Annotated in this window: 41 protein-coding genes, 1 pseudogene and 1 riboswitch; of the genes and pseudogenes, 22 read left to right on the top strand and 20 right to left on the bottom strand. The window is 67.6% G+C overall.

Translation table 11 applies throughout. The features are described 5' to 3' along the window. The 4 genes from CQY20_RS35620 to CQY20_RS23395 all read right to left on the bottom strand — a co-directional run. The coding region (locus CQY20_RS35620; protein WP_165789291.1) for a transglycosylase family protein at nucleotides 1-636 on the bottom strand (636 nt) is incomplete at its 3' end. A 9-nt stretch (nucleotides 637-645) separates the two neighbouring features. After that, nucleotides 646-822: riboswitch (cyclic di-AMP (ydaO/yuaA leader) on the bottom strand. A gap of 248 nt (nucleotides 823-1070) precedes the next feature. Beyond that, nucleotides 1071-1346 (bottom strand): MoaD/ThiS family protein, encoded by a 276-nt coding sequence (locus CQY20_RS23405; RefSeq protein ID WP_097942465.1) that lies wholly within the window; start codon nucleotides 1344-1346, stop codon nucleotides 1071-1073. Between the two features lie 7 nt (nucleotides 1347-1353). Further along, nucleotides 1354-2406, bottom strand: coding sequence for a GTP 3',8-cyclase MoaA (moaA, locus tag CQY20_RS23400; protein ID WP_097942464.1), 1053 nt, complete (start codon nucleotides 2404-2406; stop codon nucleotides 1354-1356). Next, entirely contained in the window at nucleotides 2403-2807 is a 405-nt protein-coding gene (locus CQY20_RS23395; RefSeq protein WP_097942463.1) for a YccF domain-containing protein, read from the bottom strand. The genes moaA and CQY20_RS23395 overlap by 4 nt, the downstream gene beginning before the upstream one ends. A 145-nt stretch (nucleotides 2808-2952) precedes the next feature. Between CQY20_RS23395 and CQY20_RS23390 the strand changes: the two genes are divergently transcribed. Together CQY20_RS23390 and CQY20_RS23385 are read left to right on the top strand one after the other, a co-directional pair. Further along, complete coding sequence (locus CQY20_RS23390) at nucleotides 2953-3363, top strand: cold-shock protein (protein ID WP_097942462.1); 411 nt, start codon at nucleotides 2953-2955, stop codon at nucleotides 3361-3363. Nucleotides 3364-3397: 34 nt separating this feature from the next. Beyond that, a complete protein-coding gene (locus CQY20_RS23385) occupies nucleotides 3398-4405 on the top strand; it encodes a glutathione S-transferase family protein (RefSeq protein ID WP_097942461.1) in 1008 nt (335 codons plus the stop codon). Here CQY20_RS23385 and CQY20_RS23380 read toward each other — a convergent pair. After that, nucleotides 4402-4890, bottom strand: coding sequence for a DUF2771 domain-containing protein (locus CQY20_RS23380; RefSeq protein ID WP_097942460.1), 489 nt, complete (start codon nucleotides 4888-4890; stop codon nucleotides 4402-4404). The two genes, CQY20_RS23385 and CQY20_RS23380, sit on opposite strands and share 4 nt — an antisense overlap. Continuing rightward, on the bottom strand, nucleotides 4887-6587 hold the full coding sequence (locus CQY20_RS23375) for an MFS transporter (RefSeq protein ID WP_371871057.1): 1701 nt from the start codon (nucleotides 6585-6587) through the stop codon (nucleotides 4887-4889). The genes CQY20_RS23380 and CQY20_RS23375 overlap by 4 nt, the downstream gene beginning before the upstream one ends. A gap of 87 nt (nucleotides 6588-6674) precedes the next feature. Between CQY20_RS23375 and CQY20_RS23370 the strand changes: the two genes are divergently transcribed. After that, complete coding sequence (locus tag CQY20_RS23370; RefSeq protein WP_097942459.1) at nucleotides 6675-7565, top strand: DUF3027 domain-containing protein; 891 nt, start codon at nucleotides 6675-6677, stop codon at nucleotides 7563-7565. On the opposite strand, the gene CQY20_RS23365 is transcribed toward CQY20_RS23370, so the two are convergent. Then, complete coding sequence (locus CQY20_RS23365; protein ID WP_097942458.1) at nucleotides 7550-9901, bottom strand: ATP-binding cassette domain-containing protein; 2352 nt, start codon at nucleotides 9899-9901, stop codon at nucleotides 7550-7552. The genes CQY20_RS23370 and CQY20_RS23365 overlap by 16 nt on opposite strands. Nucleotides 9902-9934: 33 nt before the next feature. After that, nucleotides 9935-10351, bottom strand: coding sequence for a VOC family protein (locus tag CQY20_RS23360; RefSeq protein ID WP_097942457.1), 417 nt, complete (start codon nucleotides 10349-10351; stop codon nucleotides 9935-9937). 141 nt (nucleotides 10352-10492) lie between these two features. On the opposite strand from CQY20_RS23360, the gene CQY20_RS23355 reads away from it, so the two are divergent. The 4 genes from CQY20_RS23355 to CQY20_RS23340 all read left to right on the top strand — a co-directional run bounded on the left by CQY20_RS23355 (nucleotide 10493) and on the right by CQY20_RS23340 (nucleotide 15548). Beyond that, complete coding sequence (locus CQY20_RS23355; RefSeq protein WP_097942456.1) at nucleotides 10493-11158, top strand: nitroreductase; 666 nt, start codon at nucleotides 10493-10495, stop codon at nucleotides 11156-11158. A gap of 5 nt (nucleotides 11159-11163) precedes the next feature. Further along, nucleotides 11164-11934 carry an SDR family oxidoreductase gene (locus tag CQY20_RS23350; protein ID WP_097942455.1) on the top strand — a complete coding sequence of 257 codons (771 nt, stop codon included), beginning with the start codon at nucleotides 11164-11166 and terminating at the stop codon, nucleotides 11932-11934. 38 nt (nucleotides 11935-11972) lie between these two features. Beyond that, a complete protein-coding gene (locus CQY20_RS23345) occupies nucleotides 11973-14759 on the top strand; it encodes a helix-turn-helix transcriptional regulator (protein WP_097942454.1) in 2787 nt (928 codons plus the stop codon). Nucleotides 14760-14918: 159 nt separating this feature from the next. After that, on the top strand, nucleotides 14919-15548 hold the full coding sequence (locus CQY20_RS23340; RefSeq protein WP_097942453.1) for a sigma-70 family RNA polymerase sigma factor: 630 nt from the start codon (nucleotides 14919-14921) through the stop codon (nucleotides 15546-15548). A gap of 3 nt (nucleotides 15549-15551) precedes the next feature. Here the strand turns inward: CQY20_RS23340 and CQY20_RS23335 are convergent, their stop codons facing one another. The 3 genes from CQY20_RS23335 to CQY20_RS23325 are packed head-to-tail and all read right to left on the bottom strand — an operon-like array spanning nucleotide 15552 to nucleotide 16756. Continuing rightward, a complete protein-coding gene (locus CQY20_RS23335; protein ID WP_163701167.1) occupies nucleotides 15552-15998 on the bottom strand; it encodes a helix-turn-helix transcriptional regulator in 447 nt (148 codons plus the stop codon). After that, a complete protein-coding gene (locus CQY20_RS23330) occupies nucleotides 15995-16447 on the bottom strand; it encodes an SRPBCC family protein (RefSeq protein ID WP_097942452.1) in 453 nt (150 codons plus the stop codon). Before CQY20_RS23330 ends, CQY20_RS23335 begins: the two co-directional genes overlap by 4 nt. Before the next feature lie 45 nt (nucleotides 16448-16492). Continuing rightward, nucleotides 16493-16756 (bottom strand): DUF2530 domain-containing protein, encoded by a 264-nt coding sequence (locus tag CQY20_RS23325; protein WP_097942451.1) that lies wholly within the window; start codon nucleotides 16754-16756, stop codon nucleotides 16493-16495. 129 nt (nucleotides 16757-16885) lie between these two features. On the opposite strand from CQY20_RS23325, the gene CQY20_RS23320 reads away from it, so the two are divergent. The 3 genes from CQY20_RS23320 to CQY20_RS23310 are packed head-to-tail and all read left to right on the top strand — an operon-like array spanning nucleotide 16886 to nucleotide 18486. Next, entirely contained in the window at nucleotides 16886-17317 is a 432-nt protein-coding gene (locus tag CQY20_RS23320) for an Rv0880 family HTH-type transcriptional regulator (protein WP_097942450.1), read from the top strand. Between the two features lie 43 nt (nucleotides 17318-17360). Further along, nucleotides 17361-18185, top strand: a complete 825-nt coding sequence (locus tag CQY20_RS23315) for a TrmH family RNA methyltransferase (RefSeq protein WP_097942449.1) — start codon at nucleotides 17361-17363, stop codon at nucleotides 18183-18185. Between the two features lie 25 nt (nucleotides 18186-18210). Next, a complete protein-coding gene (locus tag CQY20_RS23310; protein ID WP_097942448.1) occupies nucleotides 18211-18486 on the top strand; it encodes a DUF2537 domain-containing protein in 276 nt (91 codons plus the stop codon). On the opposite strand, the gene sepH is transcribed toward CQY20_RS23310, so the two are convergent. Continuing rightward, nucleotides 18487-19269, bottom strand: coding sequence for a septation protein SepH (gene sepH, locus CQY20_RS23305; protein WP_097942447.1), 783 nt, complete (start codon nucleotides 19267-19269; stop codon nucleotides 18487-18489). A 108-nt stretch (nucleotides 19270-19377) separates the two neighbouring features. Next, complete coding sequence (gene serC / locus CQY20_RS23300; protein ID WP_097942446.1) at nucleotides 19378-20490, bottom strand: phosphoserine transaminase; 1113 nt, start codon at nucleotides 20488-20490, stop codon at nucleotides 19378-19380. Nucleotides 20491-20645: 155 nt separating this feature from the next. Here serC and CQY20_RS23295 point away from each other — a divergent pair, with 155 nt between their 5' ends. From CQY20_RS23295 to CQY20_RS23285, 3 genes are all read left to right on the top strand, one after another. Further along, the gene (locus tag CQY20_RS23295; RefSeq protein ID WP_097942468.1) at nucleotides 20646-21143 is read left to right on the top strand and encodes a CAP domain-containing protein; all 498 of its coding nucleotides are present in this window, start codon (nucleotides 20646-20648) and stop codon (nucleotides 21141-21143) included. A 147-nt stretch (nucleotides 21144-21290) separates the two neighbouring features. Continuing rightward, a complete protein-coding gene (locus CQY20_RS23290) occupies nucleotides 21291-22307 on the top strand; it encodes an AurF N-oxygenase family protein (protein WP_097942467.1) in 1017 nt (338 codons plus the stop codon). A 15-nt stretch (nucleotides 22308-22322) separates the two neighbouring features. Beyond that, the gene (locus tag CQY20_RS23285) at nucleotides 22323-24020 is read left to right on the top strand and encodes an FAD-dependent oxidoreductase (protein ID WP_097942445.1); all 1698 of its coding nucleotides are present in this window, start codon (nucleotides 22323-22325) and stop codon (nucleotides 24018-24020) included. Between the two features lie 12 nt (nucleotides 24021-24032). On the opposite strand, the gene CQY20_RS23280 is transcribed toward CQY20_RS23285, so the two are convergent. The 3 genes from CQY20_RS23280 to CQY20_RS23270 form a co-directional block, all read right to left on the bottom strand. Beyond that, complete coding sequence (locus tag CQY20_RS23280; protein ID WP_097942444.1) at nucleotides 24033-24488, bottom strand: VOC family protein; 456 nt, start codon at nucleotides 24486-24488, stop codon at nucleotides 24033-24035. A 63-nt stretch (nucleotides 24489-24551) separates the two neighbouring features. After that, on the bottom strand, nucleotides 24552-25166 hold the full coding sequence (locus CQY20_RS23275; RefSeq protein ID WP_097942443.1) for a maleylpyruvate isomerase family mycothiol-dependent enzyme: 615 nt from the start codon (nucleotides 25164-25166) through the stop codon (nucleotides 24552-24554). A gap of 7 nt (nucleotides 25167-25173) precedes the next feature. Continuing rightward, the gene (locus tag CQY20_RS23270) at nucleotides 25174-26292 is read right to left on the bottom strand and encodes a citrate synthase 2 (protein WP_097942442.1); all 1119 of its coding nucleotides are present in this window, start codon (nucleotides 26290-26292) and stop codon (nucleotides 25174-25176) included. Nucleotides 26293-26372: 80 nt separating this feature from the next. Between CQY20_RS23270 and pdxH the strand changes: the two genes are divergently transcribed. The 7 genes from pdxH (at nucleotide 26373) to CQY20_RS23235 (ending at nucleotide 35784) form a co-directional block, all read left to right on the top strand. Beyond that, nucleotides 26373-27035 (top strand): pyridoxamine 5'-phosphate oxidase, encoded by a 663-nt coding sequence (gene pdxH / locus CQY20_RS23265; protein ID WP_097942441.1) that lies wholly within the window; start codon nucleotides 26373-26375, stop codon nucleotides 27033-27035. After that, nucleotides 27035-28348: an MFS transporter gene (locus tag CQY20_RS23260; RefSeq protein ID WP_097942440.1), complete on the top strand. Its 1314-nt coding sequence runs from the start codon at nucleotides 27035-27037 to the stop codon at nucleotides 28346-28348. Before pdxH ends, CQY20_RS23260 begins: the two co-directional genes overlap by 1 nt. A 61-nt stretch (nucleotides 28349-28409) precedes the next feature. Continuing rightward, nucleotides 28410-29057: a TetR family transcriptional regulator gene (locus tag CQY20_RS23255; RefSeq protein WP_371871056.1), complete on the top strand. Its 648-nt coding sequence runs from the start codon at nucleotides 28410-28412 to the stop codon at nucleotides 29055-29057. A gap of 89 nt (nucleotides 29058-29146) precedes the next feature. Then, a complete protein-coding gene (locus CQY20_RS23250; protein WP_097942438.1) occupies nucleotides 29147-30442 on the top strand; it encodes a citrate synthase in 1296 nt (431 codons plus the stop codon). A 220-nt stretch (nucleotides 30443-30662) separates the two neighbouring features. Then, the gene (locus CQY20_RS23245) at nucleotides 30663-32117 is read left to right on the top strand and encodes an MFS transporter (RefSeq protein ID WP_097942437.1); all 1455 of its coding nucleotides are present in this window, start codon (nucleotides 30663-30665) and stop codon (nucleotides 32115-32117) included. Next, entirely contained in the window at nucleotides 32107-32541 is a 435-nt protein-coding gene (locus CQY20_RS23240; RefSeq protein ID WP_097942436.1) for a MarR family winged helix-turn-helix transcriptional regulator, read from the top strand. Before CQY20_RS23245 ends, CQY20_RS23240 begins: the two co-directional genes overlap by 11 nt. 99 nt (nucleotides 32542-32640) lie before the next feature. Further along, nucleotides 32641-35784, top strand: coding sequence for an adenylate/guanylate cyclase domain-containing protein (locus tag CQY20_RS23235; RefSeq protein ID WP_097942435.1), 3144 nt, complete (start codon nucleotides 32641-32643; stop codon nucleotides 35782-35784). A 108-nt stretch (nucleotides 35785-35892) separates the two neighbouring features. On the opposite strand, the gene CQY20_RS23230 is transcribed toward CQY20_RS23235, so the two are convergent. Next, nucleotides 35893-37452, bottom strand: coding sequence for a phytoene desaturase family protein (locus CQY20_RS23230; protein WP_097942466.1), 1560 nt, complete (start codon nucleotides 37450-37452; stop codon nucleotides 35893-35895). Beyond that, nucleotides 37452-37700: a DUF2630 family protein gene (locus CQY20_RS23225; protein WP_097942434.1), complete on the bottom strand. Its 249-nt coding sequence runs from the start codon at nucleotides 37698-37700 to the stop codon at nucleotides 37452-37454. Before CQY20_RS23225 ends, CQY20_RS23230 begins: the two co-directional genes overlap by 1 nt. An 84-nt stretch (nucleotides 37701-37784) precedes the next feature. Here CQY20_RS23225 and CQY20_RS23220 point away from each other — a divergent pair, with 84 nt between their 5' ends. Then, nucleotides 37785-38147 carry an FKBP-type peptidyl-prolyl cis-trans isomerase gene (locus CQY20_RS23220; RefSeq protein ID WP_097942433.1) on the top strand — a complete coding sequence of 121 codons (363 nt, stop codon included), beginning with the start codon at nucleotides 37785-37787 and terminating at the stop codon, nucleotides 38145-38147. Nucleotides 38148-38203: 56 nt separating this feature from the next. Next, the gene (locus tag CQY20_RS36000; RefSeq protein ID WP_272938830.1) at nucleotides 38204-38338 is read left to right on the top strand and encodes a hypothetical protein; all 135 of its coding nucleotides are present in this window, start codon (nucleotides 38204-38206) and stop codon (nucleotides 38336-38338) included. Between the two features lie 534 nt (nucleotides 38339-38872). Here CQY20_RS36000 and CQY20_RS23215 read toward each other — a convergent pair. Further along, complete coding sequence (locus tag CQY20_RS23215) at nucleotides 38873-39112, bottom strand: hypothetical protein (protein ID WP_097942432.1); 240 nt, start codon at nucleotides 39110-39112, stop codon at nucleotides 38873-38875. A 151-nt stretch (nucleotides 39113-39263) separates the two neighbouring features. Continuing rightward, nucleotides 39264-40358, bottom strand: a pseudogene (locus CQY20_RS23210) (HAMP domain-containing sensor histidine kinase); the annotation flags it as partial. Nucleotides 40359-40431 lie beyond the last annotated feature (73 nt).

Genomic DNA, 40431 nt, shown 5'->3' with positions numbered 1-40431 from the left:
GTCTGGAACCAGTTGGCCGGGCGCCGGCTGCTCGAGCGAGGCGTCGACGATCGGACCGTCTGCCGGTGGCGGAGGCGGCGGTAGCTCGGGTGCCGGTGGTGGCGGAGGTGGCGGCGGCGGCGCGGCAGGCAGCGGAGCCGCCATGGCGTCGATCGGGGCCGCGGGCGGCGGAGGAGGCGGTGCGAACGGGTCGAACGGCGGCGGGGGCGGCGGCAGTTCGCCGTTCAGCCCGACCGCGTCGACCGGCTCTTCGCTTGGCACATTGCGCGGGGTGGCGTTCGACAGGCCACGGCCGCAGACCGGCCATGCGCCGCGGCCCTGGCTGGCCAGGACGCGTTCGGCGACAGCGATCTGCTCTTCCTTGGTGGCCAGGTGGGCGGCGGGCGCGTACTCGCCGCCGCCGTGCGACGTCCACGTGCTGGGCGAGAACTGCAGTCCGCCCTGATAGCCGTTGCCGGTGTTGATGGCCCAGTTGCCGCCCGACTCACACGAGGCGACCTTGTCCCATTCGCCATCGGTGGCGGCGCCAGCATGCCCGGCTAGGGCGAGGCTCCCACCGCCGATGACCGCGCCTGTGAAGGCGACTTTCGCGACTGACTTTGCCGATGATGTGGGCTTGCGATGCCGTCCACTCATAGGTGCGCTAGGTCCTCTCTAAAGCGCCCACGAGGTCAGCTGTCGGGTTCGGGCTGGAGAGGTTGCCCGGCCGTGTCGGCGAAACGACTCGGCTTCACCCCAAGGGGCCGCAAGCGGCCCCAGGTCCTTATGTCGGTGGACCGGTGGGTCCCCCGCCCCCATCCATGGTTGTGTCGTCGTATCCCTGCCCGACGGATGGAGCTCGGCGCTATCGGACAAGGAGGGCCAACGGATTAGGGTCCACAGGCCTGCGGAAGAACCTAACGGCTCCCCGCGTTGTAGTCACTTTTTGGGGCGGGCGGCGTTTCGCAGGTCGGCAAATGTTAAAAGGCCTCTAAACCCGCTGGATTTCTCGGCGTTTACGCTGGTGCATACCGGCCTCAACCTGTCTGTAGCCAGCTTGTGACCGTTTCGTTATGTGATGTAAATCACGATTACCCGCCGGCGAAGGGCGGCAGCACATCCAGTGTCTGGCCGTCGACCAGCTCGACAGCGTCGTCGCGGACCGCGATTCCGTCGCGCAGAAAAGAACAGCGCTGCAGCACGCGGGCCAGGTCCTCGCTCCGCGTGGCCAGCATGTCGACCAGGGCGCCGACGGTGGTACCCGCCGCGACGTGCATGGTCTCGGTCTCGATGCCCGCCGCGGCGCGGGCCGCCGCGAAATAGCGGACGGTCAACTGCAGAGTCTGCGTGGACTGTCTGATGGTCATCGGTCGATCACCCGCCGATCGCGCTCATCGGCCGGTCTGGCTGGACGAAGTCGGGGTCGTTGATGCCGTGGCCCGCGGGCTTGGCCCACATCGCCGCGCGCCAGGCGGCCTCGACGGCGTCGTCGTCGGCGCCGGAGCGCATCAGGCCGCGCAGGTCGGTCTCCTCGCGGGAGAACAGGCAGCTGCGGACCTGGCCGTCAGCCGTCAGCCGGGTGCGGTCGCAGGCCGAGCAGAACGCGTGCGATACCGACGCGATGACGCCGACGGTGGCGGGGCCGCCGTCGACGAGCCACAGCTCGGCCGGCGCGGATCCCCGCGGCTTCGGGTCCGGCGTCAGCGTGAAGTGCTGCTGCAGCGCGGCCAGGATCTCGTCGGCGCTCAGCGCCGCGCCGCGCGACCAGGCGTGGCCGGCGTCGAGCGGCATCTGCTCGATGATGCGCAGCTGGTAGTCGTGCTCGATGCAGAACCGCAGCAGCGCGACCGCGTCGTCGATGCCGGTGGTCGGATCGAGCACCGCGTTCACCTTCACCGGCCTCAGCCCGGCCTCGTGGGCGGCGGCTAGACCGGCCAGCACGTCGGCGAGGCGGTCGCGGCGGGTGATGTGGATGAAGCGCTCGCGGTCGACGGTGTCCAGCGAGACGTTGATGCGGTCCAGCCCGGCCTGCTTCAGCCCGGCGGCGCGGCGGTCGAGCCCGATCCCGTTGGTGGTCAATGCGATCTCGGGGCGGGGCGCCAGCGCGGCGGTGGCGGCGATGATGTCTTCGAGCCGCTTGGCCACCAGCGGTTCGCCGCCGGTGAAACGCACCCGCGTGATGCCGAGGCGGGTGACCGCGATACGGACCAGCCGGGTGAGCTCCTCGACGGTGAGCAGTTCCTCGCCGCGCATCCAGTCGAGTCCCTCGGCGGGCATGCAGTATGTGCACCGCAGATTGCAGCGGTCGGTCAGCGACACCCGCAGATCGGTGGCGGCGCGGCCGTAGGTGTCGATCAGCGGGCCGTCGGCCGGCGCCGGAGTCGTGGGGCGCACCAGCGACGGCAGGCCGAGATCGGTGACGGTCATGCGGCAGCTCGCAGGGGTTGGTTGATGGAGTCGACGGGCACGATTTCCTTGCCCAGCGGCACGAGCGAGACCGGGATCATCTTGAGGTTGGCCAGCGCCAGCGGGATGCCGATGATCGTGACGGCCATCGCGACGGCGGTGACCACGTGTCCGATGGCCAGCCAGATGCCGAACAGCAAAACCCAGATGACGTTGCCGATCAGCGCGCCGGGCCGCGTGCCGGGCTTGTCGATGACGGTGCGGCCGAACGGCCACAGGGCGTAGGACGCGATGCGCAGCGACGCGAATCCGAACGGGATGGTGATGATCAGAACGAAGCAGATGAGCGCGGCCAGCAGGTAGCCCAGCGCCAGCCAGAGGCCGCCGAACACCAACCAAATCACGTTCAAAATAAGGCGCATCTCGTCCTTTCGCGGTCGTTTCAGCCTACCGAGTAATAGGGGTGCTGGTCGCTGAGACCTCCGAGTAGGATCTGTCGCAAACGCGTCCTGCGAGAAGGCGGGACGCTTTCCTTATGTGGCTTCTAGAGACAAGCGGGTGAGAGCAGTGCCGACGGGCCGGGTGAAGTGGTATGACCCCGAGAAGGGGTTCGGCTTTCTGTCGCAGGAGGACGGCGAAGACGTCTACGTCCGGTCCTCCGCACTGCCCGCAGGCGTCGACGCACTCAAGTCCGGCCAGCGGGTGGAGTTCGGTGTGGCCACGGGGCGGCGTGGGCCGCAGGCGTTGAGCCTGAAGATCATCGACCCGCCGCCGAGCCTGACGCGCACGCGCCGGGAGGCCGCGGTGGCCGAGCACAAGCACTCGCCCGACGAGCTGCACGGCATGGTCGAGGACATGATCACCCTGCTGGAGAGCGCGGTGCAGCCCGAGCTGCGCAAGGGCCGCTATCCCGACCGCAAGACCGCGCGGCGGGTGTCAGAGGTGGTGCGCGCCGTCGCGCGCGAACTCGACCGCTGACGCCTTTCGGCGCGGCGGGGGGCATGCTGGAGGCATGGCTGAATATGTGTCCAGCGGCGGCGAGTTCAACCGCGACACGAACTACATCACCACCCGTATCACTGCCGACGGCCGCGACGGCTATCCCGTCGAACCGGGTCGCTACCGGCTGATCGTCGCGCGGGCCTGCCCGTGGGCCAACCGCGCGATCATCGTGCGGCGGCTGCTCGGGCTGGAGGACGCGTTGTCGATCGGCTTCTGCGGGCCGACGCACGACGAGCGCAGCTGGACGTTCGACCTTGATCCAGGCGGTGTGGACCCGGTGCTGAAAATCCCGCGGCTGCGAGACGCCTACCTCGCGCGGTTCCCGGACTACTCCAAGGGCATCACCGTGCCCGCGATCGTCGACGTGCCGACGGGGCAGGTCGTCACCAATGACTTCGCGCAGATAACTCTGGACTTCTCCACGGAGTGGACGGCCTATCACCGCGACGGCGCGCCCGATCTGTACCCCAAGGCGTTGCGCGCCGAGATCGACGAGGTGGCCCAGCGCATCTACACCGAGGTGAACAACGGCGTGTACCGCTGCGGCTTCGCCGGCTCACAGGAGGCCTACGACAAGGCTTACGACCGGTTGTTCGACGCCCTGGACTGGCTCACCGAGCGCCTGGCCGATCGGCGATATCTGGTGGGCGACACCATAACCGAGGCCGACGTGCGGCTGTTCACCACGCTGGTGCGCTTCGACCCGGTGTATCACGGGCACTTCAAATGCAACCGGAACAAGCTCTCCGAGATGCCGGTGCTGTGGGCGTACGCGCGTGATCTGTTTCAGACGCCGGGCTTCGGCGACACCGTCGACTTCGTGCAGATCAAGCAGCACTACTACATCGTGCACACCGACATCAACCCCACGCGCATCGTCCCCAAGGGTCCTGACCTGTCCGGCTGGCTGACCCCGCATGGCCGAGAGGCCTTGGGCGGCAGGCCTTTCGGTGACGGTACGCCGCCGGGGCCACCGCGTGAGGGGGAGCGGGTACCCGCGGGGCACTCCGCGGGCTAGGGCCAGACGGTGCTGACCGACCATTCGGCGTGCGGCACCGGGAATTCGTTGCCCTGCTCGTCGCGGACGATGGTCGGCAGTTCCACCGCGATGCCGGTCAACCGGCCGCGCTGCGGGTCGACGGTGGGGATGGTCACCGCAAGCCTGCTGTTGGGTGCGAAGGTCTCGACGACGGTGTCCTCGGGCCCCTCGTAGGCGCGCAGCAGCACCCACGGCGCCCGCGCGATGGCCTCCGGCACCGACAGCTGCACGGGATTGCGCGAGCTGACGACGAGTTCGCCGATTTCCCTTGGCATGTCGCATTTCGTCGGGTTGAAGACGTCGCAATAGCGGTACGGTCCGACGCGGACGAGTTGCCCTCTGGTGTAGGCGCTGATCTCCGGATACTCGGGCGCCGGGTTGCGGGTCAGCCGCCAGATCAGCACACCCGTCGCGACAGACGCCACCACCGCGACGGCCAGCAGCGCCGCCAGTCCCTTCTTCACTCGCGCGGTACCGCCGAATCGTCGCGGCCGCTTCCCGCTGACGCACCTTCTCGCGCCGCGAGCACCGGGCGATTGCCGCCGAAGCCGGGGATCAGCGAGTCGCCGCGATAGCTCACCACCGTCTGCGCGAGGCCAAGGATCAACACCATCGAGATCACCGTAAAGCCAATGTGCAGTTGGGTATACACGAGAACACCGGTCGCGCCGCCCGCGACCCATGCCAGCTGCAGCAGCGATTCGGAACGCCCGAACGCCGAGGCGCGGGACGCCTCGGGCAGGTCATGCTGCAGCGACGCATCCAGCGACGCCTTGGCGATGGCGCTGGCCGCCGACGTGACGAGCGCCGCGAGCGCGGCCACCATCAGCTTGCCGGTCAGTGCCGTCGCCAGCGCCACCAGCGTGACCGCGATGGTGCTGTGCACCACCAACCGCGCGGGATGTCCCAGCGGAATCCGCGCGCTGGCGAAGTTGCCGCCAAAGTTGCCGATCGCCGCGGCCGCACCGATCAGGCCGAGGATCAACAGCTGCTCCCATCCGCTCGCGTCATGGGATTTCGCGACGAACGCCGGATAGAGGAACAGAAAGCCGACCATCACCTTGATCGTGCAGTTGCCCCACAGCGCGGTGATGATGTTGCGGCCGACGGGCTGTCGCGCGCTTCTGGGCTCGGAGCGCCAGTGCGTGCGGCGCAGTGGCGCGCCGGGCAGGGCCTCATGCGCGTCGCCGGGGTAGCCGTGGTAGCTCAACGTCGTCGGGACCTCGCCCTCGGTGACCTCCACCCACTTCGGTATGCGCATCGCCAGCGCGGCCCCGGCCAACGTCAGCGCGACGATCACGTACAACGCGCCGGGCATGTGAAAGAGATTGAACAGATACTCCGCGCCCGCGGCCACGGCGCCGCCGACGATGGTTCCGCCGAGCAGGCCGAACACCGTCAGCCGCGAGTTGACCCGGACCAGGTCGATGGTCGGCGGCAGCACCCGTGGTGTCACGGCGCTGCGCAACACGCTGAATGACTTGGACAGCACCATCATTCCCAGCGCACACGGGTACAGCACCCACGACGGGAAGCTGCCGGTGGCGCCGTCGTAATTGGCGATCAACAGCACCACGAGCACGGTGCGCAGCGCGAACGACGTCGCCAGCGCGACCCGGCGACCGTGTTGCAGACGGTCCAGCGCGGGCCCGATCAGCGGCGCGATGATCGCGAACGGCGCGATCGTGATGAGCAGATACAGCGCGACGCGACTCTTGCTCTCACCGGAGGCCGCCGCGAAGAACAGCGTGTTGGCCAACGCGACCGCCATCGCGGCGTCGACGGCGAAGTTGGCCATCACGGGATAGGTCAGCGCGGTCAGCCCCGACTTGTCGGCGCCGTCGGCGGTGGCGGCGCGGTGAAACAGGCCATACATCTTGTAGCCCATGTCGCGGCTGCGCTGCGCGGCCGAGCGCGGCGGCGGCGACGTGTCGCGGCCCAACCCCTCGCCGATGCCGGGGTCGCTGCGGTAGGTCCGCCGCTCCTCGAGCGGCGGCAGGTACCGGTTCGCGCTCGGGCTTGAGCGGTGCTGGCGCCGCTGATTCATCCCGTCGCTGGGATAGTTCGCCATGCCCGGATGCTCGTCACCGCGGTCTGCAGGCGGTCGCGGCGGGTAATAGCGGCGCGCCCGGTCTGGGGGATCACGCCGCGGTCCGGTCACACATCCGATTCTCCACCATCACTGTGACGGCGGCGGGCACCCGACCGGGTGTGGCTGCGCGCAGGCCGGTCAGGCACTATTGACCGCGTGGACAGCGTGACGGAATCCACCGAGAACGGCTCGGACCGGCGCGACGGCGACCTCGAGGCGGTGCTGCTCGGCGCCGTCGAACAGGCGCGTGCGGCGATCATCGAGCACAGCGGTGAGACCGTCGGGGAGTACCTGGGCGCCGAGTTCGACGACGCCAACGCCGCCACGCACCGATTCCTTGCGAACCTGCCCGGCTATCAGGGCTGGCAGTGGGCCGTGGTGGTCGCCGCGCATCCCGGCGCCGACCACGCGACGATCAGCGAGGTCGTTTTGGTGCCGGGGCCGACGGCGCTGCTGGCGCCGAAGTGGGTGCCCTGGCAGGAGCGTCTGCGCCCGGGTGATCTGGGGCCCGGCGATTTGCTCGCCGCGCCCGCCGAGGATCCGCGCCTGGTGCCCGGCTTCACCATGACCGGCGACCCGGCCATCGACGACGTGGCCGTCGAACTCGGCCTCGGCCGCCGCCGCGTGCTGAGCCAACTGGGCCGCGCCGAGGCCGCACAACGCTGGCACGACGGCGAGTACGGGCCCGGGTCGGCGATGGCGCGTTCCACCAAACGGGTGTGCCGCGACTGCGGGTTCTACGTGCCGCTGTCCGGTGTGTTGGGGCTGATGTTCGGCGTGTGCGCCAACGAGCTGTCCGCCGACGGCCACGTCGTGGACTCGGAATACGGCTGCGGCGCGCACTCGGACACGCCCGCGCCCGCCGGATCCGGTTCGCCGCTGTATGACCCGTACGACGACGGCGTCCTCGACGTGATGCAGCGCCCGGTCACCCAGGACAAGCCGGCCGAGGAGGAGCAGGCGGCCGAGGAGCAGGCGGCCGGCGAGCAGGAACCGAGCCAGCCAGAGCAGGCGCCGACGGACCAGGCGGATCAGGACCCCACGTAGTCGGCCAGGTGCTTGCCGGTCAGCGTCGACTTCTCGGCGACGAGATCGGCGGGCGTGCCCTCGAACACCACCCGGCCGCCGTCGTGGCCCGCGCCGGGGCCCAGGTCGATGATCCAGTCGGCGTGCGCCATCACCGCCTGATGGTGCTCGATGACGATGACCGACTTGCCGCCGTCGACGAGGCGATCCAGCAGGTCGAGTAGCTGCTCGACATCGGCGAGGTGCAGGCCCGATGTCGGCTCGTCGAGCACGAAGACACTGGCCTTCTCGCCGATCTGGTTGGCCAGTTTCAGCCGTTGCCGCTCACCGCCCGACAGCGTCGTCAACGGCTGACCGAGCGTCAGATAGCCAAGGCCGACGTCGGCAAGATGCGCCAGAATCTTCTGCGCCGCAGGTGTTTTCGCATCACCGGAGCCGAAGAACTCCAGCGCCTCGGTCACCGGCATCGCCAGCACCTCGCTGATGTCACGGCCGCCGAGGGTGTACTCCAGCACAGACGCCTCGAATCGCTTGCCCTCGCACACGTCGCACGGCGTCGCGACGCCTGCCATCATCGCCAGGTCCATGTAGATGACCCCGGCGCCGTTGCAGTTGGGGCAGGCTCCTTCGGAGTTGGCCGAAAAGAGCGCGGGCTTAACACCATTGGCCTTGGCGAACGCCTTGCGGATCGGGTCGAGCAGCCCGGTGTAGGTCCCCGGATTGCTGCGCCGCGAGCCGCGGATCGGCGTCTGGTCGACGGTGACGACCCCGTCCCGGCCCGCCACCGACCCGTCGATCAGCGAGCTCTTGCCCGAGCCTGCGACGCCGGTGATCACCACCAGCACGCCCAGCGGGATGTCGACGTCGACCTTCTGCAGGTTGTTGGTGTCGGCGCCGCGCACCTGCAGGGCGCCGGAGGCGGTGCGCACCGTGTCCTTGAGTGTGGCACGGTCGCCGAGGTGGCGGCCGGTGACGGTGTCGCTCCTGCGCAAGCCGTCCACGTCGCCCTCGAAGACGACCTCACCGCCTGCCGTGCCCGCGCCGGGGCCGAGATCGACGACGTGGTCGGCGATTTCGATGACCTCGGGCTTGTGCTCGACGACCAGCACCGTGTTGCCCTTGTCGCGCAGCCGCAGCAGCAGGTCGTTCATCCGCGCGATGTCGTGCGGGTGCAGCCCGATCGTCGGCTCGTCGAACACGTAGGTGACGTCGGTGAGTGACGAACCGAGATGCCGAATCATCTTGACGCGTTGGGCTTCTCCGCCCGACAGCGTGCCTGCGGGCCGGTCCAGCGACAGATAGCCGAGCCCGATCTCGACGAAGGAGTCCAGCGTGTGCCGCAGCGCGGCCACCAACGGCGCGACCGACTTGTCGTCGATGCCCTTCACCCATTCCGCGAGATCGCTGATCTGCATCGCGCACACGTCGGCGATGTTGTGGCCCTTGATCTTTGATGATCGCGCCGTCTCCGACAGCCGGGTGCCGCCGCAGTCGGGGCATGCGGTGAACGTGACCGCCCGCTCGACGAAGGCGCGGATATGCGGTTGCATCGCCTCGACGTCCTTGTTCAGAAACGACTTCTTGATCTGCGGGATCAGCCCGAGGTAGGTCAGGTTGACGCCGTCGACCTTGATCTTGGTCGCCTCTTTGTGCAGCAGCGCGTCGAGTTCTTTCTTGGTGTACTTGCGGATCGGCTTGTCGCAGTCGAAGAAGCCGCAGCCCCGAAAGATTCGGCCGTACCAGCCCTCCATGCTGTAGCCGGGGATGGTGAGCGCACCCTCGTTGAGTGACTTGCTGTCGTCGTAGAGCGCGGTGAGGTCGATGTCGTTGACCGATCCGCGACCCTCGCAACGCGGACACATGCCGCCGGTGATGCTGAACTCGCGGCGTTCCTTGACGGTCCGCCCGCCGCGCTCCACGGTGACGGCGCCCGCCCCGCTGATCGAGGCGACGTTGAAGGAAAACGCCTGCGGCGGGCCGATGTGCGGCTTGCCCAGCCGGCTGAACAGGATGCGCAGCATCGCGCCGGTGTCGGTCGCGGTGCCCACCGTCGAGCGCGGATCCGAACCCATCCGCTGCTGGTCGACGATGATCGCGGTGGTCAACCCCTCCAGCACGTCGACCTCGGGCCGCGCCAGGTTCGGCATGAAGCCCTGGATGAACGCGCTGTAGGTCTCGTTGATCAACCGCTGCGACTCGGCGGCGATCGTGTCGAACACCAGCGAGCTCTTGCCTGAGCCGGACACGCCGGTGAACACCGTCAGCCTGCGCTTGGGCAGCTCGACGTTGACGTCCTTGAGATTGTTTTCACGGGCTCCGGTCACCCGGATGCGGTCATGGCTGTCTGCCTTGTGCATCGGTCCTCTGCTCGGGGCGTTGTTCGCGGTCGGCTAGCGCTGCTGAATGCGCAACATGTTGCCCGCGGGATCGCGCAGGGCACAGTCGCGCACACCATACGGCTGATCGGTGGGCTCCTGCACCACCTCGACGTTGCGGACATTGCGTTGTTGCACCTCTTCGAAAGTGGCGTCCACATCCTTGGTGGCCAGCACCAGCGTGCCGAACGTGCCCTTGGCCATCATCTCGGCGATGACGCGCCGCTCCTCGTCGGTGAGGCCGGGGGTCGCCGACGGCGGGTACAGCACGATCGACGTATCGGGCTGGTTGGGCGGGCCGACCGTGATCCACCGCATCTTGTTCTTGCCGACGTCGAGGCGCACTTCAAAGCCGAGCGCGTCGCGGTAGAACGCCAGCGACTCGTCGGGGTCATCGTGCGGAAGGAAGCTCGAGTAAATGGTGATGTCCATGGGTGCTCACGCTAGATGGCCCGCGACGGCGGGCGCTTCTCGATTCCTGATCGATTCGCCATCGCGCCCCGCCCGCTGTCACGAATCGCCTCGCTACCCGGTCTAAGTAAGTGACCGAGAAAAGATGGAGGCAAGAAGAGAATGGACGTCTACGAAGCGGTTACGACACGACGTGCCGTGCGTGGATTCACCGATGAAGAAGTACCGCGAGACGTCTTGGAGCGTGTGCTGTCCGCGGCGGCGTGGGCGCCGTCGGGATCGAACATCCAGCCCTGGCGAATATTCGTCGTCACCGGCGAACCGCTGGCGCAGCTGAAGAAGCGCGCCGTCGAGCGGGTGGCCACCGGCCAGCCGTGGGATGAGCGGGAGTTCGAGATGTATCCCCGCGAACTGAAGTCCCCGTACGCCGAGCGCAGATCGGCCTTCGGCAAGGAGCGCTACAGCGCGCTCGGCATCGCGCGCGAGGACTGGGAGGCGCGTCAGCGCGCCGCCATCGCCAACTGGGACTGCTTCGGCGCACCCGCCGCGCTGTTCTGCTACATCGACCGCGACCTCGGCAGGCCGCAATGGGCCGACCTCGGCATGTATCTGCAGACCGTCATGCTTCTGCTGCGCGCCGAAGGCCTGCACAGCTGCCCGCAGATGGCCTGGTCGCAGGTTCGGGAGACCGTCTCCGACATCGTCTGTCCGCCCGAAGGCCTGATGCTGTTCTGCGGCATGTCGATCGGCTACGAAGATCCCGCCGTCAACTACATCCGCACCGGCCGGGCCCCGCTCACCGAGAACGTCACGTTCATCGAGGATTAGCGGGCGTGAGCATCGTCGTCGTCGGCGGCACCGGCCGGGTCGGCTCGAAGGTGGTGCGCGCCTTGGCCGCCCGCGGTCGTGACGTCGTGGTCGCGGCCCCTTCGACCGGGGTGGACACCGTCACCGGTGCAGGCTTGGCCGACGCGCTGGCCGGCGCGTCCGTGGTGGTCGACACGTCGGATGCGCCGTCGTTTGATGCGGACGTCGCGACTTTGTTCTTCACGGAATCGACGACAAACCTGCTGAGGTTCGGCGCCGACGCCGGCGTTCGTTTCCACATCGCGCTGTCGGTGGTCGGCACCGACCGGCTGGCGCCGCTCGGCGGCTACTTTCGGGCCAAGCAGGTGCAGGAGACCCTCATCGCCGACGGCCCCGTCCCTTACTGCGTGCTGCGGTCCACCCAGGTCTTCGAATTCCTCAATCCCACAGCAGATTTCGCGACTGAGGGGGACACAGTGCGGCTGCCGTCTGCCCGGATCCAGCCGATCGCGTCGGACGACGTCGCCGAGGCCATCGCCGAGATCATCGATCGAGACCCGCCCAACGGCGTCATCGAAGTGGCCGGGCCCGAGACGTTCCGCCTCGACGACGTCGTTCGCATCCTGCTGACCGCTCACCGCGATGCCCGCCGCGTCGTCGCCGACACCGCGGCCCGGTTCTGCGGCGTCGAACTGTCCGAGAGCTTGTGTGAGAGCGCATTCCTGCCCGCCGACGACGCCGCCGTCGCGGCGGGCCGGTTCGCCGACTGGGTTCTGCGGACCGCCGCTACCAGATAGGCCCGGTAAGGTCCACTAAACGAACAACGTGGAGCCTTATGTCGAGTGATGGGCGGGGAGACCGTCTGCGGGGTCGCGCCGACGAATGCGCGGCGCTTCGCAGCCTGTTGTCGACCGTCCAATCGGGCAGCTGCCAGGTGTTGGTGCTGCGCGGCGAGGCGGGCGTCGGCAAGACGGCGCTGCTGGACTTCCTGGCCGACAGCGCCTCCGGGTTCCGATGCATCCATGTGGCAGGCGTCGAGTCCGACATGGAACTGGCCTTCGCCGGGCTGCAACAGCTGTGCGCGCCGCTGCTCAACCACCTCGACGAGTTGCCCGAGCCGCAGCGCGAGGCACTCAACGTGGCGTTCGGCCGCGGGGTCGGCGAGACGCCGGACCGCTTCCTCGTCGGGCTCGCGGTGCTGAGCCTGCTCGCGGCGGCGGCCGAAGACCAGCCCGTGCTGTGCATCGTCGACGACGCGCAGTGGCTCGACCAGGTGTCGGTGCAGACGCTCGGCTTCGTCGGGCGACGGCTGTTGGCCGACCCCGTCGCCCTGGTGTTCGGGGTGCGGAACCGTCCCGACGTGCTGTCGGGCCTGCCAGAACTCGGGCTGCGGGGCCTGTCCGACGGCGACGCGCGCGAACTGCTCGACTCTGTGGTGATCGGTCGCATCGACGAGCGGGTCCGCGACCGCATCATCGCCGAGACCAGGGGCATCCCGCTGGCGCTGCTCGAGGTGCCGCGCAACGTGTCGCCGGCCGAGCTGGCCAGCGGCTTCGGCAACGCTTCGACCCCGTCGTCGGCCGGCCTGCTCGAGGAACGCTACGTACGCCGCATCCAGTCGCTGCCCAAGGACACACAGTTGCTGCTGCTGCTCGCCGCCGCCGAGCCCGTCGGCGATGCGGCACTGTTCCTGCGCGCCGCAGCCGAGTTGGGCATCGCCGTCGACGCGCTGGCGCCAGCAGAAGCCGATGGTGTGATCGAATTCGGCCCGCGCATGCGGTTCCACCATCCGCTGGTGCGGTCGGCCGCGTATCGCGCCGCGGACCTGTTGGACCGCAGGAAGATTCACCACGCGCTCGCCGAAGCCACCGATCCGCAGTCCGACCCCGACCGGCGCGCGTGGCACGCCGCGATCGCGGCGACCGGCCCCGACGACGCGGTGGCCGACGAGCTCGACGCATCGGCGGACCGGGCGCAGAGCAGAGGCGGAATCGCCGCGGCGGCAGCGTTTCTGGAGCGCGCGGCGGTACTGACCGCCGACCCTGCCCGGCGCGGGGCACGAGCGCTGGCGGCCGCGGTGGCCAAGCGCGATGCGGCGGCACCGCAGGCAGCGCATGAAATGCTCGCGATCGCAGAGCTCGGCCAGTTGTCGGAACTGCAACGGGCACAGGTCGTTCGGCTGCGCGCGCAGATCGACTTCGTCCGCAGCCGCGGCGGTGACACCGGCGCACCGCGGGTGGGGGACACGGCGCCACAGCTTCTCGCCGCGGCGGGCCGGCTGGAAAAGCTCGACGACTACTCCGCCCCCGAGTCCTATCTGGAGGGTATTTCGGCATTGATGTACGCCGGGCGCCTCGGCACACCCGACGCCCTGTCGGCGGCCGCTCAAGCCGCGCAGGCGATGACACTGGAGCACGCCGAAGCGCCTCGGCCCGTTGACTTTCTGCTGCAAGGCATCGCCGAGCGCATCGCGGGCGGCCCCCCCGCTGGTGCGGGCCCGCTGCGCGTCGCCCTCGACCACATGTGCGCGCAGGCCACGGCCAACGACGTCGGGCGCTGGCTGGTGCCCGCGTTTCCGATCCTGCAGGAGTCCGCCGCGCATGAACTCTGGGACGAGTCGGTCGTGGATCGACTTTCGGCCTCCGTGGTGCGACACACGCGGGAGACCGGCGCGCTGGCGGCTCTTCCGCGCGCCCTGGTCTACCGGGCGGGTTTGCACATGTTGGCGGGCGAATTCGGTACGGCGACAACCCTCATTGAAGAGGCCGACTCGATCGGCGCGGCCACCGATCACTACGCGCCGGTGCGCTACCACCGAATGCTGCTCGCGGCGTGGCGGGGGATGACCACCGATGCGCTCGCCATCATCGAAGCGGCCGCCGCGCACGGCGTCGAACGGGGCGAGGGCCGCCTGTTAGGGCTCACCGGATACGCGTCGGCCGTGCTCTACAACGGACTCGGCCGCTACGAGGAGGCCTGCGCAGCCGCCCACAAGGCCTGTGAATACGAGGATCTCGGGTTCTACGGCTGGTGTCTGCTCGAGCTCGCCGAGGCGGCGGCGCATCTGAGCGACCAGCAGACCGTAGCGTCCGCGGTCGAACAACTGGAGCGACGCGCCGGGGCCAGCGGCACAGGCTGGGGGCTGGGTGTGATCGCCACGGCCCGCGCATTGGCCACCGACGGCGACGACGCCGAGGACCACTACCGCGACGCCGTCGAGCGGCTGGAGGGGACCAGGGTCGTCGTACAGCTCGCCCGCACGAAGCTGTGCTATGGCGAATGGCTGCGCCGCGGCAACCGGCGCGTGGATGCCCGTCGCCAGCTCGGCGAGGCGCATGAGATGTTCGTCACGATGGGCGCCCAGGGTTTCGCCGACCGCGCCCGCCGCGAGCTCGTCGCCACCGGCGAGAAGGTGCGCAGGCAGCCGGTGAGCAACGGCAGCGAGCTCACCGCACAGGAGGCGCAGATCGCCCGGCTGGCCGGCGACGGGCTGACGAACCAGGAGATCGGCGCGCAGCTGTTCATCAGCACGCATACCGTCGAATGGCACCTCCGGAAGGTCTTCGTCAAGCTCGGCATCAGCTCGCGACGCCAGCTGCGCACGGTGTCCTGGGCCAGCTAGCCCTCACTTTCTCCCCGCGAGCAGACGCTAATGTCCGCTTCTTCCTGGGCTTTTGCGGGCACGAGCGTCTGCTCGCGCAATAAAACCAGGGGGGCCTACGGACCGGACTACGGGTTTTCAAGGGCTCGGTTGCCTGCGGTGATCACAAGGCTGAGATGCATGACCGAGACAACCGCAGCCGCGCTCGCCGACATCACCGACGCAGTGGAGATCTTCGAAGGCGCCAGGCGCCGGATCTTCTCGGTCGCCTACCGGATGCTGCACAGCGTCGCCGACGCCGAGGACGTCGTTCAGGACGTGTGGCTGCGATGGCAGTTCTGTGACCGAGACGCGGTGCGCGATGTCACCGCGTTTCTGGTGACGACCACGACGCGGCTGTGCATCAACGTGCTGCAGTCGGCGCATGCCCGCCGCGAGACCTGCGCCGCGCCGTGGCTGCCCGAGCCGGTCGACACCAAAGCGGACCCTGCGCTGGGCGCCGAACGAGCCGACGCGCTGCAGTCGGCCACGCTGGCACTGCTCGAGAAGCTCGCACCAGCCGAGCGCGCCGCCTACATCCTGCGGGAGGCGTTCGACTACCCCTACGACTTGATCGGGCACACCGTCGGCGTCACCGACGTGAACGCCCGCCAGCTGGTGAGCCGGGCCCGCAAGCGGTTGACGACCGAACGCCGCACCGCCGCCGCGCCCGCCGATCAGCGGCGGCTGTTCTCGGCGTTCCTGTCGGCGGCCCGGACGGGCGAAATGGCCGCGCTCGAAGGAGTTCTCGCGGCCGACGTCGCCGCCTGATGCTCAGGCCAGGTGCAGGTGGGGCACCGTGCCGCCCGCCTTCCTCGTCGGCCTCGTCACATGCTTCTCCACGCACGACGGAATCGCCTTGGTGTTGCCCGCCGTCTGCTCGCGATACGCGCTCGGCGACATTCCGACCAGCTCGGTGAACCGGGTGCTGAACGTGCCCAGCGACGAGCAGCCCACCGCGAAACAGACTTCGGTGACCGACATCTCGCCTCGCCGCAGCAGCGTCATCGCACGCTCGATGCGCCGCGTCATCAGATACGAGTACGGCGATTCGCCGTAGGCGGCCTTGAATTGGCGCGACAGGTGGCCCGCCGACATGTTCACGTCGCGGGCGAGCGCCTCGACGTCCAGCGGCTGCGCGTACTCGCGATCCATCCGGTCGCGGACGCGCCGCAGGAGTTTCAACTCCTGCAGGCGACGCTGCTCGGCGGGTGAGGTCAACTCTCGGCCGCCGCCTTGATGCGCGCCAGCGTGGTCTTCATGCCGTCGACGAGTTCGCGCTCGAAGTTCGGCACGCCGCCGAACAACGTGTGCACCGTCAGGTTGGATACCGGCTTCACGCCGTTCTCGGCGTGCCTGCTCTCGATCACCCGCGTGCCGGTCTCGGTCGGCTCGAGCTCATAGGACCAGATGGTGTTGTTGGCGTCGACCCGAAACGCCAGCTTCCTTTCCGGAATTACCTCGACGATTGTGCTCGTCGTCGGCCAGAACAGGAAATTGCGGCGGTTGAGGTTCACCGTTTTGGTGCCTTGGCGCAGCGGTCCCAGCGGCTTCATCAGCCGGCATTGCGGACTCCACTGGGGCATCCGTTTGAAATCGGAGATCAATGCCCAGACCTTGGCCACCGGGGCGTTGATTTCGATCTGCTCCTGCAATAGCGGCTCTGCCATTGGTCTTCCTTCCCGTCGCTATTTCGTCGCTGCCTGAATTGACCCTCAGCTCAAGCCGCGTTGGGCGCCCCGCGAGCCGCGCCGAGCGGCGCGCCGCTGAATGAGAAAAATCGACGTGCCGAATGCGCCGACACCCAATCCGGCAACCGCGATCGGACGCCACTCGTGTAGTGCGGGAACTGCGAAGGCGAGGATGACGGCAACCAACCAGCCGACCGCGATGACGATGATGACCGGCCACGGTTCGAGCAAGATCCCGGGCAGCGCAGGCGGTTCCGGCTCAGCGGCGGTAGGCGGTTCGGCGTCCATCGATCCCAACCTAGTCGGTGACCGATGCGGGGAGCGGCCAGTGGCGACACCGACGGGCGACGCGACTGCGTCGGTTCGCCGGTCCGATTTTGCTGCGCTCGGGAAGAAGCGCTCGCTATTCTTTGCAATGTGAACGATGTTGATTCCCGATTGGCTAGCGACCTGTCCCTGGCAGTTATGCGATTGGCGCGCCAATTGAGGTTTCGACGAACGGAATCACCGATATCGCTGTCGCAATTGTCGGCGCTGTCGACTCTGGCAAAAGAGGGAGCCATGACTCCCGGTGCATTGGCCCTGCGTGAGCGGGTCAGACCGCCCTCGATGACGCGAGTAATCGCTTCGCTTGCAGAACTCGGATTTGTCGCACGAAGCGCGCATCCGGCAGACGGCCGACAGGTTTTGGTTTCGGTGTCGCCGCGCGGCGCGGAATTGATCGAAGCGGAGCGCAAAGCTAGCCAGGAATGGCTGAAAACGCGGCTTTCGCAGTTCAACGAGCAGCAGCGGGAGGCGTTGCTCGTCGCTGCCGACCTCATGTCGGTGCTTGTTGACGAGAAGTCGTGAAGACGCCTCGGGGGGCTGGGAGAAGCGCGGACACTGAAGGGCGATGAGTCCTGTCGTCGACGTGGCCGATCCGGCCGATCCGCGCCTGGACGATTTCCGCGACCTCAACAGCGTCGACCGCCGGCCCGATCTGCCGTCCGGCAAAGGATTGGTGATCGCCGAAGGCGTGCTCGTGGTGCAGCGGATGCTGGCGTCGCGGTTCCGGCCGCGCGCGATGCTGGGCACCGACCGCCGCCTGCAGGAGCTAACCGCCGACCTGCAAGACTGCGACGCCCCGTACTACCGCGTGAACGCCGAGGTGATGGCCGAGGTCGTCGGCTTCCACCTCAACCGCGGGGTGCTCGCCTCGGCGTCTCGGCCGCCGGAGCTGACCGTCGAGGCGGTGATTGACGGCGCGCGCACGGTCGCGGTGCTCGAAGGCGTCAACGACCACGAGAACCTCGGTTCGATCTTCCGCAACGCGGCGGGCCTCGGCGTCGACGGGGTGCTGTTCGGCACCGGATGCGCCGACCCGCTGTATCGACGCGCGGTGCGGGTGTCGATGGGCCATGCCCTGCTGGTGCCCTACGCCTGGGCGACGGCATGGCCGCGTGATCTGAACACATTGCGCGACAAGGGATTTCGCATTATGGCGATGACGCCCGACCCCGCCGCCCGCACGCTGGCGGACGCGATGGCGGAAGTCGGTGACCAGCCCGTCGCGATCCTCGTCGGCGCCGAAGGTCCCGGCCTGACCGAGACGGCGATGCGGGCCAGCGACGTCCGCGTGCGCATCCCGATGTCGCGGGGAACGGACTCGCTGAACGTCGCGACGGCTGCGGCGTTGGCGTTCTATGAACGGGTTAGATTCGAGCATCCGGCGGGGTAGCAGCGCAGCGACTGGGGGTTTGGGTATGACGACCAACGACTCGACGCCGTGGGGCACCGGCCTGACCGTTGCGGCGTTCGTCGCGATGGTGACCGCGGGCGCGGTGGTGGTGCTGAGCGTCGGTCTGATCCGCGTGCATCCGCTGCTGGCGATAGGGCTCAACTTGGTGGCGGTCGGCGGGTTGGCGCCGACGGTGTGGGGCTGGCGGCACACACCGGTGTTGCGGTGGTTCGTGCTCGGCCTCGGCGTCGGTGTCGCAGGCGCGTGGTTGGCGCTGCTGGCGATGACGCTCGGCGGGTGATCAGCGCTGGCCGCTGGAGCGCACGCCCAGCAGCACGTCCTCCCACGCCGGAACGGCCGGCTTGCCCTTGGCCTTGCGGGCGCGCGCCGGCTTGGGCTGCTCCTGCTGCGGCGGCTCGGGTTCTGCGGGTGCGACCGGTGGGGCTGCCTCGAAGTCGAGCTGGGCGACTGGGGCCACCGGACGCAGCGGCGGCCTGGCGAAGTCGGGGTCGATGAGTTCGGCGGCGGCATCGTCGAACGCGGTGACCGTGCCTCCGTGGGCGCCCGGCGTGAACCGGAAGTGCGCGACGTTGTCGGAGCGGCCCGCCTGCCACGACAGCTGCACGGTCCAGCGGCCGTCCTCGTTGCGCCAGGCGTCCCAGTTGGTGGAGTCGGGATCCAGGCCGCGGGCGATCAATGCGGTCGTGACCGTCTCCAACAGTGTCAGCACTGAAGGGCCGTCGGCCAGCACCGGATGTGCTGCGGTTGCCAGCTCGGCCGCGCGGGAGCGTTCGAGAAGGACCGGATGGGCGAAGCGCTCGACGCGGGAGATGTCGACGCCCGCTGCCTCGGCCACCTGCTCGATGGATGCGCCCGCGCGAATCCTGGCTTGAATCTCCTTGGGACGCAGCACGCTTGGAACCTCGGCATCGGGTTGGGATTGGCTGACTGCGGACTTCTCGCCGCGGATGGCGGCGCGCAACCGGTCGTCGGCGCGCAGGATGAACTTCTCGTGGGGGTCGTCGCTTTCGCAGATGATGCGTTTGCCATCAATGTCGAGTCCGACGACCTTGAGTTCCCGCATGCCGACCTCCTCCGGGCTTCGATGGCGCCGGGACGCCGTGCCCGATTAGCCGATCACCCTACTGCGTTATCGGCCCGTTACCCGGCCGACACGCCCGAGCTACCCAGGTCAGAGCCGTTCGACCACCCAGTCGACGCACTGTGTGAGGGCGCTGACGTCGTCGGGTTCGACCGCGACGAACATCGCCACCCGCAGCTGGTTGCGGCCGAGCTTGCGGTACGGCTCGGTGTCGACGATCCCGTTCGCCCTCAGCACCTTGGCGACCGCCGCCGCGTCGACGTCGTCGGAGAAGTCGATGGTGCCGACCACCTGCGAGCGATGTTCGGGGTCGGCGACGAACGGCGTCGCGAACTGCGAGGCCTCGGCCCATGAGTACAGCCGCTGCGACGAGTCGGCGGTGCGCTTGACGGCCCAGTCCAGCCCGCCGTTACCCAGCATCCAGTCCAGCTGCTCGGCGAGCAGGATCAGCGTGCCGATCGCAGGCGTGTTGTAGGTCTGGTTCTTCAGGCTGTTCTCGACGGCGATGGGCAGCGACAGGAAGTCGGGTACCCAGCGACCGGACGCCGCGATCGACTCGATGCGCGACAGCGCCGCCGGAGACACGACAGCGATCCACAGTCCGCCGTCACCGGCGAAATTCTTCTGCGGCGCAAAGTAATAGGCATCCGCGTCGGCGATGTCCACCGGCAGGCCGCCGGCCGCCGAGGTGGCGTCGATGACGATGAGCGCGTCGTCGGAACCCTCGGGCCGCTGCACGGGCACGGCCACACCCGTCGACGTCTCGTTGTGCGCCCACGCGATGACGTCAACCGACGGATCCGACTGCGGCGTCGGGGCGCTGCCCGGCTCGGCCTTGACGATCACCGGGTCGCCGACGAAGGGGTTCTTCGTCACCGCGGAGGCGAACTTCGAGCTGAATTCGCCGTAGGTCAGGTGCAGCGAGCGCTTGTCGATCAGGCCGAACGTCGCGGCATCCCAGAACGCCGTCGAGCCGCCGTTGCCGAGGATGACCTCGTAGCCGTCGGGCAGCGAAAACAGCGCACGCACCCCGTCGCGGACCCGGCCCACCAGATTTTTCACGGGCGCCTGGCGGTGCGAGGTGCCGAAAAGCTCGGTGGCCGCGGCAAGTGCCTGCAGTTGTTCGGGCCGCACCTTCGACGGCCCGGAGCCGAACCGTCCGTCGCTGGGCTTGAGGTCATTCGGGATCGTCAGCTCGGCCATAGGGACAAGAGTAGTGACCGGCCATATGCGGTTCCTGCGGGGATGGCGCGCGGAAAATACTTGAAAGATCAGTAAACGCCGGTTCAACTCGCCGCATTGTGGCCATACTGGGATCTGTCGGGGGACTGCAGCTCAAGCCCAAATTGGGGGGCGAGATGAGTCTCGGGACAGCCTCGACACTGACTTCTCTATGTGCGGCCTGTGCGGCCGCGGCCGTTTTCGGATCGCTGGGCGCCGCGGGCCCGGCGCTGGCCGACGGCGGTGACTTGGGCGGTGCCCTATTGAACGAAATCAACGCGACGCGGGCGGCCAACGGCTGCGGACCCGTCTCATCTAACCCGCAGTTGACCGCGGCGGCCGCGCGGCAGGCCACGGACATGCTCAACAACGGGGTGGCCGACCACACCGGATCCGACGGCTCGTCGGTCGTCCAGCGCGTCACTGACGCCGGCTACACGTCGTACGCCAACCTCGGCGAGGTCATCTTCTGGGGCACCGGTTCGGCAGGCACACCCGCGACCGCGGTCCACTGGTGGATGAACAGTCCCGGCCACCGCGCGATCATCACCGACTGCGGCTTGACCGAGGCCGGGTTCGCGGCGGTGAGCAACGGCCAGAAGATGACCGCGGCCGTCGACTTTGGGGCGCGGTAGCCACCCAGAGGTGTGATCCATCTCACAACAGGCCTCGCACGTCGGGGTCGGCCACATCGCGCACACGGCCCTGTTCAATATGCGATACCTGCGGTACCGTCGATGGACACAAAGGCTGTGAATGTAAACCTCATTGAGGAGGCTGCGATGGCTCGGACCCGGATGGTCAGGCGGTGGCGCCGCAACATGGAGGTGCTCGACGACACCGAATACACCACCATGCTCGCCACACTGTCCGAGGGATCGGTGCGGCGGAACTTCAATCCCTACACCGACATCGACTGGGATTCGCCGGAGTTCGCGGTCGTCGACAACGACAAGCGGTGGATCCTGCCCGCAACCGATCCGCTGGGTCGGCACCCTTGGTATCAGGCGCAGCCCGTCGAGCGGCAGATCGAGATCGGCAAGTTCCGCCAGGCCAACGTCGCGAAGGTCGGTCTGCAGTTCGAGCTGATCCTGATCCGCGGGCTGATGAACTACGCGTCATGGCTGCCCAACGGCTCCCCGGAGTACCGGTACTGCCTGCACGAGTCGGTCGAAGAGTGCAACCACACCATGATGTTTCAGGAGATGGTGAACCGGATCGGCGCCGACGCCCCCGGCATGCCGCGCGTGCTGCGCTGGCTGTCGCCGTTCATCCCGCTGATCGCCGGGCCGCTGCCGATCCCGTTCTTCTTCGGTGTGCTCGCGGGCGAGGAGCCGATCGATCACACCCAGAAAATGGTGCTGCGCGAAGGCAAGTCGCTGCATCCGATCATGGAGCGGGTGATGGCGATTCACGTCGCCGAGGAGGCCCGCCACATCTCGTTCGCACATGAGTATCTGCGCAAGCGGCTGCCGCACCTGCCTCGGCGGCAGCGGTTCCTGCTGTCGCTGCACGTGCCGATCGTGATGCGGGTGTTGTGCCAGGCGATCGTGGTGCCGCCGCGCAGCTTCTGGAAGGAATTCGACATCCCGCGCGAGGTGCGCAAGGAGCTGTTCTTCCGGTCGCCGGAGTCGCGGCAGTTCCTGCGCGACATGTTCGGCGACGTGCGGATGCTGTGCGCCGACACCGGGCTGATGAACCCGATCGCCAAGCTCATGTGGCGCATCTGCAAGATCGACGGCCCGCCCAGCCGGTACCGCAGCGAGCCGCAGCGCGGCCATGTGGTCGCCGCCGCGTAGGAGGCGTCGAAGTACATGCCGCATGTGATCACCCAGTCGTGCTGCAGCGACGGGTCGTGTGTCTACGCCTGCCCGGTGAACTGCATTCACCCGTCGCCGGACGAGCCGGGCTTCGCGACCGCCGAGATGCTCTACATCGACCCGGACGCCTGCGTCGACTGCGGCGCGTGCGTGAGCGCCTGCCCCGTGGGCGCGATCGCCGCCGACACCCGGCTGGATGACACGCAGCTACCGTTCGTGGAGCTCAATGCGGCCTACTACCCCGACCGGCCTCCTGGGCAGAAGCTGCCTCCCACGTCGAAGCTGGCACCCGTCATCGAGGCGCCGAAAGTTCTTGCCCGAGACGGGAATCCGTTGACCGTGGCGATAGTCGGCTCGGGACCCGCGGCGATGTACGCCGCCGACGAGTTGCTCACCCAGCCCGGGGTGCGGGTCAACGTGTTCGAGCGGCTGCCGACGCCCTACGGGCTGGCGCGCGCGGGCGTGGCGCCCGACCACCAGAGCACCAAGCGGGTCACCCGGCTGTTCGACAGGATCACCCGAAAGCGCGGGTTCCGGTTCTACCTCAACGTCGAAGTGGGATCCGACCTGACTCACGCCGAACTGCTGGCCCACCATCACGCGGTCCTCTACGCGGTCGGCGCGCCCAACGACCGCCGGCTCGACATCGACGGCATGGGGCTGCCCGGCACCGGCACCGCCACCGAGGTAGTGGCCTGGATCAACGGCCACCCCGAATTCGCCGACCTGCCAGTCGATTTGCGCCATGAGCGGGCGGTGATCGTCGGCAACGGCAACGTCGCCCTCGACGTCGCAAGGATCCTGTCCACCGACCCCGACGTGCTTGCCCGCACCGACATCTCCGCGCATGCCCTTGCCGCGCTGCGGAACTCGACGCTCACCGAGGTGGTGATCGCTGCCCGCCGTGGACCCGCGCAGTCGGCGTTCACGCTGCCCGAGCTGATCGGGCTGACGTCGACGTGCGAGGTGGTGCTCGACTCCGCCGATCACGAACTGGTGCAGGCCGACCTGACGACCGAGACCGATCCGCTGACGCGCAACAAGCTCGAGATCCTCAGCAAGCTGGGCGACGCCTCGGCGCCCGTCACCCGTCCGCGCGTCAGGCTCGCCTACCGACTCACGCCACACCGCGTCGTCGGCACAGACCGGGCCACCGGCATCGAGTTCACCGTGACCGGTCAAGGCGACGTCCGACGGATCGACGCCGGACTGGTGCTGAGCTCGATCGGCTACCGCGGCAAGCCCATTCGCGATCTGCCGTTCGACGAGGCGACCGCGGTGGTGCCCAACGACGGCGGCCGCGTCGTGGACCCGCAGACCAACCGGCCGGTGCCCGGCAGCTACGTGGCCGGCTGGATCAAACGCGGCCCGACCGGTTTCATCGGCACCAACAAGTCCTGCGCGCAGCAGACCGTGCGTCAGCTGGTCGACGACTACAACGCCGGTCGGCTCACCGATCCGGTGGCCAAGCCCGCCGAGCTGGACAAGCTGGTCCGGCGCCGGTGCCCGGATGTGGTCGACGCGGCAGGCTGGCGCGCCATCGACGAGGCCGAGGTCGCCCGCGGCGGCGACGAGCGCCCGCGCGAGAAGTTCACCTCGACCGCCGACATGCTGGCCGTCTCCGCCGCGGCGCCCACCCCGCCGATCCACAAGCGCGTGCTTGCACGGGTGGCGGCGCTCAGCAGCGCCTGAGCCGGCAGGCCGTTAGTGCCCCTCGCCCTTCATCGCGTTCTGAATTTCGGCCATATCGACCTCACGCACCGGCTGGCCCATCGACCACTGATGCCCGAAGGGATCCTGGAGCACGCCGTAGCGGTCACCCCAGAACTGGTCCTCGAGCGGCATCACAACGGTGGCGCCCGCGTCGATCGCCTGCTGGAACTTCTTGTCGACGTCGTTGACGACCAGATGGATGGTCACCGGCGAACCGCCGAGAGCCTTCGGCGTCATCGACTTGCCGCCGCTCATCTCCGGGAAGTCGTCGTTGAGCATCACCATCGATCCGTTGATGCCGAGCGAGGCGTGGATCAGTTTGCCGCCCGGCCCGGGAATGCGGTTGTGCTCAACCGCGTCGAACGCCTTCACATAGAAGTCGATTGCCGCGGCGGCGTCGTCGACGGTGAGGTGGGGAAGCACTGCGGGCTGAACCTCGATCGCCATATTGGTCTCCTCTCAAACGTGGTCGCCACTATTGACTCTCCACGCGACGAGAAGTCATCGCGGTCATACGACGGAAAAATTTGGCGGCAACGCGGCGCGTCCCGTCAGGGCAAGCAACACCGTTTCGCCGGCACTGATTGCCACGCCGATGCGGGCGGCAAGCGTCGCCGCCTCGGCCAGTGCATCCTCGGGCAGATCGAACGAAAGACCCGTTGCCCGAGCGATATCCAGCCCGTGCACCGCTAATTCGAATGTTCGCGTTGGAAGATAGGCGTGCAGTCGGATACCGAGGCCGCCGATGACTTCGATCAGCGGGTCGCCGACGCCGGCGAGGTCATCGAGCACGCGTGAGAGCAGTTGATCGACCGCCGCGGCCGGGTCGTCGCCGAGATCTCGACCCGCCTTGCGGCCGCGCTCGAGAACGGCCTCGGCGCCTTCACTCGCTGCGATGTCGCGGATCCGTACGTAGTAGTCCTGCGGCGTCGCGACGTCCTCGCGTTCGGCGGATGTCTGCAGGTAGGTGCTCACCGTGACCAGCGATCGCGAGGCGTGACCGACCAGCGCACGCAAGTCCCATTCGCCCAATCCCGGCTCGTCCCACCGGTCGCCGGGAATTCGGTGGACCAACTCGGCGTAGGCTCTGGCCGCCGACTGGAATGCGGCAATCGGTGATGCCACGGCCCGGTTAGGCCTTCGCCACTAGATTCCATCCGGGAACCGATTCGGGGCTACGCGGGTCGGGCCCGACGTAAATGGCCGATGGGCGAACCAGTTTCCCGAGTCGCTTCTGCTCGAGGATGTGCGCGCACCATCCCGCGGTGCGGCCACAGGTGAACATCGCGGGCATCATGTTGGCCGGCACCTGGGCGAAGTCCAGGATCACCGCGGCCCAGAACTCGACGTTGGTCTCGATCGCGCGGTCAGGGCGACGCTCCCGCAACTCGGCCAAAGCCGCCTGCTCGAGCGCGGCGGCGACCTCGTAGCGAGGCGCCTCGAGGCGCTTGGCCGTCGCCCGCAACACCCGGGCCCGCGGGTCTTCGGCCCGGTACACCCGGTGGCCGAAGCCCATCAACTTCTCCTGGCGGTCGAGGATGCCGCGGACCACCGCGCGCGCGTCGCCGGTGCGCTCGACCTCCTCGATCATCGGGATGACCCGGGCCGGAGCGCCGCCGTGCAACGGCCCGCTCATCGCGCCGATCGCGCCGGACAGCGCCGCCGCGACGTCGGCGCCCGTCGACGCGATCACCCGCGCGGTGAACGTCGAGGCGTTCATCCCGTGCTCGGCGGCCGACACCCAGTAGGCGTCGATCGCCTCGACGTGCCTCGGGTCCGGCTCGCCCTGCCAACGGGTCATGAAACGCGCTGTCACCGTTGGGCATTCGTCGATCGTGCGTTGTGGGACCGCGGGCTGGTAGATACCGCGGGCGGACTGGGCGACGTAGGACAGCGCCATCACCGACGCGCGGGCCAGCTGCTCGCGGGCGGTGGCGTCGTCGATGTCCAGCAACGGCGGGTAGCCCCAGATCGGCGCCAGCATCGCAAGACCGGCCTGCACGTCGACGCGGACGTCGCCGCTGTGGATCGGCAGCGGGAACGGCTCGGCGGGCGGCAACCCGTGCCCGAACTCCCCGTCCACCAGCAGCGCCCACACGTCGCCGAACGTCACCTTGCGGTTGACCAGGTCTTCGATGTCGACCCCGCGGTAGCGCAGCGCGCCGCCGTCCTTGTCCGGTTCTGCGATCTCGGTGGTGAACGCGACGACGCCTTCCAGGCCGGGCACGAAGCCCTCGGGTACCCCAGTCATGCGCTGATTCTTGCACCCGGGTCCAGCCCTCCCGCCGACGGTCGGCGCGCCGCAGGACCGCTCAGGCGTAGCGTATCCGCGTGGCTACCTCAGAAAACGAACATCTGGCCGCCATGCGTGTGGAGTACGGATCGGCGGAAAAGGACGGCAGCACCGACCTGGACGTCGACTGGCTCGCCGACGGGTGGGTTGCCCTGATGCGTAAGTGGTTAGCCGACGCCGAAGCCGCAGGTGTCGCAGAACCCAACGCCATGGTGGTCGGCACCGTCGACGAAAACGGGCGGCCGGTGACCCGCGCGGTGCTGTGCAAGAGCGTTGACGAATCCGGAATCACCTTCTTCACCAACTACGACTCCGACAAGGGCCGGCAGCTCGCGTCGACGCCGTATGCGTCCGCGACGTTCCCGTGGTTCGCGCTGGGCAGGCAGGTCCACGTCCGCGGACCAGTGACCAAGGTGTCGCCCGAGGTGACCGCCGATTACTGGCGACACCGGCCGCGCGGCTCGCAGCTCGGCGCGTGGGCGTCACACCAATCGCAGCCGATCGAGTCGCGCGCAGCGCTGCTTGACCAATTGGCCGAAGTGACACAGCGATTCGCCGACCTCGACGAGGTGCCGGTGCCGCCGAACTGGGGCGGCTATCTCATCGCGCCGGAAATCGTCGAGTTCTGGCAGGGCCGGGAAAACCGGGTGCACAACAGGATTCGACTCAGTCAGGGCCGCATCGAGCGGCTCCAGCCCTAGTGCGAAGACTCTTCGCCGACACCACGCCGCTGCGGACGCGTGACTTCCGGCGGCTGTGGTTGGCAGGCATACCCACCGTCATCGGTGCGAACCTGACCATCTTCGCGGTCCCCGTCCAGTTGTATGCGCTGACGCAGAACTCCGCCTACGTCGGCCTCTCCGGCATCTTCGCGTTGGTGCCGCTGGTGGTGTTCGGGCTGTGGGGCGGGGCATGGGCCGACGCGATGGACCGGCGGCGGCTGCTGATCATCGCCTCCTGCGGGCTCGCGGTGGCGTCGACGCTGCTGTGGGTGCAGGCCGCGATGGCGGTGAACAATGTGTGGCTCGTGCTGTGCCTGTTGTCGGTGCAGCAGGCGTTCTATGCGATCAACCAGCCCACCCGCTCGGCGGCCATTCCGCGCATGATCCCGCCCGCCCAATTGCCCGCGGCCAATTCGCTGAACATCTCCGTCACGCAGCTCGGTGCGATCGTCGGGCCGCTGCTGGCCGGCATCATGCTGCGCTGGGTGGACCTGTCCACGCTGTATCTGATCGACGCGATCACGTGCCTGGTGCCGATCTGGGCCACGTTCCGGCTTGCGCCGATTCCGCCGAGCAGCAGTGACCAGCGCGGAAATTGGGGATTCCGAGCGGTGCTCGACGGCTTCCGCTATCTGGCCGGCCACACCGTGGTGCTGATGTCGTTCGTGGTCGATTTGATCGCGATGATCTTCGGGATGCCGCGCGCGCTGTTTCCGCAGATGGCCCACGAAAGCTTCGGCGGACCGGTCGACGGCGGCACCACGATGGCGCTGCTGGCCGCGGCGATATCGGGCGGCGCCGTCGCGGGCGGCGTGTTCTCGGGGTGGCTGCCGCGCGTGCAGCGCCAGGGCCTGGCCGTCATCATCGCCATCGTGGTGTGGGGTGTGGCGATGATCGGCTTCGGCGTGGCCGGTGGACTGGCAGGCGGCACGGCGGGCGCGATGCTGTGGATTGCCGTGGCGTTCTTGGCGATTGGCGGCGCCGCCGACATGGTGTCGTCGGCGTTTCGCAACACGATCCTGCAGGAGGCCGCCACCGACGACGTCCGCGGCCGACTGCAGGGCGTGTTCATCGTCGTGGTGGCGGGCGGACCGCGGCTGGCCGACGCGGTGCACGGCGCGGCCGCGGCGGCCGTCGGCACCACCGTCGCGGCCGCCGGTGGCGGTGGGCTCGTCCTCGTCGGTGTGTTGATCGCCGCGCTCGCTGCGCCCGTGTTCGTGCGCTACCGCGTGCAGCGATATCACGCCGAGCCTGAGATCAGCGAACAAACGCCGGATGACGACAAAGTCTGATCGCGGCATCGTGCGCACCATTTTTCTTGGCAAGTTTCTGGCAGCGGGTTAGCATCCTGCCGTGCTTGGTGGTTCGGGGAAGTCGGCGGTCGGCTTACGCGAACGAAAGAAGCAACGTACGCGCGCGATGTTGATCGATGCGGCCATCGAGCTCTGTGAGCGGCAGGGATTCGAGCAGACCACCGTCGAGCAAATCGCCGCGATCGCCGACGTGTCACCGCGCACGTTCAGCCGATATTTCGCCACCAAGGAAGCCGTGTGCCTGGCGCTGGTCGACGACGCGATCGAGATGGCCGCCGTCGAACTCGCGCGTCTTCCGCGCGACATGAATCACCTTGAGGCGCTGTGTCGGGCGGCGGTGACCATGTACCGGAACACCAAACAGGCCGGCAACGGGGAACTGACCGCGTCGCGGTTGATGTCGACGCTGCGGATCATCGCGTCGTCGCCGACCCTGCGCCAGGCGGCCATGGAGTTTCGGTCGCATGCCGTCAACGTCGAGCTGGCCAGGCGGATGGGCACCGATCTCACCGATCGCGGGCTGCGCCTGGTGGCCTCGGTGTGGTCGTCGATCGTCATCACCGCTTTGACCGACCTCGGCGCCGTCACCAAGTGGCGCGGCGTCGGGGTCGACGACGCGATCGAGCACATCGAGAAGACGTTCGCGCAGTTCACCGGCTTCGTGGCGGGCGTCGCGCAGCCGGTCTGAACCTCCGTGCACCCCGCTGCGGCGCGATTGTCACAATGGGACTACCTTTTGAGGGCAGAGGTCGGTTCTCTCAGCGAGAAGGGATTCCCGTGGCAGAAAAAGATGAGCACGCCTCCCTGAAATATCCCGGCGGCGAGCTTGAACTGAGCATCGTCAACGCCACGGAGGGCGCGGACGGAATCGAACTGGGTTCGTTGTTGGCCAAGACCGGCTACACGACCTACGACGAGGGCTTCGTCAACACGGCCGCGACCAAGAGCGGCATCACCTACATCGACGGCGACGCGGGCATCCTGCGCTACCGCGGCTACCCGATCGAGCAGCTCGCCGAGAAGTCGTCCTTCCTCGAGGTCAGCTATCTGCTGATCTACGGTGAGCTGCCCACGCAGGACGAGCTCGACCGGTTCACCCACCAGATCCAGCGGCACACGCTGCTGCACGAGGATCTCAAGCGCTTCTTCGACGGCTTCCCGCGCAACGCGCATCCGATGCCGGTGGTGTCCAGCGCGGTTAACGCGCTGTCGGCGTACTACCAGGATTCGCTCGACCCGTTCGACGACGAGCAGGTCGAACTGTCGACGATCCGGTTGCTGGCCAAGTTGCCCACCATCGCCGCCTACGCGTACAAGAAGTCGGTCGGCCAGCCGTTCCTCTACCCGGACAACTCGCTGACCCTGGTGGAGAACTTCCTGCGGATGACGTTCGGCTTCCCGGCCGAGCCCTATGAGGTCGACCCGGAAGTCGTTCGGGCGCTGGACCTGTTGCTGATCCTGCACGCCGACCACGAGCAGAATTGCTCGACGTCGACGGTGCGGCTGGTCGGTTCGTCGCAGGCCAACCTGTTCACCTCGATCTCCGGCGGCATCAACGCGCTGTGGGGCCCGCTGCACGGCGGCGCGAACCAGGCCGTGCTGGAGATGCTGGAGAAGATCCGCACGGCCGACGGCGACGTGCACGACTTTGTGAAGAAGGTCAAGAACCGCGAAGACGGCGTCAAGCTGATGGGCTTCGGCCACCGAGTGTACAAGAACTACGACCCGCGTGCGCGCATCGTCAAGGAGCAGGCCGACAAGATCCTCGGCAAGCTCGGCGGTGACGACGAATTACTGGACATCGCCAAGGCTTTGGAGGAGGTTGCGCTCACCGACGAGTTCTTCATCGAGCGCAAGCTGTACCCCAACGTCGACTTCTACACCGGCGTGATCTACCGCGCGATGGGCTTCCCGACCCGCATGTTCACCGTGCTGTTCGCGGTGGGCCGGCTGCCGGGCTGGATCGCGCACTGGCGGGAGATGCACGAGGACGGCAGCGGCAAGATCGGCCGCCCGCGGCAGATCTACACCGGCTACACCGAGCGCGAGTACAAACCCCTCGACGCCCGCTAGTCAGGCCGGGCCCAGTCCGCCCGGGGCGCTATGGGACCCCAGTACGCCAGTCCGCCCAAAGCCGGCCGCCAAAAGCTTGGCGCCCAGTACGCCCAAACCGACATTTGGGCGTAAAAGTGCGAGTAACTCTCGCCATTTCGTCGATCTCGCGAACGCCCTGAGAGGCATTTCACTGCCATCCGCCTTGCCCGACCAACAGTTGTAGTTTCACAATTGTTGTGTGAATGAAACTGTCGTCCGATCGCTGAGCGCTCGGCACAAGGGCATCATCCTGTTGTCCTGCTGCCTGAGCCTGCTGATCGTGTCGATGGACGCGACGATCGTCAACGTCGCCATTCCGAGCATCCGCGCCGACTTTCACGCGTCGACCTCGCAGATCCAGTGGGTCATCGACATCTACACGCTGGTCCTGGCGTCGCTGCTGCTGCTCGCAGGCGCCACCGGCGACCGGTTCGGCCGCAGGCGGACCTTTCAGACGGGCCTGACGATCTTCGCCCTCGCGTCGCTGATGTGCAGCCTCGCGCCGAACATCCAGACGCTGATCGGAGCGCGTTTCCTGCAGGCCATCGGCGGCTCGATGATGAATCCCGTCGCGATGTCGATCATCACGCAAGTGTTCCGCGGACGGGTGGAGCGCGCCCGCGCGATCGGCGTGTGGGGCGGCGTCGTCGGCATCTCGATGGCGCTCGGCCCGATCGTCGGCGGCGCCCTGATCGAATACGTCGACTGGCGCGCGGTGTTCTGGATCAACTTGCCGATCTGTGCGATCGCGATCCTGCTGACGGCCCTGTTCGTGCCGGAATCGCGGTCGGCCACCATGCGCGACCTCGACCCGATCGGGCAATTGCTCGGGATGGCGTTCCTCTTCGGCGTCGTGTTCGTGCTCATCGAGGGACCCGGGATGGGCTGGACGAACGCCCGCACGATCGCAGTGGCCGTGGCGACCGTCGTCGCGCTCGCCGCCTTCCTGCGCTACGAGTCGCGGCGCCACGACCCGTTCATCGATCTGCGGTTCTTCCGCAGCATCCCGTTCACCTCGGCAACGGTGATCGCGATCGGCGCCTTCGCGTCCTGGGGTGCTTTCCTGTTCATGATGTCGCTGTATCTGCAGAGCGAGCGCGGCTTCTCGGCAATGCACACCGGGCTCATCTTCCTGCCCGTTGCCGTTGGGACGCTGATTTTTTCGCCGCTTTCCGGCCGCCTCGAGGGCCGCTTCGGCAGTCGGCCGTCGCTGCTCATCTCGGGCGCTTTGATCACCGCGGCGACGCTGTTGCTGACGCGATTGACGGCCACAACGGCGGTGTGGCAGCTGCTGGTGATTTTCGCCGTCTTCGGCATCGGTTTCGCGATGATCAACGCGCCGATCACCACGGCCGCCGTCAGCGGCATGCCGACCGATCGGGCGGGCGCGGCATCGGCGGTCGCGTCGACCAGCAGGCAGGTCGGCGTCAGTCTCGGTGTGGCGCTGTGCGGTTCGGTCGCTGGTGGCGCGTTGGCGACGACCGGTGCGGACTTCGCGGTGGCGTCCCGGCCGCTGTGGTTCATCTGCGCGGCGTTCGGTGTGACAATTCTCACGCTCGGTCTGTTCTCGACGACGCCCCGTGCGGCGCGCTCGGCCGAACGACTCGCGCCGCTGATCGAGCAGTCGCCGCGGGAGGGTTTGGGTGTCCGATAGTCAACTGGCCGACGAGGTTTGGCGCGCGATGGCGTCGCTGGTGATCGACAACCGCGACAGCTGGAGGCGTGCGGTGACCGAGCGGACGGGCCTGCCGTTCAGCCGGATTCGCGTGTTGCGCAGGCTGGCGGCAGGACCTCTGACGGTCAAACAGCTTGCGCAGGCGTCCACCATAGACGCGCCCGCTGCCACCGTCGCCGTCAACGACCTGGAGACCCGCGGCCTCGTCGTGCGCGCGACCAATCCGAACAATCGGCGCTGCAAGACGGTCTCGTTGACCGACGCGGGCCGCGACATGGTGCGGGCGATCGACGAGGTCGACGATCCAGCCCCCGACGCGCTCGCTGCGCTGGCCGACGACGAACTCAAGGATCTGCGCGCACTGCTGGACAAGATCTCGCCGAGATTGCGGTCAGGCTCGTGAAGGCTCCTGATGGCTGCTGATGGTTCCTGACGGCTCGTGAAGGGGCATGAAGTCGGGCATTTGACAGCCATCGATTCAATTCCGACGCAGGATCAGGGTGTGGGGATTTCGTGCGGGGTCTGTAGCGCCGATCTGCGCGACGGCGCCCGCTTCTGCGACAACTGCGGGTCGCCGGTCGCCACCGCCGACAGGCAGGCCGAGTACAAACAGGTCACCGTGCTGTTCGCCGACGTCGTGCACTCGATGGACATCGCGGCGGCCGTCGGTGCCGAACGGCTGCGCGAGATCATGGGCGAGGTGTTTCGCCGGTCGTCGGTGATCGTGCAGCGCTACGGCGGGACGGTCGACAAGTTCACCGGCGACGGCATCATGGCGGTGTTCGGCGCGCCCGTCGCACTCGAGGATCACGCGTTGCGCGCGTGCCGTGCGGCGCTCGACATCCAGGCCGACGCCACAGACCTCGCGACGGACGTGAAGCAACGCGACAGCATCGACCTGCGGCTGCGGATCGGACTGAACTCCGGTGAGGTGATCACCGGCGACATCGGATCGGGTCCGTTGGCGTACACGGCCGTTGGGGAGCAGGTTGGTATGGCACAACGCATGGAGTCGGTCGCGCCGCCCGGCGGGGTGATGCTGAGCGAATCGACCGCTCGTCTGGTTGAGCCGACCGCAGAACTTTCCGAGCCGGAGCTCGTCCACATCAAGGGCTCAGCAGACCCGGTTCCGGCCCGACGGCTGATGTCGATGGCCGCCGGTCGCCAAATCAACCGCGCAGAACCCACTTTCGTCGGTCGGGAATGGGAATTCGGTGCGCTCAAGGGAATGCTGGAGCGGATGGTCAACGGCGTCGGCTGCGTCGTCGGCATTGTGGGGCCACCGGGAATCGGCAAGAGCCGCATCGTGCGGGAGATTACGATGCTCGCTGAAGAAAAAGGCGTGGACGTCGGCACCACCATCTGCGAATCACACACCGCCGACGTGCCATTTCACGCCGGTGCCGGGCTGCTGCGATCCAGCGTGGGCGTAACCGGCATGGACGACGCGGCCGCGCGCCGACAGATACGGGCGAGGTTCGCCGACGCCGCCGACGACGATCTGGCACTGCTCGACGACCTGCTCGGCATCGGTGATCCCGATGTCGCGCTGCCGCAGATCGATCCCGACGCTCGGCGGCGACGGCTCGCGGCTACGGTCAAGGCCGCGGTGTTGGCGAGGTCGACGCCCGTCGTCTACGTCATCGAAGACGCGCACTGGATAGACGAAATCAGCGAGTCGATGCTGGCGGAGTTACTCGAAGTCGCACCCAGAACGCGCTCGATGGTGATCGTCACCTACCGGCCGGAATACGAAGGCGCGCTTGCCCATGCTCCTCGGTCGCAGACCATCGCCCTCGATCCGCTCGACGAATCACAGATGCGGCGCCTGAGTACCGAACTGCTCGGCGAGGACAATTCGGTCGCCGGCCTCACCGAACTGATCACCGAGCGGGCGGCGGGCAATCCGTTCTTCGCCGAAGAAATCGTCCGCGACCTCAGCGAGCGCGACGTGCTGATCGGCGGCCGCGGATGCTATCTGTGCGCCGAACCGATCGCCGACGTGCATGTGCCGAGCACGTTGCAGGCCGTGATCGCCGCTCGCATCGACCGTCTCCGCCCCGGCGCAAAGCGGACGCTGAACGCCGCAGCGGTGATCGGCTCCCGATTCACCCCGGAATTACTTGCCGCGCTGGGTGTTGAGGCCGTCGTCGACGACCTCGTGCGCGCCGAGCTCATCGAACAGACGGCATTCGGCCCACGATCGGAATACGCGTTCCGGCACCCGCTGGTGCGAGCAGTGGCATACGAATCACAGCTCAAGTCGGACCGCGCACAACTGCATCGCCGCGTGGCAGACGCTCTGGACCAGAGCGACCAGAACGCGGCCTTGATCGCCGAACATCACGAGGCGGCGGGGGAGTTGCGTAAAGCATACGAGTGGCACATGCGGGCGGGCGCGTGGCTGCTCAACCGTGACCACGCGAGCGCCCAACTGAGCTGGGAGCGTGCGTTATTGGCGGCGGACGCGTTGCCCGCAGACGACGGCGACGTTCTCGGCATGCGGATAGCGCCGCGATCGCTACTGTGCAGCAACGCATTTCGTAGATTCCATTCCGATATGTCGGTTCGCTTCGAAGAGTTGCGGGGGCTGTGCACTAGCGCCGACGACAAGGCGTCGCTGGCGATCGGCATGACAGGCCTGGTCATGGAGCACATCATTCGCGGACGGTTACGGGAGGCCTCGCAACTCGCGTCGGAGAATATGGCGCTGATCGAATCGATCGCCGATCCCGGCCTCACCGTGGCGCTGTCGTTCGCGTCCTCGGCGGCCAAATTCCAGGTCGGTGAGTTCGATGACCTGCTGAGATGGGCGCAGGCGGCCATCGATCTCGCAGGCAGAACAGAATCCGACGACAGCATAATTCTCGGTACACCGTTGGCGATGTACATTGCGTTCCGAGGCGTTGCCGGGTGGCAGATCGGACGCCCGGGGTGGCGCGAGGACCTCGAGCAGGCGCTCGCGTTGAGCAGTGCGGCTGACGCGGTCACGCGTTCAGCGGTGCTGGCGTATAGCTGCCTTGCGATCCCGGCGGGCGCGCTGATCGCAGACGACGAGACAGTCGCTGAGATCGACAGGACACTGCAGGCGGCCGAGCTGGCCGCCGAGGACATCGCCCTGGTCTTGATCCGCATGACGATGGGGTTCATGCTCGTGGAGCGCCGCGGCCGTGACGTCGACCGCGGCTACCAAATGTTGGCCGAGCTCTGCGAGATCTGCCTCAAGGAACGCTACACAATGAACATCGTGCCGGCATTGAATCTCTATGCGGCGCAACAGGTGATCCTCAAGAGCGGCGACATCGACAAGGCAATTTCGCACGCTCGCTCTGCTTGTACGGACGTGTTCGATTCAGCCAATTTCGCCAACGCTCACACCGGCACCGCGATCGTCGTCGAAGCGCTTCTGACGCGAGGTTCGGAACCCGACCTTGCCGAGGCAGAGTTGGCGATCGAGCGCCTGGCGTACTTGGCGCCGTGCCAACAATGGGCGATCAGAGATGTTTTCGTGCTGCGGCTGAGTGCGCTGGTGGCCCGGGCACGTGGTGACAACGCAGCGTATCGCGAGTTCCGCGACCGCTACCGCGCCATGGCCGCGGAGTACGGCTATGAGGGTCACATGCGGTCGGCAGCCGAACTGGCCTAGCGATGGCCAACCGGTGGCCTAGCCGCTGCGCGAGCGTGCGCAAACTACGGAAATCTCTCGGCGTGTCGCCTGCAGACACGCACGCTCGCCGAGGAAGGGTAAAGAAAGTCAAGACTCGAGGACCGCCATTGCGGCGTTATGACCGCCGATGCCTGACACCGCGCCGCCACGGCGAGAACCGGAGCCGCACAGCAGAATCCGATCATAGGCGGTGGCCACGCCCCACCGTTGCGCGGGCGTGTTCAGCGGCTCGTCGTTCTCGACGAACGGCCAACTCAACCCGCCGTGGAAGATGTTGCCCGCGGTCATCCCCAGCGTCTGCTCCAGATCCATTGTGGTCTTGGCCTCGATGCACGGCCGACCGGAGGAGTCCTCCAGCAAGACATCTTGAATGGGCTCGGCGAGAACGGAATTCAGCGAACGCAGCACCGCCGACGTCAAGTCCTCGCGCAGCCGGTCGGGATCGGCGCCGACCGTCAGCGAATGCGGTGTGTGCAGGCCGAACACCGTCAGCGTTTGCGCGCCGGATGTGCGCAACTGGTCGGACAGTATGCTCGGGTCGGTCAACGAGTGGCAGTAGATCTCGCAGGGCAACGGGTCGGGAACAGTGCCATCGGCCGCGCGCGAGTACGCGTCGTCGAGTTGGCTGTAGTTCTCGTTGATGTGGAACGTGCCACCGAAAGCCTGCTCGGGCGTGACGGTTTCGTCGTGCAGGCGCGGCAGTCGGCGCAGCATCAAGTTGACCTTCACTTGCGCGCCCTGAGTCACCGTCGGTGCGGGATCGCCCACCAGATCGGCCAATACGGCCGGTGTCACTCCGGCCATCACGTACCCGGCGTGCACGCGGTGCTCGTCGCCGTCCAGCCGGTAGCGCACCTCGCCGTCCGGATCGATACCGTAAACCTCTGCGTTCGTGGTGATTTCGGCGCCGAAGCCCGCAGCGGCCGCGGCCAGAGCGCCGCTGACGGCGCCCATCCCGCCGATCGGCACGTCCCAGTCGCCGGTGCCGTTGCCGAGCAGGTGGTACAGAAAACAGACGTTCTGGGTCAGCGACGGATCGTCGAGCCGGGCGAACGTGCCGATCAGCGCGTCGGTGGCCATCACCCCGCGCACCAGATCGCTGTCGACGGCTTCGGTGATGGCATCGCCGATCGGCGCGCAGATCAGCGCCTGCCACGCCGCATCCGCCTCCGGATCGCCGCCGGCAAGGACGAACTCGTGCATGTCGTCGCGCTTCCGCAGCGGCGTCGTCATCGTCGGCCACAGCCGCGACGTGACGATGCGGGCGCGGCGGTAGAACTCGGCGAACGGCTCGGCGTCTTGCTGCGCACCCACCGCCGCGAACGTCGACTCGGGACCGACCAGCAGCCCGGTGTGGCCGCCGTCGGCGGGATTGGGCGTGTACGACGAGTAGCGTCGACGCGCGAGACGCACCCGCACCCCGAGGTCGTCGATGATGCGCCGCGGCAGCAGGCTCACCAGATACGAGTAGCGCGACAGCCGTGCGTCGACGCCGTCGAACGCGTGCGCGGACACCGCCGCGCCGCCGACGTGGTCCAGCCGTTCCAGCACGCGCACACCGCGTCCGGCGCGGGCCAGATACGCGGCCGCGACGAGCGCATTGTGTCCGCCGCCGACGATGACGACGTCGGCCCGCGGATCAGTGATCAATTGAGGTAACCCTCGACCTCTTCCGGCGGCCTGGCCTGAGCTTCGCGCGGGTCACCGCCGCTGTCGCGGAGCGCCCGGCGCTGCCGCAGTAGGTCCCAACACTGGTCGAGTTCGACCTCCACGGCGCGCAGCCGCGCATGTTCTTCTTCCGCGGTGATCTCTCCGCGCTGCAGGCGCGACCGCAGTTCGTGCTCCTCGTCGACGAGCTCGTGGATGCGGGCCAGGGGATTGTTGTCAGCTGCCACGGGTCCAGTGTGCCCGCTGATCGGGCCGACACAACCTCATCGGCCGGAACAACCTGGCGCAACATTGGGCGTACTGTAACCCCCGTGGCGACGAAACCCGAGATTGACTTCCCCGACGGACCCGCCCCCAGCGAACTGGTCATCGAGGATTTGGTGGTCGGTGACGGCGCGGAAGCGGTACCGGGTGGCACCGTGAATGTGCACTATGTCGGCGTCGAGTACGAAACCGGCGAAGAGTTCGACAGTTCGTGGAACCGCGGCGAATCCATCGAGTTCCCGCTGCGCGGCCTGATCCAGGGCTGGCAGGACGGCATTCCCGGTATGAAGGTCGGCGGGCGCCGCAAGCTGGTGATCCCGCCCGCACAGGCCTACGGGCCCGCGGGCTCTGGGCATCGGTTGTCGGGCAAGACGCTTATTTTCGTCATCGACCTGTTGGCGGCCCGTTAGCGGGTAGGCCGCGCGGTTAAAGGATGTCACCGCGGCGATCACGCTCGAGTCCCCGAGTGGTCAAACACGCCATTTCCACGCCCCGAGCCAAAGGCACCATCGACCGCACCAACTACACAACCGCCACCACCATCGAGATCCTCGACGGTCAACAACAGGGCCTCAACGCTAACTGCGCGGCATTGCCATGAGCCCACTGAGCAACCAGCGCCCACTTGCAGGGCGGAGTCACGAGCAACACGACAGGCACCCTGCCGCGAGCGGGGCGGCCTCCATGTTGCTCGCGCCCGAGAGCCGACGTGTGCACCCCCCGCAACGCCGCGCCGCCAAACGCCTCTCAACCAAGAGCGGCGTACGGCTGTCGGGCTAGATCGGCCTGGATCTGCGCCGCGGTGTGCCGCAAGCGAGGAGCCAGATCGCCGATGCGACCATTCGCCTCCCCGAACTCCGCGTGGAGCGAGAGGCTCAACGCGGCTACGACCTGACCGCCCGCGATGATGGGCACAGCCACCAAGCACCGGCCTAGCTCTAACTCCTGGTATCGGCGAGGGAGTGCGCAGCGCCTGGTAGGTGATCTGTTGGGCGCCTCTTGGGTGATGCCGGCGGGGTGGCTGCTCGCAGGACTCGTCCGCCCAGGGCGGTGGATTTGAGTTCCAGAGAGCTGGTTTCGATCCCCCATCTGTGATGGTAGTCCGACCAGTTGCTATGCGGGGCAGCGTTTTTCGTCAGTCTGGGTGGTGGCCAAGCGGAGCACCCGACCCGGGTTCCCCTGCTGTCAAGGCGAACGGTATCGCGGCGTGGATGACAACTGAACCCATTCGTGCCGGCCGGCTGCGGTCGGGTAGTTGTTTGATCGGCGGCAACACGCGGGTGTCGATGCAGTGGATGAGCACGTGCGCCTGGGCTGCTGCGAGCTGTTCCGCGAGAGCGGTGACGGCGAAGTTGCGGTCGGCCAACAGCGGCATGTCTGGTTTTGCGCACCGCAATAACACTGGAGCGGAGCGGGTTTCGTCGATCGTAGGGGCCGAACACGGCGTCGATGACAGTGCAGGTGCCACAGGTCAGGACCGGTCACCTGGGTGTGTCCCACCGTGGCGTCCTTAACTGCGCTACCCGCTAGCGCACGCCGGGCAGCTTCAGCAGCAGCCGCACGCCGCCGAGTGGGCTTTCCTCCAAAGACGCAGTGCCGCCGTGCAATTCGGCTTGCTGCGCAACCAGCGCCAGGCCGAGGCCGGAACCGGACACCGACGCCGTCGACCCGCGGGAGAACCGTTCGAACACGATTGCGCGCTCTTCTTCCGGGATGCCGACGCCGTCGTCGTCGATCGCGATCTCCACACCCTCGCGTGAACTCACCGCCGACAGCTGCACCCGCGTCGCGCCGCCGTGCTTGACCGCGTTGGCGATCGCGTTGTCCACCGCCAGCCGCAGACCCGCGGGCAGGCCGACGATGATGATGGTCGGCGCGGGCACCAGCGACACGTCCAGATCCGGGTAGACGCGCATGGCGTCGTGGGCGGCGCGGTCGAGCAGTTCGGTGATGTCGACGGGCACGTGGTCGTCGGAGGTCGAGAGCTCGCCTTGGGCGAGCCGCTCCAGTGCGGTCAGGGTCGCCTCGATGCGCGACTGCGTGCGGATGACGTCGTTGATGACCTCTTTGCGTTGCTCGTCCGGCAGATCCAGGGTGGCGAGCACCTCAAGGTTGGTGCGCATCGCGGTCAACGGCGTGCGCAGCTCGTGCGCCGACACCGCCGAGAAGTCACGGGCCGACGCCAGCGCCGCCTTGGTGCGGTCCTGCTCGTTCCAGATGCGCTGCAGCAGGCCCTTGAGCGCCTCGGCGATCTCGACGGCTTCGGTGGCGCCGCGCACTTCGACGTCCGGCGCCTCGTCGCCCGCGTCGATCTGGCGGGTCTGCTCGGCGAGCTGTTTGAGCGGCCTTACCGCGAACGCGGCGAGCAACCACCCCGCGAACGTCGCGGCGCCGATCGCGAACGTGCAGATGATCAGGACCCGGCGGTGCAGGTTGTTGGTGTCGGCGATGGTGGAGTCGTAGGTGGCGCCGACGGCGACGAGCATCGGCTCGGGCACCCGGATGTCGACGGTGCGCACCCGGTAGCGCACGCCGTTGACGTAAGTGTCGGCGTAGCCGACGGGCAATTCCGGCAGAACGACATCCGAGTTCGATGTGACCTGATCGCCCTTGCGGACGGTCTTACCGCCCGGCTTGCACGGCGTTCGCGACGTTCTTGGCGAGCCTCACCGGGCATGTCGCGAACGCGTGATA

Origin of the sequence: Mycolicibacterium agri (assembly GCF_002553505.1) — a bacterium.
In the GTDB taxonomy this organism is placed as follows: Bacteria; Actinomycetota; Actinomycetes; order Mycobacteriales; family Mycobacteriaceae; genus Mycobacterium; species Mycobacterium agri.
This window is presented reverse-complemented; position numbering and strand designations above follow the sequence as displayed.

Excerpts from the sequence above, each read along its gene's own strand:
- CQY20_RS23405 (WP_097942465.1), bottom strand. The coding sequence starts at position 1,346 with ATGACCATCAGACAGTCCACGCAGACTCTGCAGTTGACCGTCCGCTAT.
- moaA (WP_097942464.1), bottom strand. The coding sequence starts at position 2,406 with ATGACCGTCACCGATCTCGGCCTGCCGTCGCTGGTGCGCCCCACGACT.
- CQY20_RS23395 (WP_097942463.1), bottom strand. The coding sequence starts at position 2,807 with ATGCGCCTTATTTTGAACGTGATTTGGTTGGTGTTCGGCGGCCTCTGG.
- CQY20_RS23385 (WP_097942461.1), top strand. The coding sequence starts at position 3,398 with ATGGCTGAATATGTGTCCAGCGGCGGCGAGTTCAACCGCGACACGAAC.
- CQY20_RS23365 (WP_097942458.1), bottom strand. The coding sequence starts at position 9,901 with ATGCACAAGGCAGACAGCCATGACCGCATCCGGGTGACCGGAGCCCGT.
- CQY20_RS23360 (WP_097942457.1), bottom strand. The coding sequence starts at position 10,351 with ATGGACATCACCATTTACTCGAGCTTCCTTCCGCACGATGACCCCGAC.
- CQY20_RS23355 (WP_097942456.1), top strand. The coding sequence starts at position 10,493 with ATGGACGTCTACGAAGCGGTTACGACACGACGTGCCGTGCGTGGATTC.
- CQY20_RS23345 (WP_097942454.1), top strand. The coding sequence starts at position 11,973 with ATGTCGAGTGATGGGCGGGGAGACCGTCTGCGGGGTCGCGCCGACGAA.
- CQY20_RS23340 (WP_097942453.1), top strand. The coding sequence starts at position 14,919 with ATGACCGAGACAACCGCAGCCGCGCTCGCCGACATCACCGACGCAGTG.
- CQY20_RS23330 (WP_097942452.1), bottom strand. The coding sequence starts at position 16,447 with ATGGCAGAGCCGCTATTGCAGGAGCAGATCGAAATCAACGCCCCGGTG.
- CQY20_RS23325 (WP_097942451.1), bottom strand. The coding sequence starts at position 16,756 with ATGGACGCCGAACCGCCTACCGCCGCTGAGCCGGAACCGCCTGCGCTG.
- CQY20_RS23315 (WP_097942449.1), top strand. The coding sequence starts at position 17,361 with ATGAGTCCTGTCGTCGACGTGGCCGATCCGGCCGATCCGCGCCTGGAC.
- CQY20_RS23310 (WP_097942448.1), top strand. The coding sequence starts at position 18,211 with ATGACGACCAACGACTCGACGCCGTGGGGCACCGGCCTGACCGTTGCG.
- sepH (WP_097942447.1), bottom strand. The coding sequence starts at position 19,269 with ATGCGGGAACTCAAGGTCGTCGGACTCGACATTGATGGCAAACGCATC.
- serC (WP_097942446.1), bottom strand. The coding sequence starts at position 20,490 with ATGGCCGAGCTGACGATCCCGAATGACCTCAAGCCCAGCGACGGACGG.
- CQY20_RS23295 (WP_097942468.1), top strand. The coding sequence starts at position 20,646 with ATGAGTCTCGGGACAGCCTCGACACTGACTTCTCTATGTGCGGCCTGT.
- CQY20_RS23290 (WP_097942467.1), top strand. The coding sequence starts at position 21,291 with ATGGCTCGGACCCGGATGGTCAGGCGGTGGCGCCGCAACATGGAGGTG.
- CQY20_RS23285 (WP_097942445.1), top strand. The coding sequence starts at position 22,323 with ATGCCGCATGTGATCACCCAGTCGTGCTGCAGCGACGGGTCGTGTGTC.
- CQY20_RS23280 (WP_097942444.1), bottom strand. The coding sequence starts at position 24,488 with ATGGCGATCGAGGTTCAGCCCGCAGTGCTTCCCCACCTCACCGTCGAC.
- CQY20_RS23270 (WP_097942442.1), bottom strand. The coding sequence starts at position 26,292 with ATGACTGGGGTACCCGAGGGCTTCGTGCCCGGCCTGGAAGGCGTCGTC.
- CQY20_RS23215 (WP_097942432.1), bottom strand. The coding sequence starts at position 39,112 with ATGCCGCTGTTGGCCGACCGCAACTTCGCCGTCACCGCTCTCGCGGAA.